The sequence below is a fragment of the Marinobacter lipolyticus SM19 genome (assembly GCF_000397065.2).
Lineage (GTDB): Bacteria > Pseudomonadota > Gammaproteobacteria > Pseudomonadales > Oleiphilaceae > Marinobacter > Marinobacter lipolyticus.
Genome location: NZ_KE007326.1, coordinates 260124 through 315818, shown reverse-complemented (window position 1 = coordinate 315818; position 55695 = coordinate 260124). Strand labels below are relative to the sequence as shown.

Here is a 55695-nt window from a genome sequence, read left to right as displayed (position 1 = left end):
GGTCAGTAGCCTGGGTTCATCATCAACCACGAGAACCCGTGCGGGCATCGGGGCGTTTAAAGGCTGTTCAGCGTGCGCAGGTTTCATTGGTGTTTGCCCGTTATGCTCAATCGTTATCATTCTTCTTGTTGCCTGCGGTGGGTAATAACATCCTGAAGACCGTGCCTTCATTCCCCGTACGGCAAGCGATGCTGCCCTCCATGTCATCTATGAGCTGTTTGACTATGCTCAGGCCAAGTCCGCTGTGGCCATTCCCTTTGCTGGTTGCTACCGGTGAAAACAACACATTCCTGACATTTTCGGGAATGCCGCCACCGTTGTCGGAAATTTCAAGTTCAACCCAGGTCCGGCCGTTCTGCCAGACGGGCGCTGACGTTTTGATGGTTACCTGACCACCTTCGACCAGGCTTTCAGCGGCATTGCGGATCAGGTTGATAAGGATCTGTCGGATGGTCGATGGCGAAGCGGCCACCCCGGTGTCGTGTTGGCTCAACGAGGTCGTGAGTTGTTTGTTCTCCTCTCCAAACAAACCATCTTCCAGAAGCTCCTTCAGGGTAAGGATCTCGTGATTCAACGTCGCATAGGCGGGGCTACCGTTATCCCCAACCATATCCGGGCGACTGATCCGTAGCAGTAAGTCCCCGGCCCGGTCCAGTTCTTCCCGGATCACATCCAGATCGTTTTGCAGGTCGGTATCGTCAAGGCGGAGGCGAAGTTGATGGATGTATTGGCGAATAATGGTTAGCGGGTTAGTGACTTCATGAAGCTGACGGCGCAACGAAATTTGCGCAAGTTCCGTATCCAGCGAGTTACCGGTGTGGGCATGCCCGGTTTCCATGCGGACCAGGGAGCTGGCTACTTCGTCGGTGAAAAGACTAGCGATGCGCTCGGCAGCGGCTGCGCTCGTTTTGTCCGTACCCAGTACAAACACGCCGGGGCATCCGGCTTTGGTAACGATGGGGATGGCGAGCAATGACGGCGAGCGCAATAATGAAAGCAGTTGACGGTCCAGAACCGTTGGATTCCGGTCGGCCAGATGAACGGATGTCTGTCGGATATAGGCTTCAGTCAAAACGCTGGAGGCAGGGTTTGGGGTGATATTCAGGTCGGGTATATCACTGATGGTTCCGGACAACAGGGCCAGACCGTCGGCCGTGCGACCAAAGCACAGCGCCTGCAAGCCAGTGATCAGGGTCAGGCTGTTAACGGTCTCTGCCAGTGCGTTTATCCCGAGTTCGTCAAGGGGCGACATTTTCAGGACTTGACTGACCAGTGTCTGCTCAAGTACGGCCTGCTTCAATTGATGTTGGGCTGCCGCAGGTTTGTAGTCATCGTTCAGGGGGATGCCGAGAGATTCGGCAACACCTGTGACCTCCCGATCAATACGGCGGTTGATTTCCAGGGTCAGGTCCTCGCTCAAACCGAAGACCGTTCCAGCGGCGGCGATACCTGCCGCATCCGCCAGTGCCAGCCTGGTCGCAAGGCTGATCAGTTTGACCAGATGCCCTGCATCCTGAATCTCTGCAGGCAGAGCTTGCTGGTATCGCATGGCATCCTCCGCCATGCCTCCCAGCCCCCAGGATCGGACCAGCTCCGCTGCAATATCGCACTGGTGGTCAAGATAGTATTGTCGGGTTTCACCGGGAGGTGTTTTCAGGGCAAGGAGCTCTCCGATATTGTGGAGCATGCCCAACATGAATGCCTGGTCAGGTTCTGGATAACGGGTGAGCGTGGCCAGTGCCCGTGCGGTGAGTGCTGTGGTTAGAGATAGCCGCCAAAAATCCCGCAGCTGTTGCCATTGATCCGCGCCCAGCTCGAGCAACATTTGGCGCAGGGCTGCGGTCAGTAATAGGGTTTGAAAGCGGTGAGTGCCCAGGCGCAACAGGGCGTGATCTATTGAGTTTAACTGTGTGGCAGGTCCATAAAGTGCGGAATTGGCGACTGCAAGCACGCGGGTAACCAATGCCGTGTCGGTGGAAACAATATCACTGATCTTGCGGTAACTGTCCTCCTGGTGACAGGCTTCCAGTGCTCTCAGGGTGACCTCAGGAAGACTTGGTAACTGTATGTCCGGGGCTGTTTGCATGGGCTACCTGTGAGCGCATGGTGTCGCTGTAGTCTGACGACATGTTCATTATTATTGTCCATCAAGAGCTTAGACAATAACGTGTATTTATTAAACTGTTATTGCTGAAATTTTGAGCGTTGTGTTCACTAGTTTGTGATATGTGTAGAATTTGGACAGTTTTTTTAAGACCTACTTCCACCGAATTTATGGATACCCATAACAAGCGATGACGGCTTCCCGAGGTGCAAAGCATAAAGTGAACCAACCCCGAACGGTCGCGATTACTGGCGGTAAAGGGGGGGGGGGAAAAACGTCTGTGGCATTGAACCTTGGGCTGACCCTTGCGAGGGAAGGGAGCCGTGTGCTGCTGCTTGACGGTGACACGGATCTGGCAAATGTCAGCATTATGCTGGGGCAGTATCCCCGTATGACACTGGCCAACGTGATTTCCGGGGAATGTGTGCTGGGCGATGTGATCATGGCTGTGGACCATGACCTCCATATTGTCCCGGGAGCCTCTGGTGTCCAGGAATGCCTGGATATGGGTACCGCGGCGAGCCTGGATATTCTCAAGGCCCTGCACCGGCTGGAAAACCGGTACGACTATATCATTACCGATACTGCTGCAGGTCTTCAGGCCGTCGGTCTTCATATGATTGCCGCGTCCGAATTGGCCTGTGTTGTGGTCACTCCTGATCCGGCGTCGCTGACGGATGCCTTTTCTCTGATCAAGGTGCTCCAGCGGCGAGGCTATAAAAGGGTGCCCAGTGTACTTGTCAATATGGCTCAGGGGGCCAGTCAGGCCCGCTCTGTGTTTCAGCGTCTGGATTTAGCGGCACAGCGGCATCTGGGGCTTTCACTCCATTACCTGGGCGCGGTTTGGCGGGATGAAACCCTGCGGCAGTCTGTACTGAACCAGCGGCCCGTTGCCCTGATGCCTTCATCGGACCCGTCTTGCCGGCAATTTCACACCCTCGTGGATATGATTCACCTGCGCCTGGGGCAGATGGCCCCGCGAAAAGCGGGTATTGCGGCGTATTGGTATGAGGCTTCCCGACGGGCCGCGCCACAGAAAAAGGCGCGCTCTGATACAGATAACACCGCAGCACATCCTGTCAGTGCGAAGGCAAGGAGCCTGGAACTGATAGAGGAGTTGGGTGAACTGCTGGCTCGGGAAGAGGATGCCGCATTGCTTCGATATGAAGCATTCAACGCTTTATTTGCACTGGTGGGGCGCACGGTGGATGAGGCGACCATCGAGATTATTCAGGCTGGTCTTGCGTCTGTCGAGTGGGAGAGATTGCCAGGACTTCAGCGCCAGCAATTTGCTGCTCATCTACGCCAGCTGGCGGATCAGGTAGCTTCCTTCCAGGATAATAGGGAGCATACAGCGGGTGAGCTTTCCGAGTCACTGGTTCCGTTCTATGACAGGGGGCGTTTTGGTGAGCAGGATCAGCTGGTTAAGACGCTTAAGGAGCTACCTTCAGACATCTCACTGGATCAGCTGTTACGGTCGCTGACGGTCGCTGACAAGGACGGTTCCTGACCCTGTTTTCCTCTCTGGTTCGGTTAATTTGAATCCTGTATTTATTGTCATATCTTTGTTGCTTTTTGTAGCGTAAATTTGCTGTATGTCACCGCAGTGTCATCGAAGTCGTGCAATTATCAATCCCGTCTTTTTTGGATAGTGGCCCGCTAAATGCACTGGCTATTTCAGTGCTTCCTTTTTTGTTGTAACCGGAAGATGCAGACGGCCACTAACGTCGCGTTCATGGCCACAGATTATTTGAGAAGGAGTTCCCGGCATGGTTCAGCAGCTTCAAACATCAGAGTTATCTTCAACCGTTCTTGAGCAGTTGCGAGGCAAGCACGTCCTTGTGACGGGTACGACTGGCTTTCTGGGCAAGGTGGTTCTGGAAAAGCTCATTCGTGCAGTTCCCGATATCGGTGGTATTCATTTATTGATCCGGGGCAACAAACGACACCCGAATGCTCGTGAGCGGTTCTTTCACGAAATTGCGACCTCCTCGGTGTTTGAACGGCTGCGTCAGGAGGACAACGAAGCCTTTGAAGCATTCATTGAAGAGCGGGTTCACTGTATTACCGGCGAAGTGACGAAGCCCCGGTTCGGGTTGACACCTGAGCGCTTTACCACACTTGCAAATCAAGCGGATGCATTCATCAACTCCGCTGCCAGTGTAAATTTCCGTGAAGAACTGGATAAGGCGCTCACCATCAACACCCTGTGCCTGAACAACGTGGTTGAGTTGGCGCGGCGGAACAGGAAAATGGCGGTAATTCAGGTATCCACCTGCTATGTGAATGGCAAGAATTCCGGTCAGGTGACAGAGTCGGTTATCAAACCTGCCGGCGAAAGCATTCCCCGCAGTACCGCCGGTTACTATGAGATCGAGGAACTGGTCAGGCTGCTTGAAGACAAGATTGCCGACGTCCGTTCCCGATACTCCGGCAAAGTTCTGGAAAAGAAACTGGTGGATCTGGGGATTCAGGAAGCTAACCGCTACGGCTGGAGTGATACCTACACTTTTACCAAGTGGCTGGGTGAGCAATTGTTGATGAAAGCCCTGGATCAGCGTGCACTGACCATTGTCAGGCCGTCCATCATCGAAAGTGCTCTGGAAGAACCTGCTCCGGGTTGGATTGAAGGTGTCAAGGTGGCCGATGCCATTATCCTGGCCTATGCCCGCGAGAAAGTAACGCTGTTCCCGGGCAAGCGCAGCGGTATTATCGATGTGATCCCGGTGGACCTGGTTGCCAATGCGATCATTCTCTCCCTTGCGGAAGCATTGGCTGAGGCTCCGCAGCGCAGGATTTACCAGTGTTGCAGCGGTAGTAGCAATCCCATTTCCCTGGGGGAGTTCATTGATCACCTGATGGCGGAATCCAAAGCCAATTACGCGGCCTATGACCAGTTGTTTTATCGCCAACCGAGCAAGCCGTTCATTGCGGTGAATCGCAAGCTGTTTGACGCAGTGGTCGGTGGCATGCGGGTGCCGTTGAGCCTGACCAGCCGGGTAATGCGAATGCTGGGGCAGAACCGGGAGCTTAAAACGTTGCGGAATCTGGATACCAGCCGGTCACTGGCAACGATATTCGGTTTCTACACCGCTCCGGATTATATTTTCCGCAATGACTCATTGCAGGCTCTTGCGTCCAGGATGGGAGAGCGGGACCAGGCATTGTTTCCGGTGGATGCCCGTCGGATCGATTGGTCACTCTATTTGCGCAAGATTCACCTCGCGGGATTGAATCAGTACGCCCTGAAAGAACGCAAGTTGTACAGTCTCCGCAGTGCAAAAGCTCGCAAACAAGCCGCTTGATGGTTCAGCAGGCGCCCGGACGACGATCGGGCGCCTTCGTCCTTCCCACCTTCCCGGCACCCCGTCTCGACACCTTGCGGTTCGTTGTGGCGGGACTATCCTTTAACTTGGGCTCTCATGGAACGTGATTACTCGTTGTTATCATATGGGTTTAGCGGCTATCTCGTAGAAAAGTTCAGGAACATTAGGACGTTAGTCTAATTCATTGTGTAGTGGCACACATGTTGAACTACAGCTATCCGTCTTCAGGGCCAAGATGCCCGACACTCTCTGTATTAAAAAAACCGATAATGACAACAGACTCTAAACTATAGGGGGAGCACAATGACTGAAAAACACGTTTATCCGGTGAGTCCGGAAGTGGCCAAGCACGCGCTGCTGAATCGTGAACAGTACGAGGAGATGTATCGCCAGTCCATTCAGGACCCGGATGCGTTCTGGGGAGAGCATGGCAAGCGTCTCGATTGGATCAAGCCGTTTTCAAGGGTCAAAAACACCACCTACGATTACGACAACCTTTCCATCAAATGGTTCGAGGACGGCGAACTGAATGCCTCCGCCAACTGCCTCGACCGTCATCTGGAAAAGCGTGGCGATCAGACGGCGATTATTTTCGAAGGTGACGACCCCTCCGACTCCCGTCATGTGACCTATCGCGAGCTGTATGAAGAAACCTGCAAGTTCGCCAATGTCCTGAAAGAGCAGGGTGTGAAAAAAGGGGATGTGGTCACCATTTACATGCCAATGATTGTTGAAACGGGCGTTGCCATGCTGGCCTGTGCCCGCATTGGGGCTATCCACTCCGTTGTATTCGGTGGTTTTTCACCGGAAGCCCTCGGAGCCCGTATCGCCAACGGTAAATCCCGCTTTGTGGTCACTGCCGATGAAGGTGTACGTGGCGGCCGCAAGATTCCGCTGAAGAAGAACGTAGACGCGGCTCTGAACAACGAAGCCAATGCTGATGTCGAAAAGGTGATTGTGGTTAAACGCACCGGCGGCGATGTGCCCTGGAAAGACGGCCGTGATCAGAGCTATGAAGAGCTTATGAAGAGCGCTTCAGCGGACTGTCCGGCGGAGCCAATGAACGCGGAAGATCCGTTGTTCATGCTGTACACCTCGGGCTCAACGGGCGCTCCCAAAGGCGTTCTGCACACCACCGGTGGTTATATGGTTTACACCTCCATGACCCACCAATACGTGTTCGATTATCACGATGGGGATATTTACTGGTGTACCGCCGACTTCGGTTGGGTCACCGGCCATAGTTACATCCTGTACGGTCCGCTTGCCAATGGCGCCACCACCGTTCTGTTTGAGGGGGTGCCCAACTATCCGGATACTTCCCGCATGGGCCAGGTGGTGGACAAGCACAAGGTCAACATCCTGTACACCGCGCCCACCGCCATCCGTGCCCTGATGGCCGAAGGCGAGTCCTGCATGAACGGCACTACCCGTGACAGCCTGCGTCTGCTGGGTTCCGTTGGCGAGCCCATCAACCCGGAGGCGTGGGAGTGGTACTATCGAGTCATCGGTAACAGCCAGTGCCCGATTGTGGATACCTGGTGGCAGACGGAAACCGGCGGCATCCTGATTTCGCCTTTGCCTGGCGCCATTGATCTGAAGCCTGGTTCTGCCACCGTACCATTCTTTGGTGTCAAGCCAGCGTTGGTGGATAACGACGGCAACATTCTGGAAGGTGAAACCGAGGGTAACCTGGTTATTCTGGATAGCTGGCCGGGTCAGATGCGCACCATCTATGGCGACCATGAGCGCTTCAAGCAAACCTACTTCAGCACCTACAAGGGCATGTATTTTACCGGTGACGGTGCCCGTCGTGACGAGGATGGCTACTACTGGATCACTGGTCGGGTGGATGACGTCCTGAACGTATCCGGTCACCGGTTGGGTACCGCCGAGGTCGAGAGTGCCCTGGTCGCACACGATAAAGTCGCCGAGGCAGCTGTGGTAGGCTACCCTCACGAAATCAAGGGGCAGGGCATCTATGTCTACGTGACCCTGGTTCACGGCGAGGAGCCCACCGACGAGCTGAAGAAGGAGCTGGTCCAGTGGGTGCGCAAGGAAATTGGTCCGATTGCGTCGCCGGATGTGATCCAGTGGGCGCCTGGACTGCCCAAGACCCGTTCTGGCAAGATTATGCGCCGGATTTTACGTAAAATCGCATCAAACGAGCATGATCAGCTGGGCGATACTTCCACACTGGCGGATCCGGGTGTGGTAGATGACCTGATCAGTGGTCGTGCGAACAAGTAAGGCCTGCTTGTTATCAGGCCGTTTACCTGTGAGGAATCTGTTGAATGACACAAACAATTATCGTCGCCGATGATCACCCGCTGTTTCGTGCAGCATTGAAGCAGGCGGTCAGTCAGGCGGTTCCTGATGCGGAAACAGTCGAGGTCGACAGCATCAAGGCGCTGCAGGCGGCGGTGGAGTCGCACCCGGATGCAGATCTGGTGCTGCTGGATCTTAATATGCCGGGTGCCCACGGATTCTCCGGACTCGTGTTTATGCGCGGGCAATATCCCGGGTTGCCAGTGGTGGTTGTGTCAGGATCGGAGGAATTGCAGGTGATGCGTCGCTCGATCGATTACGGGGCGTCCGGCTTCATTCCGAAGTCGGCGCCTCTGCCGACTATTACCGAGGCGATCCAGGCGGTTCTGGAAGGGGATGTCTGGCTGCCGAAAGGTGTGGCGGACAAGATTGAGCAGATGCATTCGGATATGACGGATTTTTCCGAGAAGCTGGCGTCGCTGACGCCGCAACAGTTCCGGGTGCTGGGTATGTTGGCGGAGGGGCTTCTGAACAAGCAGATTGCGTATGATCTGGATGTGTCGGAGGCGACCATCAAGGCGCATATTACGGCGGTGTTCCGGAAGCTGGGGGTTCGGAATCGGACTCAGGCGGTGATTGCGATTCAGCAGATGGAGATTGATCCTTCGGATCAGTCGTTGTCTGGTAGCTGACGTTCAGCTTTTTCGGTTTGTTATGAAGCGGGAGCCTTTGGGCTCCCGTTTTTTTTGTCTTTAGCCCTCTATTTTGGGAGTGGGGTGCTGGGCGGGTGGACCTTCCACGGGCACGCTACGAGCACATCCATGTGCGCTTCGCTTCGGCCTTCCCTGGCCGAAGAGATCCCGTGGAAGGTCCACCCGCCCAGCCCCTCCAACCCCGGTAATGGCTTCTCATTGCGAAAGTACGCGTGTACGCAAATATTTTTTTGATCACAAAATATTCATCTAAATGCCATTGTCATTGTGGTTTTCTTTCTGTAAATTCGGCTCACACTTGTACGCTCAAATTTAAATAGGCGTGCTGGACCATTGTGTTTTCAGAATGAAGGTGACGAATGAACGCTGCTGTTAAGCCCGATTCAATGGGAAATGCCGTGTTTGGGAAACCCGATGAGCGTGAGCTTCGGGACAGGATGAAGAAGGAGCTGCCTGCGGATACTTTCGAGGCGCAGACCTGGCGGGTGATCTGGTTTCTGCCGTTGCAGCTGATGATCTGGGGCGGGATTGTGACGATTCTGCTGGCGGGGCTGCCGTGGTATGCAAATCTGGGGCTTGGGCTGGTGGTGGGTCACACCATTGGCTGTCAGGCGCTGCTGGCCCATGAGGTGTTGCACGGGGCGCTGGGCATGAGCAAGCGTTGGCAGAATTTCTTTGGCTGGCTGGGGTTCGGGCCGATGATTGTCCCGCCGGAGTTCTGGCGTAAGTGGCATAACGTGGTGCATCACGGTAATACCAATACCGGTGACTCGGATCCGGACAGTTTCGGGACCATGCGTCGCTATAAAGCCGACCCCAAGCAGAAGAAGTTCACCAAGCTGGCGCCGGGGTCAGGTACCTGGTACAGCTATCTGTTCCTGACTTATTCGTTCACGTTCCATGCGCAGTTGGTGTTGTGGTTCCAGGCCAAGCGTCGCAAGCAGTTCCAGGGCATGGATCGCAGCAAGGCGATTCGTCAGACCTTTTACTGCACGGCGGCGTGGGCTGTACTTGCGGTGATTTCCGGTCCTCTGGCGCTGTTTACGGTGCTGGTACCGTTCATGGTGGCGAATGCCCTGGGGCAGGGGTATATCCTTACCAATCACTTCCTGCGTCCGCAGACGGCCACCAATAATCCGCTGGATAACTCCATGAGCCTGCGCAGCCATCCGGTTCTGGATCGATTGCACTTCCGGTTCAGTCATCATGTGGAGCACCATTTCTTTCCGAAAATGGGGCACAACATGGCACCGCGTGTGCGGAAGTGGCTGGAGGAGAATCACGGTGAGCGGTATATGGCTATGCCCCATGGCACGGCGCTGAAGCTGCTTTACACCACGCCGAGGGTTTATAAATCGTCGACGGAGTTGGTGGATCCGAATAATCCTGAGCGGGTGTTTGATTTGTTGCCGTTGCAGAGGCAATACGCGGCCAGATGATATTGTCGGATTACGCCTTCGGCTAATCCGACCTACGTTTTGCTGGTGGGCTGAACTGGGACAAATACTCGGAGGAGCGGGCGGAAGGGGCGTATTCCAAAACCGTGCGTAGCCATGGGTGGAGTGCGAAGCACTTCACGGGCGAGCCACGGACGGCTCGCCCTGGACCTTTAGCGCGACGCAGGAGCAATAAGCGCTGAAGGGCGGAGCCGAGCGTACAGGGAGGTATTCACAGCGTGTTTTGGAATACGCCCCTTCCGCCCGCTCCGGACCCGACTACTTGCTCCCGGCGTACCCCAACTCCTTGTCCACCAGATTGAACAGCTCCTCACCGCCATGCCAGCGATCAAAGTTCTCCAGGAACTGGTCGGTAAGGGCGCGTTTCCAGCCGATGAAGTCTCCGGCCATGTGGGCTGTCATGATGACGTTCTCCATGTCCCACAGCGGATGATCTTCCGGTAGCGGTTCTTCCTCAAACACATCCAGGCCGGCGCCGGCAATTTCGCCATTGCGCAGTGCATCGACCAGGTCGTCGGTCTTCACAATGGGGCCGCGGCCAATGTTGATCAGCCGAGCGTGGGGGCGCATGGTCTTGAATGCCTTGCTGTCGAACAGGCCTTCGGTTTGCGGTGTGAGTGGCGCGGCAATGACTACGTAATCCACCAGAGCCAGTTGCGTGAACAGGTCATCGTTACTGTGTACCGCGACAAAGTCAGCGTCGTCATGACGGGCCCTGCGGGCAATCCCGTGAGGTTTCATACCGATGGCACTGACCAGGCGAGCGATCTGGCGACCGATGGAACCGGCGCCCACCACCAGCACCTGATTGCCTTGCGCGCGTTCTGTGTCCCGATGCTGCCACTTGTGGTCCATCTGCAGGCGAATGGAGCGGGGAAAGTCCTTGGCGAACATCAGAATGGTGCAGAGCACGTATTCTGCAATCGTGCGGTCAAAAATGCCGCGGGCGTTGGTGACCGTGACATCGCCATTAATCAGGGCCGGGAACATCAGCGCATCGACGCCGGCGCTAGTGGCGTGTATCCACTGAAGTTTATCCGCCGATGGCCAGGCCGCTTCCAGGGCTTCCGTGCGAAAGTCAGTGACCATCATCACATCGGTGCCGGGCAAGGTGTCTCTCAGCGTGGGTTCGTCACAGGCAAACCTGACGGTGGCCCTGGCCCGGAGAGCATCCATTCCGGGCGGTTCCTGCTCGTCCGGGGCAGTCAGAACGGTTACGACCGGTTTGCTGTGTTTTGTCATCTGTCCTCCACTCACCTGATAACGCTGTCTGGGGGTGTCTGGAGCGCTTGGTAGGGCGTTACGATCCAGTTTTGTACAGTCTGGTTCGCAGGTGGCGGGCGGTCAACCCGGGATGCTGAAACAGTGGTATTCAGAGGCCGAAAAACAACAGCTTATCCAGGTCCTGAATCTTTCTGTTGTTATGCCTTGTCGCTCCCTTCTTTACTGACTAACCTGCATGAGTAGCTTCTTTTTTGCCTTGTTTGCAGGAGGTGTTCTTATGGCCGAAGCCGCCAACAACGAAACTGGCCAGACCAAGCCGCGGAAAGTGAAGTATCGCAAGAGCAAGGCCAGCTGGAACCCCGCCATGCAGGCAGTGCCGATTCCTGGCATTCGTCGTATGGTGAATATGGCGGCCACCATGAAGGATGTCATTCATCTGTCCATTGGTCAGCCTGATTTGCCGACGCCCAAGCACATCATCGATGCTTACATCGATGCCCTGAATGCGGGGCAGACCGGTTACACCATGGATGCAGGCTTGCCGGAACTGCTGGTGGCGCTGCGTGATTACTACGGCAAGCGCTATAACCGGCGATTGACCCGGGATAATATTCTGATCACCAGCGGTGCCACGGAGGCGATGTATCTGGCTATCTCTGCCACATCTGCGCCGGGACGGCAGTTTATAGTGACTGACCCATCATTCCTGCTCTATGCGCCGCTGATCAGGATGAACGGTGGCGAGGTCAAGTTCGTTCCGACCCGGGCGGAGAATAACCATCAGCTGGATCCGGATGAAGTGATCCGTGCCATGGGGGCCCGTACGTTTGCCCTGATCCTCAACAACCCGAACAACCCCACCGGAGCGGTCTATCCCCGCAGCACGGTGGAAACCATTCTGGAAGAATGTGCTTATCGAGGCGTTCAGGTCTATGCGGATGAGGTCTACGACCATCTGATTTTCGACGACGATGACTTTGCCAGCGTCCTGAACTGTTCAATGGACCTGGACAACATCATGTGTATCAGCAGCTTTTCCAAGACCTACAGCATGGCAGGATTGCGAGTGGGTTGGGTTATTTCGAGCCAGGCGGCCATCAAATCGCTTCGCCGCTATCACATGTTCACCACGTCCGTGGCCAACACGCCGTCTCAGTTTGCCGGGGTCGCGGCGCTGACCGGTGATCAGCAATGCGTCAAGGATATGGTCGATATATATCGCGAGCGCCGTGACAAGGTGGTTGAGCTGATTGATCAGACACCCTACCTGACCGGCTACAAGCCAGGCGGCGCATTCTTTGCCTTCCCGGATCTGCCGCCCCATGTGGATGGCTCGGATCTTTCCCTGCGCATGCTGAAGGAAACTGGTGTCTGCGTTGTCCCTGGTGATGCTTTTGGCGAGCATTGTACCAATGCGGTCAGGATCAGTTTCTCGACCACCTGCGAGAAGCTGGAAGAAGCCTTCGATCGCATTATACCCTGGATGGCAAAACAACAGTTCTGAGGTGGATATGTCAGCCCTGGACTCTGTTCTCATTCAATGTCCGTACTGCTGGGAAACGCTGGAAATCAGCGTTGACCCATCGGTGCGGGAGCAGGAGTATGTGGAGGACTGCCAGGTCTGTTGCCAGCCGATTCTGCTGAAGGTCATCGTGGGCGATGACCTGACGCCCACTGTGGAGGCCCAGGCGGAGAACGGGTAACTGTTCCTAACGAAATCTTAACCTACCTTGAAGTTGCGATAGCATAGGCTACCCCCTCGTATTCATGATCATATCCGGAGATTCATCCATGGGTTTTAATCGATCATCCGTTCTGTCGGCCCTCTGTATTCTGGCGGTGAGCCTGATTAGTGGCTGTGCCAGCCTGTCACCGTACTCGATTTCGGAAGCGACCCTGGAACGCCATTTTCAGGACGCCGTCACCGAATTCGACCGGGAACAACTGCGAAGTGGTTCGCCACTAAGCCTCAGCCTGAATGATGCAGACATTACGCTGGGGCCCGACGGTCGGGATGTGGCTGTTATAGACCTCAAGGGGCAGGTGGCATTGAACGCCCTGTTGACCAAGCTACCGGTGGACCTGGCGCTGAAAGTGGAGGGTGCGCCTGTTTATGATGCTGAGGAAAAGGCGGTTTATATCCGTCGCTTGCAGCTGCTTGAGAGCAGCATTGATTCCCCCCTGTTCAAGGGGGATCTCAAGCCCGTGACCGACAATGTGATGCGGGTAGTGGCGCAAATGCTGGAAACCATGCCGGTTTATCGCCTGGACGATACGGACCTTGCCCAACGTATGTTCGGGATGGTGCCAATGGACGTCCGGGTTGCTCCTGGTCGGCTTGAGTTCGTGATGTCAGAGTAAGCAGGGAAGAACGGAAAAGGGGCCGGAATCAGCGGCCCCTTTTTTGTTAACGGGCAGGTCAGGCGCTTACTTTCAGTGCTTCCTCAAAGATGTTCACCGCCTCGTCAATCTGTTGTTCATTGACGATCAGCGGCGGAAGCCAGCGTACGATTTCCTGGTAGGGGCCGCAGCGCAGCATCAGTAAGCCGCGCTTCTCGCATTCCTTGAGAATCCTGCCTGCACGATCACCGTCCGGAGCGTTGTCCCGGCGCATTTCCACACCGACCATCAGGCCCATCCCGCGAACGTCAGCCATGTCCGGATAGTCGTTCTTCAATTTCTGGAGACTGTCCCAAAGATGCTTGCCCATCTTATTGGCGTTTTCGACAAGCCCTTCCTCCCGGATAACGTCAATGGTTGCAATGGCTGCGGCAGCTGCCACCGCGTTGCCTCCGTAGGTGCCACCCTGGGAACCCGGCCAGCCCTTGGCCATGGTGTCTTCCGACGCGGCCAGGGCTGAAATCGGGAAACCGCTGGCCAGGCCCTTGGCAATCATGATGGCATCGGGCGTTACACCAAAGTGCTGGTGGGCCCAGAACTGGCCGCTGCGACCAAATCCGGCCTGAACTTCGTCGAACACCAGCATAATGCCATGCTTGTCACAGCGCTCCCGCAGGCCTTTCAGGAACCTGGCATTGGCGGGTACATAACCGCCTTCACCCTGTACTGGTTCGATCAGCATCGCGGCGGTTTCCCTGGGCGCAGAATAGGTGACAAAGATCCGGTCAAGCTCTCGTAGACAGAAATCAGTCGTGTCTTCAAGATTCCAGCCATAGTGGTGGGCGTGGGGGAAGGGGGCGACGACAACGCCACCCATCATCGGGCTGACGCCTGCACGGAGTCCGACGCTGGAAGTGGTTAGTGAAAGGGAGCCCATGGTGCGCCCGTGAAAACCACCATGGAATACAATGATGTTCGGACGTCCGGTGGCCTGTCGCACCAGACGGATGGCGCCCTCTGCCACCTCGGTACCGGCGTTGGAGAAAAAGAACGCATTCAACGGGTCCGGGGTGAGTTCGCCCAATTTTTCCGCCAGCTCCGGCAACCGTGGATTCATCACCGTGGTGGCCTGGGCATGAATCATGGTGGCAACCTGTTTCTGTGCAGCCTCCACAACCTTCGGGTGGCAATGACCGGTACTGGTGACACCGATGCCGGAGGTGAAATCCAGATACCGCCGGCCATCCGGATCGATGATATAGGCACCCTCGCCCTTGGCTGCGGTGATGCCAGTCGCCTGTTTCAGCAGTGGTGATAACTTGCCTTTATGGTCGGTCACGGTGCACCTCCCGAAGTGAATTTAGTCCCTCTTGCAGCCTAGTCCCAAAAAGACGCTTTTCAAATGAATGAGAAAGATTAATTGCTCTCCAGGCGATGGCAGATCGCGGTGCCGATTTCATGGGTACCACGCTGCGCTCCGGCGTTCTCCGCGAGATCTGCAGCCACGGCGTCAAACAGCTTCTGGCCCGCAGCGGCCAGTGCCGGGTCTTTTCGCCCCAGCCACTCCATCATGCGCGCGGTGGTAAACAGCATGGCCGTGGGATCAGCCAGACCCTGGCCGGCAATGTCCGGGGCACTGCCGTGGGTGGGCTCGAACATGGACGGCATCTTGGCATCGGTGGGGTTCAGGTTGCATGAAGGGGCAACCCCCATACCTCCTGACAGAACAGCAGCCAGATCCGTCAGGATGTCACCTTGCAGGTTGCTGGCAACCACCACATCAAACGCCCAGGGACACTGCACGAACTTCATGCAGGCGGCATCCACCAACTCGTGGTGGGTGGCCACATCCGGGTATTCCTTGCTGATTTCTTCAAAGGCCTCAGAGTACATATCACCCCAGTAGCGCAGGGCATTGCGCTTGGTGACAATGCAGACCTGGCTCTCGGAAGTGCGGCCATCCAGGGTTTTGAACTGACGGGTACGCCCCTGTTTCATCCGCTCGCCCGCGCGCAGACGGGCCTGTTCAAATCCGTAGCGAATGATCCGATCGGTGGCGTAACGGGTGAACACCTCCATCTGGGTGGCGACTTCGTTGGGGGTACCTTTGCGCAGGCGGCCACCCTGACTGACGTATTCGCCTTCACTATTTTCACGTATGACCAGCATGTCGATGTCTTTGGCGCGTTCATCAGCCAGATACTGGCGCGCTCCCGGAAGTAGCCGTGCTGGCCGTTCACAAACCCATTGATCAAACCCCTTACGCATATCCAGTAATGGTGCCAGGGAAATGCTGTCAGGCAACAGGTAACGTTGTGGATCATCTACCGGTCCGGGATCACCCAGTGCTCCGAGCAGGATGGCATCAAATGCTTTGAGTTGGTCCAGGGCATTTTCCGGCATGGATTCGCCATGTTCCTCATGCCAGGCATGGGACGGCCAGGGAAACCGTGTCCATTCCAGGTTCAGGTTGTGCCTGGAACGCAGAGTCTCCAGGCAACGCACAGCCTCGGCGACAACTTCAGGGCCAATGCCATCGCCAGGGGTAATTGCGATTCGGGATTTCTGGGCCATTCCGCGAGCTCCTGTTGGCTTATTGAATCGTATAGAACTGTAGCTGTCAGTGTAGTCACGTGGATTGGGGATGCCAGAGTTTTGAATGATTGGCGTTTTACCGGGGAGGGCTTCGAGGCTATAGTTGGAAAAGTCTATTGATTCGTAAATCAATTTGCTCGTTAGGGGCAGTCAAGGAGAGGATGTGAATCGGCCTGCCGTTCTGTTTGATGAGTCTGAATGTGAGCAATGTGCGTGTGGCGAGGGGTTGGATTTTTCCTTCTCTTTTGCCTTCCAACCCATCGTCGACGTACAGAGTAAAACCGTTTTTGCTTACGAAGCTTTGGTTCGTGGTATGGGCGGTGAGGGGGCCATGAGTGTTCTGGCAAACGTAAATGAGCGTAACAGGTACACGTTTGACCAGATCTGCCGGGTGAAAGCGGTCAAACTTGCCTCCAGGCTCAATATGGAGCCCATGCTCAGCATTAATTTCATGCCGAATGCGGTGTATGAGGCTAAATATTGCATCCGCACCACGTTGGCGGCTGCGAAAACCTATGATTTTGATACCTCGAAGATCATTTTTGAGGTTATTGAGGACGAGAAACTGACATCGGTAGAACACCTTGCCTCCATCATAGAGGACTACAAGGGAATGGGGTTCAGCACGGCGATTGATGATTTTGGAGCCGGATATTCCCGCTACGACATCATGACGCTCAGCCCTCCCGATCTTCTGAAACTGGATATGGATCTGATACGGAATATCCACCAGACACCCAACAAGCAGGCCGTGGTGGCAGGTATTATTACCATGATGCAAAAACTGGGCGGCAGGATTGTGGCTGAAGGCGTTGAAACTGAAGACGAATATGCCTGGTTGCGGTCGCAGGGTATTGATCTGTATCAGGGCTACCTTTTCGCCCGACCCACATTCGAGGCCCTTCCTGAGCCTTATTTTCCTGGCTAACTGGTCATTGAGGTTACATCTTGCTGTATCGCATTGTTACGATTGTTGGTGGACTGGTCTTTGTCATCGTCCTGTTCGCACTGATCTTGTTTTTCTGTAAAAAGTTCTTGTTACGTCACGGTGTTCAGGATCAGGTGTCCGACCGGGCAACGGTGCTGGCTACCTGGACGTTCGCCGGCATCAGTGTCGGGCTGGTGTTCGCCGTGGTGGGTGCGTTTATTCTGGGCCCCTGGGCGTTCTACCGCACCTTGCGGGGGCATGATGTGCCCGTTTCCGATGGTGCGGCTATCTGGTGGGGATTTGGCATCGTGGTCTTGTCCATGGGTATCACTGCGGCCGGGTTCCTCGGCTTCCTTGCTCTGGTCGGTGCTTACTGACCGGTACTCTCATGCAATATGTCGGAGTTGTTCGCGGAACCAGATCAACGCGGGCTCCCGTTCATAGGCTTTGTGCCAGTATAGGTGTACATCCAGGCTGGGCAGGTCTGCTGGCGGTGTCAGAATGCTTATGTTTGCGCGCTCAGCGATGATCCGCGCGTAGGTTTCCGGCATGGTCAGTAACAGGTCGGTCCCTTCGACGACCCGGCAGGCTGCGTAGTAATGCTGGCAACGCAGGCGTATATGCCGTTGCACGCCCAGACGCGACAGTTCGAAATCCTCAATCCCCGGTCCCTCAGTGCGTGAGGACACCAGCACGTGCTGGGCGGCAATGTACCTGTCCATCGTCAGCTCACCTTCAGCTAACGGGTGCCCAGCTCTCGCCAGCACCACTAATCGGTCCCGCCGTAACAGCTCGTGGGCGGTCTGATTGCTCACTGGCAACAGCACGTCCACCGCAAAATCCAGCTTCCCGGCTGCCAGTTGGGTCTCCATATCCCGCCGGGGAATCCGCTGGCTGACGATTTCCAGCTCCGGATACTGATCGAGCCGCTGCATGAGCTGTGGCAGGAAGGTCGATTCCAGAATATCCCGCAAGGCCAGGGAGTAGGTCTTGCGCTGGGTGGCGGGATCAAAGGCGTGGAACTGGTTCACCGCCCCCTGAATCTGCGTCAGCCCCGGCCGCATGGATTCCAGGAACCGGCGGGCGAGCGGTGTGGGAATCATCTGGTTGCCCTGACGGGTGAACAATGGATCGTCAAAATGCTCCCGCAACCGGGACAGAGAATGACTGACCGCCGGTTGTGTCAGGTGCAGTGCCTTGGCCGCGCGGGTGAGGCTACCTTCCCGATAGATGGTGTCGAAAACGTGCAGAAGATTCAGATCCAGCCGATTCAGGGCCATAATTTTACCGATCCATGAATAAGTATGACTAATGATAAATGATAAGAATAATTCAGTCGCGTAATAGTGTATTGGATCATAGACTGGTGGGATAGTGCTCAACCAATGAGGGGACGACGATGGATTTCAGTATTTCCGAAAAGGGGCAGGATTACCTCAACCGCGTGAAGCAATTCATGAAGGACGAGATATTTCCGATTGAAGAACAGTACCACCGGGAGCTGGCGTCGCTGGACAACCGCTGGGTGGTGCTGCCCATCATCAAGGAGCTGAAGGAGAAGGCCAAAGCTCAGGGCCTTTGGAACATGTTCTTCCCGGACGAAAAACACGGTTGTGGCCTGCTCAATTCCGATTACGCCCTGATTGCCGAAGAAACCGGCCGTAGCTTCATTGCTCCGGAGATCTTCAACTGCAACGCGCCGGACACCGGCAATATGGAAGTGCTGATCCATTACGGCTCTGAGGAGCAGAAAGCCGAGTGGCTGCCACGGTTGCAAAGCGGCGAAATCCGTTCCGCTTTCTGTATGACCGAGCCGGCGGTTGCCTCGTCCGATGCCACCAACATGGAAGCCACCGCCATTGTTGAAGGTGATGACGTGGTTCTCAATGGTCGCAAATGGTGGAGCACCGGCATTGGTCACCCGGATTGCAAGGTAGCCATCTTTATGGGGCTGACCGACCCGGATGCACCCAAGCACCGTCGCCACTCGATGGTTCTGGTGCCGCTGGATACCCCGGGCGTGAAGATTGAACGCATGCTGCCGGTGTTTGGTGAATACGACGAGCCCTACGGCCATGGTGTCGTCGCTTTCGAGAATGTCCGTTTGCCGAAAAGCGCCTTTATTGCCGGCCCCGGCCGTGGTTTTGAAATTGCCCAGGGCCGTCTGGGACCGGGCCGTGTTCATCACTGTATGCGCGCTATCGGTGCCGCTGAGCGCACTCTGGAGTTGTTGATCAAGCGTGCAACAAGTCGTGAAGCTTTTGGCCGACCGATCGCGAAACTGGGTGGCAATCCGGACATTATCGCCAATGCCCGCATGTCGATTGAGCAGGCTCGTTTGCTGACTCTCAAGTGTGCCTGGGCGCTGGATACCAAGGGTATCGCCGGGGCGCTTCAGGAAGTTTCCATGATCAAGGCGGTGATTCCGTCCATGCTGCAGACCATTGTGGATCAGGCGATTCAGATTCACGGTGGGGCTGGCGTCAGCGACGATGATTTCCCACTGACGCAGTTGTTCGCCTATGCTCGAGTATTGCGGTTGGCCGATGGGCCGGACGAGGTTCATCGGGCTATGGTGGCTAGGCTGGAACTGCAGAAGTACAAAAACTGAGACCTCTGGTTTTGGTGGCGGGAGCCGGCGGGGTGGTGTTTCTGAAAACCGCTCCTTCGGCACATCCATGTGGCGCTTCTGCTCCGCCATCCATGGCTCCGCAAATTTTCAGAAACACCACCCCGCCGGCTCCTTCAAACTTTGGGAGTCGCCTTCTGGGGTGCTTTTTGTGTAGGTGGTGCAAGCCCTGATAACGGTAGTTTATGGGGTGTCTTAAACGGGCTGGATCAGCTATCTGAGATGTCAGGGTGCTGGTGCCGGGTAGCCCCTTCCAAAACGTTGCGGAGCCATGGATGGCGGAGCACAGCGTACAGGGATGTATTCACAGCGTGTTTTGGAAGGGGCTACCCGGCACCAGCTTATGCACCAAAGCAAAATATCCAAACTCAAAAAACAACGGTGAGAACACACATGACACAAAGAGTATTTATCACAGGTGGGGCCAGCGGCCTGGGTCGGGCAATTGCACTGCGTTATGCCAAAGAGGGCGCCAAGGTCTGCATTGGTGATATCAACCCGGAGCAGGGCGTTGAGGTTGAGAAAGAGATCAACGCTGCCGGTGGCGAAGGCTATTTTGTTGAGTGTGATGTCCGCAGGTTGACCGATTTCGAAAAGGTACGGGACGATCTGGTCAAGAAGTGGGGCGGTGTTGATGTGGTGGTGAACAACGCCGGTGTTGCCTCTGCAGGCTCCATCGAGGATACCACCATGGCGGACTGGGAGTGGATTCTGGACATCAACGTTTTGGGCGTGGTCCGTGGCTGCAAGGCGTTTACGCCGCAATTCAAACAGCAGGGTTCTGGTGCGTTTGTGAATGTGGCCTCCATGGCCGGTCTGATGCTCGCGCCGCTGATGGACAGCTACAATGTTACCAAGGCCGGGGTTATTGCCCTGTCCGAGACGCTGAGCCAGGAGTTGAGGGATTCCGGGATCCATGTGAGTTGCGTGTGTCCGGCGTTTTTCCAGACCAACCTGACCAGCAGCATGCGTTCGGATATTCCCGGTATTCAGCAGAACGTGAACAAGCTGATGAAGCGCTCCAGTGTCACCGCGGACGATGTGGCGGAGGATATCTTCCGTTCCGTTAAGGAGAAGGATTTCTGGGTGCTGCCCCATGCCAAGGAGCGTCGTATGTGGATGCTCAAGCGCCATGCACCCTGGGCCTTTGACTGGCTGATGCACCAGGAGAGCAAGCGCTGGATGAACAAGATGGGCGGCGGTAAGGCGTAAGTGTTGCCGTTGCCCCTTTCATGAAGAAGTCTGTATTGATGAACCGACAGGAGAGCCCTGAATGACCCAGATCGACCAGGCCGTGGACATCCGCGAAGGCGAGGAGCTGGACGTCAGCGCCGTTGACCGCTTTATGAAGCAGGCCATTCCGGATCTGCAAGGTGAGCCCGATATCCGGCAGTACCCTGGTGGTGCCTCCAACCTGACCTATCAGGTGGATTATGGCGATCGCTCCTACGTATTGCGTCGCCCGCCGTTCGGCAAGATTGCCAAATCCGCCCACGACATGCTGCGGGAGGCGAGGGTGATGGATGCGCTGAAGCCAGTGTATCCCTACGTGCCGAATATCGTGGCTATCAGTGATGATCATGACGTTCTGGGATGTGACTTCTACGTGATGGAGCGTCTGAAGGGCATCATCCTGCGCCAGGATTTTCCGAAGGACTTTGAGCTGAGCGAAACGGATACCCGCAAGCTTTGCCTCAATGTGATCGACAAGTTGGTTGACTTGCACCGGGTGGATGCCAAAGCCGCAGGCCTGGACAAGTTGGGTAAGGGCGCCGGTTATGTGCAGCGTCAGATCGGTGGCTGGAGCGACCGTTTCCGCAAAGCCCGTACCGAAGACGTGGGTGATTTTGAGTCCGTGATGAGCTGGCTGAGCGACAAGATGCCCGAGGACATCGCCCAGGTCGTCATCCACAACGATTTCCGCTTCGACAACGTGGTGCTGAATCCGGATAACCCGTTTGAAGTCATCGGAGTGCTGGATTGGGAAATGGCCACCATTGGTGATCCGCTGATGGATCTGGGCAACAGCCTGGCGTACTGGGTTGAGGCGGACGATGAGGGACCGTTCCAGATGCTGCGCCGGCAGCCGACCCACCGTCCGGGTATGCTGACCCGTAAGGAAGTGGTGGAATATTACATGGAGAAGTCGGGCTTTAAAGTCGACAACTTCGATTTCTACGAGATTTACGGGCTTTTCCGGCTCGCGGTGATTGTGCAGCAGATCTATTACCGCTTCTATCACGGTCAGACCAAAGACAAGCGTTTTGCGGCCTTTGGTCAAGCGGCGAATTACCTTGAGAAGCGCTGTCAGCGGCTGATTGAAGCGAGTGATCTGTAATGGCAACGATCTACCTGATCCGCCACGGACAGGCCAGTTTTGGCAAGGATAACTACGATCAGCTTTCGCCCCGTGGCTGGGAGCAGGGCCGGGTGCTCGGCCGCTGGCTCTCGGGCAAGGTTCGCCCCGATGCCGTATTTGGCGGCAACATGGAACGCCATCGGGAAACTGTGGAAGCGATTGCCAGTGGTTATGGTGACGCCCTGCCGGACATGCAGGCGGTGAGCGGTCTGAACGAGTTTGATCATATGCAGGTGGTTGAACGGCTGCGCCCGGAGTGGGCGGACCGGCAGCGTATGGCCACGGATCTGGCGGCGTTTCCCAAGCCCGCCCGCGCCTTCCAGCAGGCGTTCGAGAAGGCGATGGCCCGTTGGGTCAGTGGTGATCACGATAATGAATACACTGAAAGCTGGGAGGCCTTCCGAAACCGTGTCACCACCGCGCTGGACGAGTTGATCGAGTACGCCGATGGCGGTGATACCCTGGTGTCCACCTCCGGCGGCCCCATTGCCGTGATTGCCCAACACCTGTTGCACCTGAGCGACCACAAGGCGCTGGAGATGAACAACGTGATCGCCAATACCAGCGTTTCGCGTATCCTCTATTCCGGCGCTCGCCGCAGCCTGGCGGTTTTCAATAATTACAGTCATCTGGAAGCGGAAGACCCCGCCCTGGTGACCTTCCGATAACAATTTGAGGTGAATGCATGAGCAAGGAACTGTTTGACCTGACAGGCAAAGTGGCGCTGGTTACGGGTGCGAGCCGTGGTATTGGTGAGAGCGTCGCTCGCACGCTGGCGGATTACGGGGCTCATGTGATCTGCAGCAGCCGCAAGATCGAAGGCTGCGAGGCAGTGGCCAGCAGTATTCGTGATGCCGGCGGCAGTGCGGAAGCCTATGCCTGCCATATTGGCGAGATGGACCAGATCGAGAATATCTGGGAGCACATCGGGAAAGAACACGGCAGGCTGGACATCCTGGTCAACAATGCCGCTGCCAACCCGTATTTTGGTCCGGTGGAGGACACAGATCTGGGGGCTTACCAGAAAACCGTGGACGTGAATATTCGCGGGTATTTCTTCATGTGTGCCCGTGGTGCGCAACTGATGAAGAAAAACGGTGGAGGGTCGATCGTCAATGTGGCATCGGTCAACGGCGTTAACCCTGGCCACTTCCAGGGCATTTACTCGGTGACGAAAGCTGCCGTGATTTCCATGACCAAGTCTTTTGCCATGGAGCTGGGGCAGCAGAAGATTCGCGTCAACGCATTGTTGCCAGGGCTGACGGACACCAAGTTTGCCAGCGCGCTGACGACCAATGATGCAATCAAGAAACAGGCCATGGCCCACATTCCGATGAAACGGGTGGCGGATCCGAGTGAAATGGCAGGAACGGTTCTGTACCTGGCTTCGGATGCGTCCAGTTACACCACCGGCGCCTGCATTAATGCCGACGGTGGTTACCTGACAGTCTGAGATTGGTCAGAGCCGGTGGCTGAAAACGAAAGGCCAGCTACTCAGTGTTGGTAGCTGGCCAGATCGCGACATTACTCTCGCCGCTGTATATTGCCTTCGTCATCCGAAATCACGATCTCGACACGACGGTTTTGCTGGCGGCCCGCAGCGTTGTTGTTGCTCGCTACGGGATATTCCTCCCCATATCCCCGGGTTTCTATGCGGTTTCCGCCAATCCCCATATCCATCAGGGCATTACGCACAGATTCAGCCCGACGCTCTGACAGCCCCTGGTTGTACGAGGCTTCCCCGGTACTGTCGGTGTAGCCTTCAATGCGTACCCGGCGCTGCTCGTACTCCGACATGAATTCCGCAAGACGTCGGATTGTTGCCTCTCCGGCGGGCTTCAGTTCGGCCCGGTTAAGATCAAAAAGCACATCTCCCAGGGTCAGGACCATGCCACGATCGGTCTGCTCGGCCTCCATTTCTGCCATTCGGGCACGAAGCAGTTCAGCCTCGCGCCTCGCTGCGTCAGCCGCGGCGGAGCTCATCTGTAATTCCAGCTCCTTACGGCGCTCCTCGGCGGACCTGATTTCGCTCTGCAGTTGCGCTCGTTTCCCCTGTTCTCTGGCGATTTGCGCATGTCGGTTAGCGAGGTAGGCTGCGTGCTCGACATCGACGGTCTCCGCACCGTCTTCCAGCAGCGATTCGGCACGCGCCAGTTGATCTCGCGCGTTCCTCAATTGTCGGTCTCCGCTGCGTGCGACATTGGGATCGTTCTGGATCTCTTCATAGGAGGCTCTTGCTTCGTCGACCATCGCGTTATTTGGGGGTGCGCTGGCGCATCCTGTCATCAAGACAGAAATCCCGACTGCCAAACCCAGAGCTGTGTTTCGATTGTTCATATCCATCTCCTTGCTCAGCTGAGGCCTTTACTGGCGTTGTTCGATCTGATCTCTTAAAGCGTCGATGTTCTGATTGATCTCAGCGACGGCCTGTTGGGCCTTGGCTGTTTCTGATCGCGCACCTGCCAGCTGCGCATCCACAGATGCTTTTTCCAGCAGGCGTTCGGCCTCAATGTACTTTTCCTGTTCGATGAGCTCTTCGGCATCGGCAACCCGGTTCTGGGCCTGATTCAGGAGGACCGGGTCGAATTCCCTGGCATCCGCGGATACGGCCTGCTGAATGGAGGCTTCTGCGGTTTGTAGCTCTGCATCCGGCCGCTCCCCGGAACGGGCGCAGCCACCGACGGCCAGAGCAATGCCAATGATACTTGCAGCTCTTAACGTAGAATTATATTTGTTCATGCACTATCTCCTTCCGGTGAGGGATGGGGATTTGCTTCCCACCCGAACGATCGACACTCAGGTACTGCGATAATCCGGAGTCGAGCACGGACGCCCTTGCCAAAGCGTCCATTGTTGTTACGGGTAAGATTAGCAGTCAGTTTTCATGTCGGCATGAAAGGTTGGCAAGAAAGGAGAAAGAAAAAGAAGGACGGTGGCCCGCTTAGCGGACTTCGGAGCCACCGCTTGCCTGGGAAAGAGTTGTGCCTACCGGGGGCTGGTGGTGCAACGAGTAAAGGATGCGGTCAAGCACGGCCTGACCATTCCAGGCGGGGTCGGTATTCACCATACCCACCACTGCCCAGGTTGTATCGCTTTCGTCCCGGGTATACCCGGCAATGGAACGCACGTTTTCCAGGTAGCCGGTCTTGATCCGGCCCAGGCCGTCCATGCCGGCGTTGCGCAGTCGTCGCGCCATAGTTCCGTCCATCGCGATTAGCGGCATGGAGGCCATCAAGTCTGCGGAAAAACGACTGTTCCAGGCATGCTGAAGGATTTGTGCCCCCTGGCGCGCACTGATGCGCCCATGGCGGGTCAATCCGGCGCCGTTGTCGATAACCATGCCTGCAGTATTGACGCCCTTGCTTTCCAGCCACTCGTAAATCATGCGTATACCGGCAACGCGGTCATCATGTTCGTCTTCCTGACGGTTTTCCGCACCGATGGTCAGCAGCAGTTGGCGAGCCATCACGTTGCTGCTCCACTTGTTAATATCCCTCACCATGGTAACCAGGTCCGGGGAGGTGGTTCTCAGCATCAGGCGGACATCATCAGGTGTGGTGCCTGTGACGCCGTCTCCCGCCACGGAAATTCCCATCTCGGAAAGCAGGGATCGAATCAGAGACGCAGTGTACTGTTCGTGTGGCAGCAGTGATAAATACGCGGTGGTGCGACAGCCTTGGGGCAGTTCGCCGGTGACCCGTACGGTGACCCGCTGGTCAGCGTGGAACACGGGTTCCCAGGTAAAGCCCCGACGGGATGGGCAGGGGCCTTCAACCGTTGCTGTCACCCGGTTATCGATGACCACGTCGTTCAGGGCAGGGGCACTCCAGGCCTGGGTGCCCCGTTCGTCGGCACGCACCTGGAAATGAATCAGGTTAAGGTTGGTGAGTACGCCCGATGGTTCCACCAGGAACGGTGCGTAAGGGTTGTCGCCGTTGTCGTCGAACCTAGGCAATCCTCCGGCAATCTCGAAGTAATTGCCGTCAAGGACCAAATCCCCATTGATGGTGGTGATGCCCATGCCGCGGAGTTCCCGCAGGGTGCTCCACAAGCGTTCCAGCGTCAGTTTGGGGTCACCACCGAATTTTACGTAGAAGTTACCTTCCAGTGTATTGCCCGCCAGTTGGCCATCGGTGTAGAAATCCGTATTCCAGTGATGCGTGGGGCCCAGGATTTCCAGTGCGGCGTAGGTGGTCACCAGCTTCATGATCGAGCCCGGGCTCATGAGCGCGTCTGCATTGATGTACTGATCGATGCCCGGCCCATTCAGGGGGATAGCGGCCATGCTCAGGGCGTCTTCGTTATTCAGGGACTTAACGGCGTAATCCCTGACCTGATTGCTCCAGGTTCTGTTTCCGGATTTGGTTGTTCCGTCGTCCGCCATGACAAGCGGACTGCAAGCCATGGCCAGGGAGACAGTGGCGGCCGTAAACGCATTCTGTGCGCGCAGCTCACCACGCGCTTGTGACAATACGTGCAGGCAACGGGAAACAGGCTGTCGGAAGCGAAGTATAGTTGACGCGAACATGACCGGACTCATCGTGTGTTATTCCACAACAATAGCCCAATTTTGCGGATCATACTATGTGGGAAAGCTCTACATGACGTTAAAAAATGCCACTAGTGTCATTGTTTGCATTGCATTTTTGTGAAGAGTTGTAAGGTGTCTTTGGAATCAGTGGGTTAGTCGCCCCAGGAGTGATTGCTTTCTTTGAAACCGCGTCATGAGCCAATGGAAAATTGTCCAATTGCGTGATAATGGCGGCCAACACTTATCGGTTTTGAGGTTGAATCATGTCCAATTTTCTCGTCCACAATGCCAATGTGCTTGGTTCGGTGGCTACCTCGTCACTTACGGCGTGGCGTGGTTGTCTGGTTGTGAAGCAGGCACCCCAACCAGAAAAGCCGCTGGTACTCTACGATATGGAGGCTTGTCCCTATTGTCGCCGGGTACGGGAGGCTCTGACGGCCCTGAACCTGGATGTTGTGATTCGCCCGTGTCCAAAAGGGGGCCGGCGGTTCCGGCCGGAGGCCGAGTCACTTGGCGGCAAGCAACAGTTCCCGCTGCTGGTGGATGAAAATACGGGCAAGGTGATGTACGAGTCCGAAGCTATCGTGGAGTACCTGTTCCGTCAGTACGGCGGCAGGCCAGTCCCTGGATATTATCGTGCTAAAGGCTACCAGCCGGCCCTGGGGTCCCTGGCGTCCGCTGCCAGTGCATTGCGTGGGCTGAGGGCGGGTGCCGCTAAGGTTCCTGAGCAACCGCTACACCTCTGGAGTTTTGAGGGTAGCCCGTTCTCCCGTCTGGTGCGGGAAAAGTTGTGTGAACTGGAGATTCCCTACACCCTTCATAACCTTGGCAAAGAGCATTGGACCGAGATTGGTCCGGCTAAACAGCGCATCAAGCCAGGGGCTTATACTCCGATTCCGGGCGGCAAGCGGGATGCTTTCTTTCAGGTTCACAAGCGTGTCCAGGTGCCTTATCTGGAGGACCCCAACACCGGCCAGGGGCTATTTGAATCTTCCACCATCCTGAAGTATCTGGAAGCGACGTACGCCGCTTAATCCCAGTCGGGGGCAAATTCAGGGTTGGCGAGACGATCGCCCCGGTCAAGCTCGTCTATGGCCCTAATGTCGTCGGCATTGAGCTCAACTTTTAAGGCATCCAGGTTGGCTTTCTGGTGTTTCGGGCGGGTGGAAGAGGGAATCGGGACCACGCCTCTGGCGAGAGCCCACGCAATGGCAATCTGCGCCGGTGAGGCATTGTGCCGGCTGCCTATGCGGATAAGCGTGTCGTCCTCCATCACTTTGCCCACTGCCAGAGGCATATAGCCGGTTACGATGATGCCCAGCTTTTTGGCGTGCTCGATGACCTTGCGGTTGTTGAGGAAAGGATGGACCTCCACCTGATTGGTAAAGATCGGCGTATCCTCCAGGATCTCTCTGGCCTGATCCATTTGAGCGCAGGTGAAATTGGAAATGCCAATGTGGTTGGTCAACCCTTCGCGTTGGGCATCCCGCAATGCGCCGAGATACTCGGACATGGGCACGTCATTGCCCGGGGACGGCCAGTGAATCAGCGCCAGGTCAACATGGTCGGTTTTCAACCGTGCCAGGCTGTCATGGAGGCTGTTGATCAGGTCACTGGCGTGGAGTTTGTCGTGCCAGATCTTGGTGGTCAGGAAGATTTCGCGGCGGGGAATGCCGCTGGAAACTATGCCATCGCCCACTTCCGCTTCGTTTTCATACACCTGGGCGGTGTCGATATGACGATAACCCAATGATAATGCGCTCTTCACCGCGTCTCTGGCGTCATTACCTTTGAGGCGAAACGTGCCCATACCGATCTTTGGAAGTGCGCTGAATGACATGATGTCCTCCTTTGCGAATTCTGTGTCTTTAATGTGGTGTTCGCGCACTGGTTCTTCAAGTGGGCCGCAGGTATCATGGCGCTCCTGTCATCCAATCTGCAGGGCAGAACAAAAGGGCAAATCATGCTGACTGGCCGGTGTCTATGTGGCGACATTACTTTTGAATATGAAGGGCCCCTGGGTCCGGTTGCCTTGTGCCATTGCAGTCAGTGCCGTCGTGCCCATGGCAGTGCCTTTTCCGCCAGTGCGCCAGTGCAGAAAGTGCGTTTCCGATTCCTGAGTGGCGAAGATCAGGTGCAGGAATATGAGTCTCGCCCCGGAAAATACCGCGCCTTCTGTAATCGGTGTGGCAGCCACCTTTACAGTCGTGTAGATGCGATTCCCGGCATTCTTCGATTACGTGTTGGCGTGATCAACGAGCCGCTCGGAAAGGGGCCAGCCCAGCATGTTTTCGTGGGCTCCAAATCCGACTGGTTCGAGATTACCGACGATCTTCCCCAGTTTGAGAAAACCGAGAGAACCAACGATCCGCACTAAGACTGCGGGTTACTCGAGTGGTACCAACCGGTATACCTTGCCATCGGCAGAGTCGGTTAGTAACCATAGTACGCCGTCTGGCCCCATGCGCACATCCCGGATTCGCTCGCCGAGGTCTTCCAGCAGATCCTCTTCGTCTTTTACCGTTTCATTCTCAATACTCAGACGCACCAGTTTTTTCATCTTGAGAGCGCCAACAAACAGGTCACCTTGCCATTCCGGGAACCGGTCTCCTGTATAGAACGCCATACCGGAGGGGGCGATGGACGGATCCCAGTAATGCAGGGGATCAGTCACACCTTCCATGGTGGTTTTGTCAGAGATGATTGCGCCCGAGTAGTCGATGCCGTAAGTCACTTTCGGCCAGCCGTAATTGTTGCCGGCGCGGATGATATTGATCTCGTCACCACCTCGGGGGCCATGTTCGTGACTCCAGATTTCGCCGGTCTCGGGGTGGGTCGTCATGCCCTGGATATTGCGGTTGCCATAGGTATAGAGAGTGTCTTTGCCCGAGGAATCATCAATAAATGGATTGCCGGGTACTGGATCGCCGTTGATGGTCAGGCGATGGACGCCTCCGGCATCATCATCGGTGTCCTGGGCGCGGTCCATTTCGCCCCGGTCGCCAATAGCAATGTACAGATTGCCATCACGGTCGAACGCCATGCGACCGGCAAAGTGGTGACTGGCAGTGCCTCGTGGCAGAGCTTCAAAGATAACCTCGACATTGGACAGGGTGTTGTCATCGAGAGTTGCCCGCGCCACTCGCGTGGTCATGCCTTTGCGGCTGATCTTGTGGGCGTAGCTGAGAAACAATGTCTGATTGGTTTCAAAATCAGGGTGGAGAATGATGTCCAGTAGGCCGCCCTGGCCGGACACCACAAGCTCCGGTAGTCCTTGCACGGGGAGGCTCTGAAGTTCTCCGTCCTCTATTCGGCGTAATCGGCCGTCACGTTCGGTCACTAATTGGGAGCCATCCGGAAGAAACGCCAGGCTCCAGGGGTGCGCCAGCCCAGTCGCAATGGTTTCCAGCCTGAAGTTTGCCTTGTCTGAAGTAAACGTGGTGGTACCCGCTATTGCTATTTGGGCCAAACATCCCAGCGTAGTTGCGGTCAGTGTGTAAGCGGCTGCCATCCTGACAATTCCGACCATGGTGCTTGTCCTCTGTGCGTTGCCGGGCGTGCTGATGTTCAGAATAGCACTGTCAGGCTCATGTGCGAGTAATCGATTTTCACTCATTTTCCTTTATTAGTTATCATTTGCTGTTTTAAATCAGAATGATTCGCATTAAGATGGTGGCCGTTTTTCATCATTCTGAAGTCAGGAGAAAAGTCATGCCGCAGTCCCCGACCACCGGCTTTCGCCGCAAAGCGCTGGCCAGTGCCATCTTCTGGGCCAGCTTGCCCGGTTTTTCCGTCGCGCAGGAACAGGAAACCACCACGCTGGAGGCCATCCAGGTGTCTGCAGACAGGGGGGTAGAGTCTTCCGAGTCCACTGGCAGTTACAAAGCCGGTGCAACCAGTACCGCCATGAAAATGGCTCTGTCCCACAGGGAAACTCCCCAGTCGGTGACGGTGATTACTCGCAAACAGATGGATGACTTTGGCCAGGATGACGTGAACGATGTGCTCGAGGGCACGACCGGAGTAACCGTAGAATCGGTGGAAACAGACCGGACTTACTACACTGCTCGTGGTTTTGACATCAACAACTTCCAGTACGATGGTGTTGGCCTGCCCGCGGTTTATGACAATGTCCAGGGCGACCTGGATACCGCATTTTATGACCGGATTGAGGTGCTCCGCGGCGCCAACGGTCTGATGACCGGCTCCGGCAACCCGTCAGCCACAATTAACTTCATCCGCAAGCGCCCGACGGCAGAAACACAGGCCTCCGTGGCCGTGACCGGTGGCTCCTGGGACAATCGCCGTATCGTCGCTGACCTGTCCGGTTCCGTGTCCGAGTCTGGCAGGGTACGTGGTCGCGTTGTCGCTGGATATCAGGATCGGGATTCTTACCTCGATCGTTACAGCAACGAGAAGCAGATGTTTTATGGTGTTGTGGAAACCGACATCACCGAGACGACCTTGTTGACCCTGGGGCATGCCACTCAGACCTCCGACACTGACAGTCCGCTATGGGGTGCCCAGCCGCTGTTTTACAGCGACGGATCGGCAACGGACTTCAAGCGTTCCACCAGCACAGCCTCTGACTGGTCCTTTTGGGATAACACCAACCACAACAGCTTCATCGAGCTACAACAACAACTGAGCGGAGGCTGGCAAGCCAAAGGTTCTGTGTTACGCCTTGAACAGGACAGTGAGTCCGAGCTGTTCTACCAGTTTGGTACCCCCAATCGGGAAACGGGGGAGGGGCTGATGGCATACGCCAGTCAGTATGATCTGAACGTGAAGCAGTTGGTAGTGGATGCCTATGCCACCGGGCCTTTCCAACTGGCCAATCGCACCCATGAACTGGTGTTGGGTGCGACCTGGTCACGTTCGGAAACCGTTGACGAATCACGTTATGGTCAGGGCATCGGGGATCCATTGCCACCGCTGGAAGAGTGGGACGGCAACTATCCCAAACCGACATTTGATGCCGGGGTGGATGGATCTGACTGGACTGACAAGGAAATCAGCACTTATCTGGCTTCACGCTGGTCCCTGACCGATCGACTGACGGCCATCACCGGTGTGAGACTGACCTGGGTGGATGCCGAGGGAATCAACTACGGCAATAGTCAGGACACCAGCTATGATGCGATTGACACCCCATACGCAGGCCTGATTTACGATCTCAACCGCAATCACTCTGTGTACGCAAGCTACACCGAGATCTTCACTCCACAAACGGAAGTGGATAGTAACCGGGATCGTCTGGATCCGATTGATGGTGTGAATTATGAACTGGGGCTGAAGAGTGAGTTCCTCAATGACCGCGTTAACACTACCGCGGCCATTTTCCGGACCAAACAGGAGAATCTGGCCGAGGCCGACGGTACCTTTGAGAATGGTGTCGATACCTTCTATCGTGGCGTGGACGGTATCAGCAGCGAAGGTGTTGAGCTGGAGTTCGTGGGTGATGTGACCGACCGAATACAGCTGTTTGCCGGCTATACCTGGGTCAACATTGAAGATGCGGACGGAAACTCGACACGGGAATTTATTCCGGAACATCTGGCGCAATTGCGCGGTACCTGGAAGGTGCCCGGCGTGAATGGCCTTGAACTGGGTAGTCAGGTGCGATGGCAGTCAGGCATCAGTCAGGACCAGGGAATCGCCACGGTTGGTCCGAATTCGGGTTCCGCAATTGTCACCGAACAAAGCAGCTACGCGGTTCTGGACCTGATGGCCAGCTATGACTTTGCCCGTAACTGGAATGCGACTCTGAATGTGAACAACGTCACTGACGAGAAATACATCGAGAGTCTCAAGAAGTTTGGCGCCTCGGCCCAGGGTTTCTACGGAGCACCGGCCAATGCCAACCTGACAGTTGCCTGGACGTACTGACAGTCAGCCGGAGCAGGGGTATTCCTGCTCCGGCATACACTCGGCCATGGTAAAAGATCGATATACGAAATTCTGATCAGATGCTGAGGGGAGGGCAGGGAATGACACCCGAGCAGGAAATGATTGAAGGATTAAAAATAGCCGCGAGTTCCGGGCTGCTTATAGGCCTGGTCGCCATTGGCCTGGTGTTGAGCTCGGCTTTTGGTGGCTGAGTGTTGCCATACGTTCCTTTCGATAGATACCACAGGTTCCGCAGTACCCCCCTTCCGGTAACAGATACTTCAGGCAGCAGCCTTTGCGCTGAGGAATTGCGCATGATTGCCCGCTGAACTCGGCGGGTATCCAGTCAATAAAGCGGTTGGCATCGCACTCGAATTGGTTCAGCCATGCCTGCGCAAGCTGGCATACGGCTGACGGTTCCCCACGATTCCAGACCACGGAAAAAGGTGCCCCCAGGCCCAGACCAACACTGCTCCAGTAAGCGCCAGGACTGACGCCAAGTGATTGCCGAAAGACCGGGTACCAGGCATTCACCTGTGCTTCCATGCCACTGACAAACTCACAAACGTCGACAGGAGTTGCATTGGCCGCCAGAAACCAGCGTGGTGACGTTTGTTCCCCTGGGCGTAATGCACCTAGAAAAATCCTTTCAGGATCCGGCTGAGGCGCTTTCCCGTGCAGGAATAGCCGTAAGGTCTGCGGTGCGATAATGTTCAGGGCAAGATCCTGCTGCAGCACCGATAACCGCGCGGTGACCGCGCGGTTATCCTGTGCATCGGGATAGTCAGTGCGAACCTGCTGGCGTAATAATTCTGGGTCCCGAAGGCCTTGTGCCAGTGAGAACAAGGCCGTTCGGTTGATATCTTCGGGCTGTAGGGCGCCGGCCAGCTCAGCATCCCGGTCCAGTCCGGATTCGGCAAGCAGGTGACGGTAATGCTCCGGCCAAAGCCGGAGTTCCGGTTCAGGCACGGCCATGACGACTCAGCCCCCACAGGAAGTAGACACCGCCGACCAGCGCTGCAAGTAATCCGGCTGGTAGCTGGCCAGGGTAAACCACAATACGGGACAGATAATCGGCAGCAGCCAGCAGAAGCCCGCCGACCAGGGCGGCCACAATCATCTGACGGCCGACTGTCTGCTGGCCGAGTACGCGGGCGAGATGAGGTGCTATCAGGCCCACAAAGCTCAGGGGGCCGATCACCACTGTAGCTGATGCAGTTAGTACGGCGGCAACCAACAGGAGTAGCAGGCGAGCCTTGGCAACCGGTAACCCCAGCGCCGAGGCGGACGTATCACCAAGCGGCAGCAGTGTTAGCGGACGCACCACCAGGCACAGAAGACCGCAGATCAGAACAATGAATGCCATCAGGCCAAAGGCTTCGTTTTCGGACGTCAGCCAGGTGGAGCCGTACATCCAGTTCAGAAGCTGAGCCGCCACGGTGCCGCCAGAGGCCATGACCAGCCGTAGGCCTGCGTCCATGAATACATACAGCGCCAGGCCACCCAGAAGGAGTTGGTTGCCGGCGAAACGGTGCTTTCGTGCCAGCAGGATGAGTAAACCGAGTGCCGCTGCGGCGCCGAGGGTGGCCGCGCCAAGCTGCCCCGCGCGTCCGACTTCCAGGCCGGACAATACAATCATCACCATGACCAGGGCGGCGCCACCACTGATGCCCAGCATCTCCGGACTTCCCATGGGGTTGCCTGTCATGCGTTGAATCAGTGTGCCCGCCAGTCCCAGGGCAACACCTGCAAGGGTCGCTGCCAGCAGTCTCGGACCTCTCCAGACCCAGGCTTCATGCCATTGCGAGATGGGGGTCCAGTTCCAGCCGTCCAGTCCCGGAGACCAGCCCATTGAGATGACGATGGTGGCCAGTAGCAGGGTGACGATGACGCCACTGATTATGACCGGTGAGCGTCGTTTGGGCTGGAAGCCGGCCGGGCTCGATTCCTGGCCGGGCATGTGGTGGGTATTCCTGAGGCCTTGCAGGGCCAGCAGGATAACGGGGCCACCGATCAGCGCTGTTGTGGTTCCTGTCGGGACCAGGGAACCGTCACCCCATGTCGACGCCCAATGTGCGAGGGTGTCCGCCAACAGCAGCAGGCCGCCCCCCATCACCGTGCTCCAAAGCAAGCGGCTGCCCAGGGTGCGTGCTCCCAGGAGCCGGGCCAGTACCGGCGCCGCGAGGCCGATAAAAGCGACGACCCCGACCCGGCTGACCACGGTGGTACTCATCAATACCACCAGTAACAATGCCAACACACGGATCAGCCCTACACGGGCCCCCAGTGAGCTGGCGGATGCCTGCCCCAGCTGGAGCAATTGTAACGGTCGCATCAGCAGTAACATCAGGATTGCGAGCACCAGGACCCGGGGCCAGAGATCCATAAACGGACCCCAGTTATTCTGTACCAGGGAGCCAGCTCCCCAGATGTACAGGTTGCCGAGCCATTCTCCCTTAAGCAGCAGAAAGGCCATGTTCATGGCGCCCAGGAAAAAGGTGATCACCAGCCCTGCGAGAATGACCGTCACCGGTGAAAAGCCCAGGCGCCAGGTCAGCGCAATCACCAGCCCGATGGCCAGTAAACCGCCCCCGATGGCGGCGAGATCCGGGCTGAACGCAAGCAGGCCCGGCGCAAACAAAGTGGCTACGGTCACACCAAACTGACCACCGGCTTCGACACCGAGCGTGGTGGGGGACGCCAGCGGGTTGCCGAGGATCTGCTGGGTAACGGCCCCCGCCAACCCCAAACCACAGCCAATCAGCATGGCAATGGACACGCGGGGTGCCCAGCTGTAATGGGCAAGCACCGATGCATACTGATCAGGGTTGAATGTCCAGAATGCGGAAAGTATTGCGATTGGGTCCAACTGATTCAGCCAGGGCGTGGCGCTGGCGAAGAGAGCGCCGAGCCAGAGAATAACCGCTGCAATCGGCAGTGTGGCCGGAATGGTTGGACGTGCCAAAGGCAGGGTGGAGGTGTCAGCGTACATTGTCGGAGCCTCCTTCCAGCAAACTATCGGTCAGCTGTTTCGCGAGCCGTTTAATCGGAAATACACTGCCAAATGGCCAGGTGGCATCAATCTGATAGATCTGTTCGCGCTTTACCGGCGGCAGATAGGTCCAGAAAGGGCTGTTGGCCAGATTATCGGACAGGCCAGGCAGCGTTGGGGAAATAACCACGACGCGGCTGTCCTGGTAAGGGGCGATAGCCTCGAGCCCGACTACCGAAAACCCCCAGAAATTGCCTTTCCGTGACCAGGCGTTGGTCAATCCAAGCCCGTCAAGGGCGCGTTGGTAGAGGCCGTTCGGTGCGTAGATCCGCACATGTCGATCGTCCAGAAAGTTCACCAGGGCCACGGGCCTGTCGGTCAATCCTGCCTTTTCCAGTCGTTGGCGCTGGGTATCGAGAGTCTGCTCTATGTCCGCCAGGATGGCGCGCGCGCGCTCCTCGCGATCCAGCATCTCACCCAGTGTCAGTAGCATCTCCCGGGCCTTGTCGAACGGCTGGCTTTCTTCCCGGTAAGCACTGATCACATAGGTGGGCGCTATTCGTTCCAACAGTTGTGCGGCCGGCGCCATTTCCGAGCTGGTCACAATCAGATCCGGTTTCAATTCAGCGATGGCCTCCAGGCTTGGTGCCACCCGGGCGCCGATATCGTGTACGCCGTCCGGGAGGGCCGGTTCCTTGACCCAGACTGAGTAACCATCCCGATCCGCCACACCGACAGGCGTAACGCCCAGGAGTAACAGGGTTTCGGTGGCCGCCCAGTTCAGGGTAATCACCCGTTTTGGGGGCTCGTCGAGGGTGAGGGTGCCTTGTTCATGTTGCCAGGTACCGGCGCCGGCCAGTGTTGGTAGCATGCTCAAAAACAGGGCGGTGATCAGGTGAAACAGTCGGGGGTTAGTGAACATAGGAGACCCACTGCCCCGGCGCCCGCTCCATCACGCCCATGGGCACACCGTAAATGGTTTCGAGAATGCCGGAATCCATAATCTCGCGTGGGCTTCCGTCTGCAACGAACTCTCCGGTTTTCAGAGCCACCAATCGGTCGCAGAAGCGGGCGGCGAGATCCACGTCGTGAAGGACTACGATCACCGTTAACTCCCGCTCTTCGGCCAGGCGGTGTACCAGGCGTAGAGTCTCTACCTGGTGCTTCACATCCAGGGCGGAGATGGGTTCGTCCAGTAACAGGCACCGGGTTTGTTGCGCCAGCAGCATGGCGATCCAGGCGCGCTGGCGTTCACCTCCTGAGAGGGTATCGACGGAACGATGCTGGAAGTGACGGAGTCCGGTGTCGTCAATCGCCTGATCGATCAACTGGTGATCGTCTTCGTTATAGCGCCCCAGAGGTCCTCTCCATGGGTAGCGGCCAAGAGCCACCAGTTCGCGTACCGTCAGTCCATCGGTCCCAGGGGGGTGTTGGGGAAGGTAGCCTACGATGCGGGCAAATTCACGGGCACCCGTACTGTTAAACGAAGTGCCCAGTACGCTGACCTCGCCAGAGGATGGTGATAACTGGCGGGCCAGAACTTTCAGCAGCGTGGACTTGCCGGAGCCGTTGTGTCCAAGCAGGGCAGTGACTTCGCCTTCGCGAAACTCAAGGTTGATATTGCGCAGTATGCCGGCGTCGCCAATATCTACACCCAGGCTGGATACTTTGAAGAACGCAGACATACAGACTCCCTTCGTTCTTTGAGATGGATTCCTAGGGCCTGAAGAATAATCTAAATGCGAATTACTATCAATATTATAATGATCAGGCCTGTCCGGTCTGCCCCCGCCACTGGGCGGCGTAGGCGCCGTTTTTGTCCAGCAGCGTCTGATGGCTGCCTTTTTCCACGACCTTACCGTTCTCCACAACTGCGATGGTGTCCGCGTCCACAATGGTGGAGAGTCGATGGGCGATCATAATCACCGTACGGTTATGGCCGATGCGCTTCAGAGACCGCTGGATGGCCGCCTCGGTTTCGTTGTCCACCGCGCTGGTGGCTTCGTCCAAAACCAGAATCGGTGGATTTTTCAACAGCGCGCGGGCCAGGGAAAGGCGTTGACGCTGGCCGCCGGACAGGCGGACACCACGCTCACCCACCTCGGTATCCAGTCCGTTGGGCAGGGCTTCAATAAAGGACCAGGCTTCAGCGGTACGGGCGGCGTCGATGATGTCTTCGTCGCTGGCGCCGGGCCTGCCGTAGGCCAGGTTGTCCCGAATGGTGCCTTCAAACAGGTAGACGTCCTGGCTGACCAGGCCGATGGCGTTCCGCAGTGATTTCAGGCTGACTGATTGTATCGGCTTGTCATCGATTTGAATCGTACCTTCCGTCGGGTCGTAAAAACGCAGCAACAGCTTGATCAGGGTGGATTTCCCGGAGCCAGTTGCGCCGACCAGTGCCAAGGTATTTCCGGCCGGCACGTCCAGGCTGATACCGGTGATACCGGCACCGCTGGAAGGGTAGTGGAAGCTCACATTGTTGAATTTGACGCTGCCGCGAACCGGCTCCGGCAGAGGCGTGTCAGCTTCGTCCCGCACATGGACCGGTTCTGCCAGCAAGTCCAGGATCCGCCGCGTGCTGGCCATGGCACGCTCAAACAGGTCGATAACTTCCGCCAGGCCGGTCAGTGGCCACAGCAGGCGTTGGGTCAGGAACACCAGCACGCCGTAGGCACCGACATTGAGAGTGCCTTCCAGTGCCATCATGCCGCCAACGGTGAAGGTGGCGAGGAAGCCGGCGAGGATTGCCATGCGAATAACAGGAATGAAAGCGGAACTGATACGGATGGCCTGGCGATTGGCCTCCACGTATGCCTCGCTGCTGGCTTTCAGGCGTTCAGCTTCGCGTTGTTCAGCGGTGAAGCTCTTAATGGTGGCGATGCCGCCAAGATTGTTGGCCAGACGGCTGGAGAGGTCGCCTACTTTCTCCCTCACATCTGCGTACAGTGGTCCGGCTTTACGCTGGAAATAGAAGGCTCCCCAGACAATCAGGGGGATCGGGGTAAACGCCAGCAGGGCAATCAGCGGTGACAGTACAAAGAACACGGCGCCGACGGCGACTACGGTTACCAACACCTGAATCATGGCGTTGGCACCACCGTCCAGAAAGCGTTCCAACTGGTTTACGTCGTCGTTCATGGTGGCGACCAGTTGGCCGGAGCTGCGGGCCTCGAAAAAGCTCATGTCCAGACGCTGGGCATGTTCGTAGGCATCCTGTCGCAGGTCCGATTGCAGGCGCTGGGCCAGGTTGCGCCAGAGAACCTGAAACAGATACTCGAACAGGGATTCCCCGGCCCAGATAAAGAAGGTCAGAACGGCCAGAATGGTGATCTGTTCCTGGGCGGTTTCGAACCCCAGGCCAGCCACAAAACTCTCTTCTTTGTTGACCACCACATCAATGGCGATACCAATAAGGATTTCCGGAGCAATGTCGAAAAGCTTATTGATGATGGAGCAGGCAGTGGCCGCAATGATCTGTCGCCGATACCCTCTGGCATAGCGCAGCAAGCGACCAAGGGCGGCAAAACTGCTGGTGGCTTTGGTGAAATGCTGTGTCATGATCCGCTCCGCTTGCGCCAGAAAAGCGGCAAGGGTAGCGGATTCTCAAGTCTTTTAAAACAGAATCATTATCACTTGCGGGTGTTGCGTTGCAGCCAGCGGTCCAGCTTGTCGGCGAATTCTTTGCGATCGGTCTGGCTGAACGGGGCCGGACCACCCGTGACCTGTCCGGCGCTCCGCATTTCTTCCATGAAATTACGCATGGCCAGGCGCTGGCGAATATTCTCTTTGGTGAAAGCCTGGCCACGAGGGTTGAAGACATCCGCGCCTTTGTCGATAGCTTCGGCGGCCAGCGGAATGTCCTGGGTAATGACCAGATCGCCGGAGCTCATCTGATCCATGATTTCATTGTCCGCGACATCAAAGCCCTGGGGAACCTGCATGCGTTTGATGTAGGGACTTGGGGGCAGGCTGATGGCGTGGTTGGCGATAAAGGTGGTGTCGATCTGCCAGCGGGTAGCGGCGCGGCAGAGTATTTCCCGGATGGGTACGGGGCAGGCGTCGGCGTCGACCCAGATTGGCATGGTTGGTTCCTTCGTCGATTTGGTTCTGGGGTGAAGTTTACCTTTTGTTGTTGTGAGCCTGGTAGGTTTGGTCCGCGTATTATTTGATAAGACTGCAGCTTTCGCGGGCTGGCACCATTGGGAGGGGCTTTCCAAAAACCGCTACGAGCACATCCATGTGCGCTTGTTTCCGGCCTTCCCGGGCCTCCAACATTTTTGGAAAGCCCCTCCCAATGGTGCGATCAAGCTGTGGGGATATCTCCGCGGCCAATGTTCCAACTTCGGGCTAACGAATGAGTAAGCTTATGAGATTGCATGCTTCTTCCAAAGTCATGTTCGCCGTAGCGCTTGTGCTGACTCTAGTTGCTACAAACTCTGCACGAGCTAGTGATTCAGACGCCTGGGAGGCTTTACGGGACGGTCGGGCAGTCCTGATGCTTCGTCATGCCCTCGCACCCGGCACCGGGGATCCGGACAACTTTGATCTTGAGGACTGCAGCACCCAGCGGAACCTGAACGAACAGGGGCGGGAGCAGGCCCGGGCCTGGAAGCCTTTTTTGAGAAAACAGGGAATCCGGCAGGCTCGGGTGTTCAGCAGTCAGTGGTGCCGTTGCAAAGAGACTGCGAGGGAAATGAATATGGGAACGGTGATGGAGTGGCCTTCCCTGAATTCTTTTTTCAGCAATCGCGAGGACGGCAGTATGGCGACGAAACAGACCATTGCACTGGTGAATAATCTGGACGAGGGTGCGCCTGTCATTCTGGTGTCTCACCAGGTCAATATCACCCGGCTCACGGATGTGTATCCGGCGTCGAATGAGGGGGTGATCATTGCCCTGCCGTTGTCGGGGAATCCGTCTGTGTTGGCGCGGGTTTCGCCTGGAGATTAGCGGTTTCCGCCTCCGTGGGTGGTGGTTTCTGGTAAACTGCCTGCTCTTTACATCATTTAAGGAACCGCTCCATGTCCCAGCTACCCCCCTGCCCAAAGTGCCAATCCGAATATACCTACGAAGACGGGGTTCAGCTGGTATGCCCGGAATGTGGGCATGAATGGAGTGAGGCGGAAGCCGCCGAAGCAGAGGCTGGTGCTGTTATCCGTGACGCTAACGGGAACGAGCTTCAGGATGGCGACACCGTGACGGTGATCAAGGACCTGAAAGTCAAAGGCTCCAGCTCCGTGGTCAAGGTGGGTACCAAAGTCAAAAATATTCGTCTGGTGGATGGTGACCACGATATCGATTGCAAGATCGATGGATTTGGTGCTATGAAGTTGAAGTCCGAATTTGTGAAAAAAGCCTGAATTACGCAGAAACTTCAGGGGCCTCAGGGAGAGTGTGAATGGCTGGGCAAGAAGAGGATGTGACGCCGCCGCAATCGTCCACCGAGCGGCGGTACGAATTGCATCAGGAGCTCCCGGTCGATTTTCCCGATCCTCTCTTCCGGGGCCTTCACCGTATCATACGGTTTGCGATTCGGGTGCTTGCTGTGCTGATGGTCGCCGTCATCCTCTGGGGTGTCGGAGATGTCATCTACATCATTTATGACAGGCTGGTTACGCCCCCGCTTCTGTTGCTTGATATCAATGATATTTTCTACACATTCGGTGCCTTTATGGCTGTACTGATTGCCGTGGAAATCTTCATTAATATCCGGCTTTACCTTGGTACCAATGTCTTTCCGGTGCAGTTGGTGGTTGCCACTGCGCTGATGGCCATTGCGCGAAAAGTCATCGTTCTGGACTTCGAAACGCTGACCCCCATGTACATATTCGGGATAGCCGCGACTACGTTATCCCTTGGTGTTACCTACTGGCTGCTCAGGCAGGGGGATCAGAATCGTCAGTGGAATGACTGATTGGCGTCGAAATAGCAAATAACCCGTACGCTCCTGCCTGAAATTGAACTATTCATAACCATCGTCTAAATATTAAACAGAGTGCCTTAGGGCGCTCTGTGCAAGGAGGATGGGATGAAAGAGCTCCACGAGTTCCATGTGGATAGCACACGTTATCTGGATGATCACGGCAAGCCACTCGGCGACCTGCCGACCCAGGCCAGGGATCTCCATCGCACTCTGGCTGCCTACCGCCATATGGTGCTGATCCGCACCTTTGATTCCAAGACGATTGCCCTGCAGCGCACCGGTAAATGTGGCACTTATCCCTCTGTCCTTGGGCATGAAGTGATCGGAACGGCGGTTGGCCAGAGTATGGCGAAAACCGATGTGCTGGTGCCGTACTACCGGGATCAGGCGGCGCATATCCTGCGAGGCGTGAGCCTGAAGGAGATGCTTTTGTACTGGGGTGGGGATGAACGGGGCAGTTCCTGGGAAAACTGCCGGGAAGACCTGCCCATTGCCGTTCCTATTGCCACCCAGTGTTGTCATGCCGTGGGCGTGGCGTCGGCCTTCCGGATTCGTGGCGAGGATCGGGCCGTGGTGTGCTGTGTTGGGGACGGCGGTACCTCGAAAGGAGATTTTCTGGAAAGCATCAATCTGGCGGGCGCCTGGCACCTGCCGGTGGTGTTCGTGGTGATCAACAATCAGTGGGCGATCTCCACGCCCCGCAGCATCCAGTGCGGGGCCGAAACCATTGCCCAGAAGGCCATCGGTGCCGGTTTGCCGGGACACATCGTGGATGGCAACGACTACTTTTCAGTAACCGAAGCCATTGAGTATGCGTTGGAGCGGGCACATGGAGGCAAGGGGGCCTCTGTGATCGAGGCGGTAACCTATCGTCTTGGGGATCACACAACCGCCGATGATGCGACCCGATACCGCGATGCGGAGGAGCTGAAAAAAGCCTGGGAGAAGGACGGCGTCAAACGCCTGCAGAATTATCTGCACGACAGTGGGCACTGGGATGCGGATCAGGAAAAACAACTGCAGGCCGACTGTCGGGAAACCGTGGAAACGGCCGTCGAGGAATATCTGGCAATGGAGCCGGAACCGCCCACGGCGATGATGGATTACCTGTTTGAAACCCTGCCGGCGGCCCTGCACGATCAGCGTGACCGCCTTGCCGACAAGCATCGTGCCCGGTCCGGGCAGGGAGGTGGCGCATGAATGCGTCCGCCCAGAAAGCCGTGGACAAACAGAAAGCGGGTGAGGTGAAGGAGGTGACCCTGGTGGAGGCCGTCAACATGGCCCTCGCCTGGGAAATGGAACACGATGAACATGTCGTGGTGCTCGGAGAAGACATCGCCACCAATGGCGGTGTGTTTCGCGCCACTGTTGGCCTGAAGGAGCGCTTTGGATTCAAACGGGTGATGGACACACCGCTGGCGGAAAACCTGATCGCCGGCACGGCCATTGGTATGGCCACCCAGGGCCTTCGTCCGGTGGCGGAGTTTCAGTTCATGGGCTTTATCTACGCCGGTATGGAGCAAATCGTCAGCCACGCCGCGCGTATGCGCAATCGTACCCGCGGCCGGTTGCATTGCCCGCTGGTGTATCGCGCGCCGTTTGGCGGTGGTATCCATGCACCGGAGCATCATTCCGAGAGCACCGAGGCGTTGTTTGCCCATGTGCCCGGCCTGCGGGTAGTGATTCCGAGCTCGCCGCAACGGGCCTACGGGTTGCTTCTGGCGGCCATCCGCAATCCGGACCCAGTGGTATTCCTGGAACCCAAGCGCATCTACCGTGCGGTGACCCAAAGCGTTGCCGACAATGGCGAAGCGCTGCCGCTGGATACCTGTTACACCCTGCGGGAGGGCGACGACGTCACCCTCATCAGCTGGGGCGCGTCCATACTGGAAACCCTGCAGGCCGCTGACAAACTCGCGGAGCAGGGCATTTCCACCGAGGTGATTGATGTCGCCACCATTAGTCCTCTGGACCGTGAAACCCTGTTGTGTTCCGTCGCCAAAACCGGTCGGGCGGTGATTGTGCATGAGGCCTGTCGCAACGGCGGAGTAGGGGCGGAGATCGCGGCTTCCATTGCCGAAGCTGCCTTCCTGGATCTGCAGGCGCCGATCGTGCGGGTGACCGGTTACGACACCATCATGCCTTACTACCGTAACGAGCAGGCCTATCTGCCTCATGTAGAAGATATAGTCGAAGCGGTGGAGCAGGTGATCGCCCTATGAAGTACTTCAAACTCCCGGATCTGGGCGAAGGCCTCCCCGAAGCCGAAATTGTCGAATGGCATGTGAAGGTGGGGGACTCAGTAAACGTGGATCAGGTTCTGGTCAGCGTCGAAACCGCCAAGGCTATCGTGGAAGTGCCGTCTCCCGAAGCAGGTATTATCGCCAAATTGTTTGGTGAGCCCGGCGACATTATTCACACCGGCGAACCGCTTCTGGCATACGAGGGCGAAGGAGACGACAGTGGCACCGTGGTGGGTGAGCTGAAAAAAACCGAGTCTGGCTCAGGGCAGGATCAATTTATTGTCGGCGCCGCACCGTCCAGCAAGCGCGCCCGGTCCCACCGTGCGACTCCTGGCGTACGGGCTCTGGCGGAGCGATTGGGCGTTAGTCTGGAGCAGATCAAGGGCAGTGGTCCGGGCGGCCTGATCACCAACGACGATGTGCACCGGCAGGCCAGCCACCAGAAACAGATGGGGGAGGCGGAGCCCCTGCGGGGTACCCGTCGAACCATGGCCAAAAACATGGCGTTGTCCCATGCCCAGGTAGTCCCGGTGTCCATCTATGAGGATGTGGATATTGGTGATTGGAAGAAAGGTACCGACATCACCATGCGCCTGGTACAGGCGATCGCGACCGCATGTGAAGCATCGCCGGCGATGAACTGCTGGTTCAATGGTGACGATCTCAGCCGCCGGCTGCTGAGCGAAGTGCACGTGGGCATTGCCGTGGATACGCCGGACGGCCTGTTTGTGCCGGTACTGCGGGACGTGAACCACCGATCCCTCAAAGACCTGCGCAAAGGCCTGGAGAACCTGCGTGAGGCGGTTGCCACCCGCAAGATTCCGCCGAAGGAAATGCAGGGTGCGACCATTACGCTCTCCAACTTCGGCACCATGACCGGTCAGTATGCCAATCCCATCGTAACCCCTCCTCAGGTCGCCATCGTGGGCGCTGGCACCATCCGCGAGAAAGTGGTGCCCTACAAGGGGAGTGCGACCATTCGTCGCATCCTGCCTTTGTCCGTTACCTTTGATCACCGGGCGGCGACAGGCGGTGAGGCTGCGCGCTTTCTGACTGCGATGATGGAATCGCTACGGTTGCCCTGAGCCCACACAGAAAGAGATGCGTCATCATGCCCCTTGCCTTCGGGGAAAATGAAAGCAACACTTTCAACCCGAATGGCCGCTATCGATTCAAAACCACAACCTGTGCGAGACACCATGAAAAGAACCACCCGTTTGGCCGGTACCTTGTTGCTGGCTTGCAGTGCCCTGATGACGACACCTGCCCTGGCTCACGAATACACTCAGGGGGAGGTCACAATAGCGCATCCCTGGAGTCGTCCCACACCACCGGGTACGCCCATGGGCGTTGGGTATATGGCGATTACCAACAACGGAACCAGCGATATCAGATTTACCAGCGCCATGACCCCCAGAGCCAAGAGGGTATCCATCCATGAAAGTCGTATGACCGACGGCGTGATGAGCATGCGGCCGTTGGAAAACGGTTTGATGATCCCTGCCGGCGAAACCGTGGAACTTGAGCCCCACAGTTATCACCTGATGCTGGAGAAGCTGAAGGGCCCTCTGAAGGAAGGGGAAAGTATTCCGCTGACGGTGACTTTTGAGGGGGCAGAGAATATGGACGTTGAATTGAATGTTCAGCCGCTGGATGGCACAAGTAAGCCGATGAAAAAAGAGACAATGGACATGCACGGACACCAATCATAATTGATGGCGTGGCGGTCAGGGCCAGTCTTCCCTGTCCTCGGCGCTTTCTTCGGCTTCAACTTCTGCCTTGCGCGCCTGGATTTTTTTCATCTTTTCCTCGGAGATATGCATCGTATTGGCGCTGTCTCGCAGCAGAAACAGGCTGCCGACGATCAGGCCCAGGGCAAGCAGGATAATGACCCATCCTATGAGTGGCATAAGCGTGGCTCCCTGAACAGTTCTGTTTCCTTTATAGTGGACCAGATCACTTGAGCCCGACAACCTGATTCCCGGAAAATAATCCATGTCTTTTTCCAGAATTTATGACCAGGCCGCTGCCCGCAAGGGAGGAGAGGTCGCGCTACGTTCGCTTTTGCCAAGGGTGGCCGAGCCCGGGGAGCTGCAAGCGATGGCTGATGATCGTTATCTGTCCGAGATTACCCGCTGCGTGTTCAAGGCGGGGTTTGTCTGGCGGGTGATCGAGAACAAGTGGCCGGGCTTTGAGTCGGCGTTCCAGGGCTTCGTCCCGCTCTACTGGCAGCAGGTTCCACCAGAAGTTCTGGAAGACCTGGCGCAGGATGAGCGCATTGTGCGGAACATGCAGAAAATCCGCACGGTGCCGGAGAACGCCCGGATGATTGTAGATGCCGCCCGCGAGCATGGCAGCTTTGGGGCGTTCCTGGATTGCTGGCCGTCAGACGACCAGGTGGGGTTGTTGCTTTGGCTCAAGCGCAATGGTGCTCGCCTGGGGGGCAATACCGCCCAATACTTCCTGCGCCAAGTAGGCTGGGATGGCTTTATCCTGTCACCGGACGTGGTCGCTGGGCTGCGGCGGGAAGAACTGCTGGATGCGACGCCTGGAACCAGGAAAGCCCTGGTTCAGGCGCAGCAGGCGTTTACTGCCTGGCATCGGGAGACGGGACTGCCCTTCAGCCATCTGTCCCGCATTCTGTCTTTTTCGGTGGGGTGACAGGTGTCGAAAACATTTCCCTCATACACAGACTTTTCGGAAGTCATTCCCGATGTTCGCGATGGCCTGACGCGCACGGAACGGATTATTCTGTATGTACTGCATGAAACCCAGCGTGAACTGAATGGGCGCAACGTGCCCACGGTGATGTTGTACGGGCGGGTGTTGGAGTATGTGAATATCAGTGAAGAGGAGCTTCACGTCTACCTGGACCGGTTGGGGGTGAAGGGCGACGGACGATGAGATGTGAGGGGCGGTGCATTGAGCAATGGATCAATTGTTTAGAGAGCCAATAGGGATTCGGCCAGCTGACCTGTCGGGCCTGTCCTTCCGGATGGCCAGGCCACATTCAGGGCTGCAACCCTGGATTGAACTGTACTACAGCATCCACGGTCAATCTGAGGGCAGCAAACGCCAGTCGTTTAACCTGTACCCGGATGGCGGGTCGACCCTGTCCTTCGCATTGTTCCACGGGGAGGTTGTTGGGCTGCGCCTGAGTTTCAGTAACCAACTGTGCCAGGCGAACTTCCATGATCCCCGACACTGTTTATCTGTGCGGTTCCGGCCCGGTGGGGCATTCGCTCTGTTGGGTGTCTCTGCAGAAGACCTTGATCAGCCCCTGGATGAACAGGACCACCCTGCGTTGTATGTGCTCATGGAGCGCCTGAAAGGACGCCCGTTCACAGTGGAACCATTCGCCGTACTGGACCGGCTATTCCTCACCGGGGCGAAGACGATGGAATCCCGATACGCCATCATTCAACGGTGGCTTGATCATTTCCCGGAGCATCCGCGGATACTCAGGGATGTGTTAAGCCGGCAAGGTATCCAGCGCCGCAAGCTTGAGCGGGCCTTTCGTCTCGAAACCGGGTTGTCCCCGGGACAACTTTCCAGAATCCTGCGGGTGAAAATGGCCCGTGCCTTATTGCGGAACCGGCCAGACCTGTCGCTGAGTCATATCGCCCAGGCCTGTGATTATTTTGACCATCCTCATTTTGTCCGCGAGTTCTCCCGCGTGACCCATCAAACGCCAGGCCAGTACCGGGCGCGAAAATTGTCGCAGATATACAAGTCCACGTAAGTGCGGCCCATTAGTGTGTTCCCTGGAATTCAAATTCAGAGGGGCCAGACGCCATGCAACACGATAACAAACGGTTATCCAGAGATAGGGTTTACACACTTCAGCCGGCTATCCCCAAGGGCCTGCTTGAATTGGGGAAGGGCGCCGCAGGCAGTCTCGATCCATCGTTGATACACCTGGTTAATGTGCGGGTTTCACAAATCAATGGTTGTGCGTTCTGCCTACGAATGCATAACGATGAAGCCCGCAGGGACGGAGAGCAACAGTCGCGGCTTGATGTGTTGTCAGCCTGGCGCGAGGCATCTGAATTTTCTGCCAGGGAACGCTCTGCTTTGGGCTGGGCTGAAGTCCTGACAGACATTGCTCACAAACCGGTCAGCGATCAGGTTTATCGGGAAGTCAGTGGTAACTTCACTGACGTTGAGCTGGTGAGCCTGACTGCTGTGATTCTGCAAATCAACAGTTGGAACCGGATGGCTATTGGTTTCCGATTCTGATGCCGGGGCAGGGACCAAAAACAAAAGAATCCATGGCCAGTACCCCATGTTGGATGCCGCCTTCAATAACGCCAGCCTCATTGGAGGCGTTGGCTGCACCGAGTGCGATCAGCAGTGGTAAAAAGTGTTCCGTGGTCGGATGTGCCCGCAGGGCATGGGGTGCCAGTTCCAGAGCGTGAAGGAGGCGGTGATGATCCCCATCCAGAACGGCACGCTGGATCCATTCAGAGAACTCACTGGCGTAGGCTTCGCTGTCTTCGTGTCTGTTACGGAACTCATAGAGATTGTGGGTCAGACTACCTGACCCGACGATCAGTACGCCCTCGTCGGCCAGCGGTGACAGGGCGCGCCCAAGCTGAAAGGCCGAATCCGTATCCAGATCCAGTGGCATGGACACCTGAAAGACCGGTACGTCGGCTCGAGGGAACAGGTGCAGCAAGGGTACCCAGGCACCGTGGTCGAGCCCCCGGTGCTGGTTGGCGGTTGCCGGCCAGCCTGCCTGTAACAGCAGTTCCAGGGCGCGGGCAGCGGCCTCAGGTTGGCCAATGGCAGGGTATGTGATGTCGTAAAGGGCAGGATCAAATCCGCCAAAATCGTGGATAGTCTCCGGCTGAATTGCGGTGCTAACCTGCACACCGGGTGTCATCCAGTGAGGAGATATCACGAGTATGGCGCTTGGATGACTCAGCGTGCGCCCCAACTCAGCCAGACCCTGGCCGGCGAGGCCAGGGTCCAGGGCAAACGTGGGTGCGCCATGGGAGACGAACAGGCTTGGCAATGTCTTCATGTCACACTCCTTTCGGCGCAGGTTGATGGTTTCGTCCAGTCTTACTGGCGGGCAAGCAGGGCATCTACGGAAGCCCGGCCACCGCCGCTGAAGATCAGCGATACGGACACGGCCAGCAATACAAGTCCAAATTCATAGCCGTTGTTGCTCATGAACAGGCCGTTACCGATATGAACGCTGAAAATCGCGATCAGCATGGCAAAGGCCAGGACCGCACTGGCGGGCCGAACCAGCAGGCCGATGATCAGTGCCAGGCCGCCGAGGAATTCCGCGCCGCCGGCCATCAGCGCCATCAGGTAACCGGGGCTGAGGCCGATGGAATCCATCCACTGACCGGTACCTTCCAGGCCGTAGCCGCCAAACCAGCCAAACAGCTTCTGGGCGCCGTGGGCTACAAAGATGATGCCGACGGGGATGCGCAGAGCCAGGGCTCCCCAGCTTGAGTTGGTAGCAAAAACGCGCTTGATCAATTGGTTGTTCATTGGTTTCTCTCCTGTGTGGGTTCGTTGTTAAACCATGGTGTGAACTTTACGCGTTAATAAAAATGGGATAAATATAGAAAAATAATATTAACTGTCTCGGAAAATGAAACAATGGATAAGCTACTGGAGATGCAAACCTTCGTGTCGGTGGTCGATGCCAAAAGTTTTGTCGGAGCAGCCGAGGGGATGGGGGTCTCTAAAGCAGCGGTATCCCGGTATGTAAACGACCTGGAAACGCGGTTGGGCGTTCGGTTGCTGCATCGCACAACCCGTCGGCTGTCGCTGACAGATGAGGGGGAGGTCTTCTATTTTCGATGCAAGGAATTACTGTCAGATGTTGAGGAGGCCGAAGCCGAACTGGATTCCCGCAGTGGTAATGCCCGCGGGCTGCTGAGGATCAATGTGCCCGTGAGTTTTGGCATTGGTCATCTTGGGCCGCTGTGGGGGGAGTTTCATCAACGGCACCCGGATGTCCAGCTGGACATCAACCTGGCCGACCGGATTGTAGATATCGTTGAGGAAGGCTTTGACCTGGCGATCCGTATAGCCAGCCTGCCCAGTTCCACACTGATCAGTCGCAATCTGGCATCTACCCGCATACTACTTTGCGCTTCACCGGATTACCTGGCAACTCATGGCACGCCCTGGCACCCGTCGGAACTGTCTGAACACCGGATTATTGCCTACAGTAATCTGGCAACGCGTCACGACTGGCAATTTGAGGGACCGCATGGTGCTGTATCGGTTCGTATTCGACCCTGGCTGAATACCAACAACGGCGATACCTGTCGTGCCGTAGCGCTCAGCCATCAAGGTATTATCCTGCAACCGGATTTTCTGGTGGGCGCGGACCTGGCCACCGGTTCGCTGGTGGAAGTGATGCCGGAGTACCGCTCCATGGAGCTGGGGATCTACGCCATCTATCCCACGCGCAAGTTTGTAGCGCCCAAGGTCAGGGCGTTGGTGGACTTCCTCAGTGATAAGTTTTCGGGTGGGCTTCAAAAGGCGCAGCCTGATCACCGGACACGTCCCTGAGCGGATCAAAGCGGTAGAACCCGCAGAGGGCCCGATACACATCGGGCTGCTCGTCGCTCAGGTGTTGGGGCTGTTGAAAGAAGGCTTCTGTCAGTACCGCAAAGAATTCGGCGGGCTCGGTTGCGCCGTAAGGATCAAGCCAGCTGTGCTGGTGGTGCCGGAGGGAGTGCCGCAGGTGCTCGTAGGCGCGGGTCATGGTTTGCTTCCACTGTCTGGCCTGTTCGCCGCTAAGGGGAGGGGCACCATCGGCAGTGCCGTCGAGGTAATCAAGCTGGTGTGCGAATTCATGGAGAATAACATTGTGTTCGCCGTGTGGATTGACCGCCCCTTCTTCGCATTCCGCCCAGGCCAGTACCACCTGGCCACGGCTGGAGGCTTCACCAGCGCGAATCTGGTTGCTGACGCTCACCACCATGCCATCGTTTTCCACATCTCTCACGTGATAGGCGTCCGGATACACCAGGATGCTGCGGACATCATCGAAATCGGTATAGTCGCGGGCCAGTATCAACAGGCAGGCGTGGCCGGCAATGGTGAGCCGGACCCTGTCATCCACGTCAAAACCGTCGCAGCCATAGAAGGTTTTTTCCGCGAGGAACAGCTGCACCCGTTGTTCAAGTTGTCGTTGTAATGACTCGGAAAGTCTGTGGTACAGCGGCACCTGGGTAGTCAGCAGTTGTCGCCACTGGCCCGGAAAAGGTTCTTGCAGTGCCCGTTCGCGACGCCATTGCCGGTAGAAGAACAGGTAGAAAATGCTCAGTGCGATCAATGTTATGGCGAAGATGGCATAGATCAGCACGGTCTACTGTCCCGTAATGCGTTCAGTAGTTCAGCGGCGTTCCAGTCCCGTGGCTGGTTCTCACGCTGATGCATCAGCTTCACCAACTTCCGGTTGACCGGTGCATCCTTGCCCAGTCGTTCCGCCAGTTTCACTACTTCGCCATTGATCCAGTCGATCTCCGTTGGCCGTCCGGCCTGGAGGTCTTCCCACATGGAGGAACGGGCGACGGGATCAATGGTCAGCATCTGTTTGGCCAGCCGTGTAAACAGCCAGTCCGGCGTCGACATCAGTGGCGGAATCAGGTTCATTGGCAGAGCGGTCAGTTTGACAGTAGGGATGCCGGCGGCCTTCAGAAGTTGCAGCGTTTCACGTTGCGCCAGGGCAAGGCAGCGGCGATAGTCCCGCTGTGAGAGCTCCTCCAGCAGGGGGACTCCTGACAGTGCGTTGACCGGGTTGTTCAGGTTCAGCAGTAACTTGGACCACATAACCGATTCGATATCGGACCTCAGTTCCAGCGGTAATCCTGCCTTGGCAAACCAGGGCAGGGCGGGTTCGAGTGACGGATGCTTATCTGCCATCAGATGGCCCTCGGTGCCCTGATGGAAATGGCCCGGCTGCTGCTGTAACACATTGAACGGCACCATACCGGCCAGCACGGTGGCTTCCGGCATCGCCTCCTGAAGGTGTGAAGCGTTGGAGATTCCGTTCTGCAGGCTGACTACCGGCACGCCCGCAGGCACCCAGGGAGCGAGCTGACTGCCGGCCTCGGAAGTTGCTGCGGATTTCACTGTGACCAGAACCAGGTCCGCCTGCCGGGCAGCTTCGGCGGAAGTTACGTACTGGTTTCCGGCAAGCTGGCTGCGAAAGCTGAAGCCCTCATAGTCGGTCACCACCAGGGGGTTGGTTTGTAGTACCTCACGCATTCTGGGCCGCCCAACCATGGTCACATCAACACCGGCAGACAGCAGCCGGCCGCCCAGATAGCAGCCGACGCTGCCGGCACCAAAAATGACAATTCGGAAAGTGGTTTCGGTCACAAGTTAAGCCTTATCCTGATACCGTTTGTTGTTTTCATGGAAGCGTCGCTATTTTGGCCCGCTTGCCCGAGTGATGCCATACTCTCATGCCTGAATGCATGTGTCCGCAGGAGGAAAAGAATATGCCAGAGAATCAGACAGTCGTTATTACTGGAGCCAACCGTGGTATTGGTCTTGAGCTGGCTCGACACTACGCCGGTAAAGGGTGTCAGGTGATTGGTGTATGCCGTGAGGCCTCAGCGGAATTGCAGGAGACGGCTGCGAAAGTCATCGAAGGTGTGGATGTGACCTCGGATGCCGGTATCCAGAAGCTGGTCAAAGAACTGGACGGCCAGACCATTGACCTGCTGATCAATAACGCCGGTCTGTTGCAGGATGAAAAGTTGGGCAGTATCGACTTCGACTCCATCCGCACGCAGATGGAAATCAATGCCTATGCGCCGCTGCGAGTGGCGGAGGCGCTGGTGGGGCAGATTCCCTACGGCGGCAAGATTGCCAACATAACCAGTCGAATGGGTTCTATTGCCGACAATGACTCAGGTGGTCGTTACGGTTACCGGGCGTCAAAGGCCGCACTGAATGCCTTTGGAAAATCCCTGGCGGTGGACCTGCAACCAAAAGGCATCGCCGTCGCCCAGTTACACCCCGGCTATGTCAAAACCCGCATGGTGAATTTCGGCGGACTGATCACTCCAGCTGAATCGGCAAAAGGCCTGGCTGAGAGAATTGAGGAACTGAATCTGGATAACTCCGGCTCATTCTGGCACAGCAATGGGGAGTTATTGCCTTGGTAATCTGATTTCGCGCGCACGGAATGGGCGATGAATAACGAAAAAAGGCAGCCGAAGCTGCCTTTTTCTGTGCGTGGGCTGTTTTACAGACCAGTCACGTTTTCCGCCTGAGGACCTTTCTGGCCCTGAGTGACGGTGAACTCGACCTGCTGGCCTTCTGCCAGAGTCTTGAAGCCGCCGCCCTGAATGGCGCTGTAGTGAACAAAAACGTCCGGGCCGCCTTCACGAGTGATAAAGCCAAAGCCTTTTGCTTCGTTGAAGAACTTAACAGTACCGGTAACAGTAGACATATTTAACTATCCTGAATTCAATCATTTTATGTGCTGTCAGATCATCGACATGATGACTGATCAGCGGTATGCGGAAACAAAAGACTGGCGTGGTCAAAAACAGGACGATGCACTACTTGTTACAACAGAGATGCGTCTTATTGATGAAATGCTTTGCTCTATCTTTCCAACGGGATTCACTGTACCCCATTGGCGGTTGAATGCAAAGCTATTTTGTATAGGCATAAACCGGGGCACGTGACGATTGTTCCGGAACGGAGGATGTATGAAGTACATGTTTGAAGTTCGTATCAAGGAAGGTTACTCGGCTGAGGACTATGCGGATGCGTGGGTGCGGGCCAGTGAGTTGATCCAGCAGGCCCCCGGCGCCAGGGGCACGGAACTGCATCGGAAGATTGATGACCCCAATACGCTGATCGCCATTGCGAGCTGGGATAGCAAAGCGGCGCGTGATGCAATGGAATCCGACAAGGACCCCAGAATCACCGATATTATCCTCAGCGCGGCGCCATTTGTGGAAATCCGGCCGCTGGGTGAGTTTGAGGATCCCGAGTGGGTGGTCATGCCCCCCGGTGGGCCGAACCGGGAACACTGAGATCGGGGCCGGCGTCACGGACTGAGTCTTCAAAGGTGGGTGAATGGGACGGCAACATGGTTTAATCTGCTCCAGACCTGAATCCGATCCCGATATAAGGAGTGCCTTGTGCCAGAGCTTGCGACCTACCAGAGTTTTTCCGTTGAGGTATCCGACTACATCGCTCATGTGCAGTTCAGTCGCCCCGAAGCGCTGAATTCCATGAACAAGGCGTTCTGGCTGGAACTGCCCCGGTGTATGCAGGACATCGAGGCCAACACGGACGCGCGGGTGATCGTGATTTCGTCGACCGGCAAGCACTTCTCTGCAGGTATGGACCTGGGCGTGTTCAGTGATCCCAAATCCGTGCCCATGAGTGGTGATCCTGGCCGTATGGCGGAGAACCTCCGCCGAGTGGTCCTGCAGCTTCAGGATACCCTGACCTCTCTGGAACAAGTGCGTTTGCCGGTGCTTGCCGCCGTTCACGGAGGCTGCATCGGTGGTGCGCTTGATCTCATATGTGCGGCCGACAGCCGTTACTGCACTGATGATGCCTATTTCACCATCAAGGAAACTGAGCTGGGCATGACCGCCGATGTGGGGACGTTGCAACGCCTGCCTAAACTGATGCCGCAGGGTGTGGTGCGGGAACTCGCCTATACCGGCCGAAAGCTATCGGCGGGTGAGGCCAAGTCGCTGGGGTTCGTGAATGAAGTGTATGACGACCAGGAGGCCATGCTGGAGGGCGTTATGACCGTGGCGCGGCAGATTGCCGCGAACTCACCCCTGGCGGTGACAGGCTGCAAGGAAATGCTGAACTACAGTCGCGATCACAGCGTGGAAGACAGCCTGAAGTACATGGCGACCTGGCAGGCGGGGATGTTCCGGCCAGGTGACATGATGAAGACTTTCCAGGCCAAGGCCCAGAAACAGATCCCGGAATATGAGGGCTTGTTTCCTGTTAAGGATCTTTTCTCTGAGTGACGATGACTCTTCTCTGTTGTTGAGGAAACGGTGGCCGGTGGCTCACACCGGTCCCGGGGCCATCTGGTCACCGTCTTCTGTCTCCGTCGTGTAGGTTCGAGTGCAGTTACGGCCCTCGCGTTTGGCCTGGTAGAGCGCAATGTCTGCACGATTGATAAGCGTCTTCAGATCGCAGGTCTGGTCCCACTTTGCGACGCCCAGGCTTGCCGTTATGCGGATTGTTCCGGAAGGCACCTCCATATCGGTAGCGGCAATGTGTTCTCGAATCCGTTCAGCAATTCTGACTGCGGTGGCTTCTTCCACATCCGTGAGAAATATTAAAAACTCCTCTCCACCGACCCGGGCAAAGAGATCCGATGGCCGGATATTGTTTTTTACCGGCGGTAACGTCTGCCTGAGGACATTGTCGCCCGCTTCGTGCCCGTACTGGTCGTTGATGCTCTTGAAATAATCCAGGTCCAGTGCGATCAGCACGGCTTTGCCCTGGTCATGTTTCAGGCGGTGCAACTCCCGCTCACCCGCTTCATGGAATTGCCTGCGGTTCGCTATACCGGTCAAATGATCTGTGGATGCCAATTCTTTCAGTTGAGAATTCAAGCTCGTCAGCTCGGCATTGGCCCGTTCCAGCGATTGAGTCCGCTCCCGGACCTTCTCCTCCAGCTGTTCGTTCTGGTATCTGAGAGTCTCCGTCGCGGATTCGAGGCGATGCCTCTGGTCACGCAGTTCGTGCATCAGAGCGGACAAACCGATAGAAATTACGCTGACAATGGCCAGATATTCCTGAGTTTGCCAGACAGCAAACTGAGGAAGAGTGATTGCATAGGGGTGTATCCCGCTGACCAGATAGCCCGTGGCCATCCAGGCAATGATGGCCGTTGTGCTGGCGGCAATAGCGGTATTGAATCGGGTTGCAGCCCACACCACGAAGGGCAGGAGTAACATTGGCGTCAGATGGAAATGCAGTTCATTGATGTTGGAGTCAATCAGCGCATTAGAGCCGGTGAGGATCATTCCAGTCCAAAGCAGGGTGAGTTCTGCCAGTTTCGAGGCCCTGACGGACACCAACCGGTACTTAATGGCATGGCAAAACGTAACCAGCAATGGCGTGAGTATCATCAGACCGAGGGCGTCGCCGAACCACCAGAGTCGCCACATGGCAAGAAAACTGCTGTC

General features: G+C 56.5%; 57 protein-coding genes (1 of these 57 cut by a window edge). 33 read left to right on the top strand and 24 right to left on the bottom strand.

Annotated features, from left to right (window positions below; genetic code table 11):
• Both MARLIPOL_RS13565 and MARLIPOL_RS13560 read right to left on the bottom strand, forming a co-directional pair.
• Positions 1-87: the beginning of a putative bifunctional diguanylate cyclase/phosphodiesterase gene (locus MARLIPOL_RS13565; RefSeq protein WP_012138775.1), read on the bottom strand. Its footprint begins 2085 nt before the window's first position; the window shows 87 of its 2172 coding nt (coding positions 1-87); it begins with the start codon at positions 85-87; its stop codon lies off the left edge, out of view.
• A gap of 19 nt (positions 88-106) precedes the next feature.
• On the bottom strand, positions 107-2086 hold the full coding sequence (locus MARLIPOL_RS13560) for an HDOD domain-containing protein (RefSeq protein WP_012138774.1): 1980 nt from the start codon (positions 2084-2086) through the stop codon (positions 107-109).
• A gap of 208 nt (positions 2087-2294) precedes the next feature.
• On the opposite strand from MARLIPOL_RS13560, the gene MARLIPOL_RS13555 reads away from it, so the two are divergent.
• The 5 genes from MARLIPOL_RS13555 (at position 2295) to MARLIPOL_RS13535 (ending at position 9850) form a co-directional block, all read left to right on the top strand.
• Complete coding sequence (locus MARLIPOL_RS13555; protein WP_036191682.1) at positions 2295-3614, top strand: AAA family ATPase; 1320 nt, start codon at positions 2295-2297, stop codon at positions 3612-3614.
• Between the two features lie 259 nt (positions 3615-3873).
• Positions 3874-5409, top strand: coding sequence for a fatty acyl-CoA reductase (locus tag MARLIPOL_RS13550; protein WP_012138772.1), 1536 nt, complete (start codon positions 3874-3876; stop codon positions 5407-5409).
• Between the two features lie 324 nt (positions 5410-5733).
• Entirely contained in the window at positions 5734-7680 is a 1947-nt protein-coding gene (gene acs / locus MARLIPOL_RS13545) for an acetate--CoA ligase (RefSeq protein ID WP_012138771.1), read from the top strand.
• Between the two features lie 44 nt (positions 7681-7724).
• Positions 7725-8390, top strand: coding sequence for a response regulator transcription factor (locus MARLIPOL_RS13540; RefSeq protein ID WP_012138770.1), 666 nt, complete (start codon positions 7725-7727; stop codon positions 8388-8390).
• A gap of 419 nt (positions 8391-8809) precedes the next feature.
• The gene (locus MARLIPOL_RS13535) at positions 8810-9850 is read left to right on the top strand and encodes a fatty acid desaturase family protein (protein ID WP_228677622.1); all 1041 of its coding nucleotides are present in this window, start codon (positions 8810-8812) and stop codon (positions 9848-9850) included.
• Positions 9851-10126: 276 nt separating this feature from the next.
• On the opposite strand, the gene MARLIPOL_RS13530 is transcribed toward MARLIPOL_RS13535, so the two are convergent.
• A complete protein-coding gene (locus MARLIPOL_RS13530) occupies positions 10127-11110 on the bottom strand; it encodes a D-2-hydroxyacid dehydrogenase (protein ID WP_012138767.1) in 984 nt (327 codons plus the stop codon).
• 259 nt (positions 11111-11369) lie between these two features.
• Here MARLIPOL_RS13530 and MARLIPOL_RS13525 point away from each other — a divergent pair, with 259 nt between their 5' ends.
• From MARLIPOL_RS13525 to MARLIPOL_RS13515, 3 genes are all read left to right on the top strand, one after another.
• Positions 11370-12596: a pyridoxal phosphate-dependent aminotransferase gene (locus tag MARLIPOL_RS13525; RefSeq protein ID WP_012138766.1), complete on the top strand. Its 1227-nt coding sequence runs from the start codon at positions 11370-11372 to the stop codon at positions 12594-12596.
• A gap of 7 nt (positions 12597-12603) precedes the next feature.
• Entirely contained in the window at positions 12604-12795 is a 192-nt protein-coding gene (locus MARLIPOL_RS13520; protein ID WP_012138765.1) for a CPXCG motif-containing cysteine-rich protein, read from the top strand.
• Positions 12796-12883: 88 nt separating this feature from the next.
• The gene (locus MARLIPOL_RS13515) at positions 12884-13453 is read left to right on the top strand and encodes a DUF1439 domain-containing protein (protein WP_012138763.1); all 570 of its coding nucleotides are present in this window, start codon (positions 12884-12886) and stop codon (positions 13451-13453) included.
• A 58-nt stretch (positions 13454-13511) separates the two neighbouring features.
• Here MARLIPOL_RS13515 and MARLIPOL_RS13510 read toward each other — a convergent pair whose 3' ends face one another.
• Both MARLIPOL_RS13510 and MARLIPOL_RS13505 read right to left on the bottom strand, forming a co-directional pair.
• Positions 13512-14771, bottom strand: a complete 1260-nt coding sequence (locus MARLIPOL_RS13510; RefSeq protein WP_012138762.1) for an aspartate aminotransferase family protein — start codon at positions 14769-14771, stop codon at positions 13512-13514.
• A gap of 77 nt (positions 14772-14848) precedes the next feature.
• Entirely contained in the window at positions 14849-16006 is a 1158-nt protein-coding gene (locus MARLIPOL_RS13505; protein ID WP_012138760.1) for an isocitrate/isopropylmalate dehydrogenase family protein, read from the bottom strand.
• Positions 16007-16190: 184 nt separating this feature from the next.
• Here MARLIPOL_RS13505 and MARLIPOL_RS13500 point away from each other — a divergent pair, with 184 nt between their 5' ends.
• Complete coding sequence (locus tag MARLIPOL_RS13500; protein ID WP_012138759.1) at positions 16191-16955, top strand: EAL domain-containing protein; 765 nt, start codon at positions 16191-16193, stop codon at positions 16953-16955.
• A 20-nt stretch (positions 16956-16975) separates the two neighbouring features.
• Positions 16976-17332: a hypothetical protein gene (locus tag MARLIPOL_RS13495; protein WP_012138758.1), complete on the top strand. Its 357-nt coding sequence runs from the start codon at positions 16976-16978 to the stop codon at positions 17330-17332.
• Positions 17333-17341: 9 nt separating this feature from the next.
• Here the strand turns inward: MARLIPOL_RS13495 and MARLIPOL_RS13490 are convergent, their stop codons facing one another.
• Entirely contained in the window at positions 17342-18235 is an 894-nt protein-coding gene (locus tag MARLIPOL_RS13490) for a LysR family transcriptional regulator (RefSeq protein WP_012138757.1), read from the bottom strand.
• 119 nt (positions 18236-18354) lie between these two features.
• Here MARLIPOL_RS13490 and MARLIPOL_RS13485 point away from each other — a divergent pair, with 119 nt between their 5' ends.
• From MARLIPOL_RS13485 to MARLIPOL_RS13465, 5 genes are all read left to right on the top strand, one after another.
• Positions 18355-19566, top strand: coding sequence for an acyl-CoA dehydrogenase family protein (locus MARLIPOL_RS13485; protein ID WP_012138756.1), 1212 nt, complete (start codon positions 18355-18357; stop codon positions 19564-19566).
• Positions 19567-19977: 411 nt separating this feature from the next.
• Entirely contained in the window at positions 19978-20796 is an 819-nt protein-coding gene (locus MARLIPOL_RS13480; RefSeq protein ID WP_012138755.1) for an SDR family oxidoreductase, read from the top strand.
• A gap of 61 nt (positions 20797-20857) precedes the next feature.
• Complete coding sequence (locus tag MARLIPOL_RS13475) at positions 20858-21922, top strand: phosphotransferase family protein (RefSeq protein ID WP_012138754.1); 1065 nt, start codon at positions 20858-20860, stop codon at positions 21920-21922.
• On the top strand, positions 21922-22611 hold the full coding sequence (locus MARLIPOL_RS13470) for a histidine phosphatase family protein (protein WP_012138753.1): 690 nt from the start codon (positions 21922-21924) through the stop codon (positions 22609-22611). Before MARLIPOL_RS13475 ends, MARLIPOL_RS13470 begins: the two co-directional genes overlap by 1 nt.
• Positions 22612-22628: 17 nt before the next feature.
• A complete protein-coding gene (locus tag MARLIPOL_RS13465; RefSeq protein WP_012138752.1) occupies positions 22629-23396 on the top strand; it encodes an SDR family oxidoreductase in 768 nt (255 codons plus the stop codon).
• 71 nt (positions 23397-23467) lie between these two features.
• Here the strand turns inward: MARLIPOL_RS13465 and MARLIPOL_RS13460 are convergent, their stop codons facing one another.
• The 3 genes from MARLIPOL_RS13460 to dacB all read right to left on the bottom strand — a co-directional run bounded on the left by MARLIPOL_RS13460 (position 23468) and on the right by dacB (position 26327).
• Positions 23468-24280, bottom strand: coding sequence for an OmpA family protein (locus MARLIPOL_RS13460; protein ID WP_012138751.1), 813 nt, complete (start codon positions 24278-24280; stop codon positions 23468-23470).
• A gap of 27 nt (positions 24281-24307) precedes the next feature.
• Complete coding sequence (locus MARLIPOL_RS13455) at positions 24308-24682, bottom strand: DUF4398 domain-containing protein (protein ID WP_012138750.1); 375 nt, start codon at positions 24680-24682, stop codon at positions 24308-24310.
• 202 nt (positions 24683-24884) lie between these two features.
• Positions 24885-26327 carry a D-alanyl-D-alanine carboxypeptidase/D-alanyl-D-alanine endopeptidase gene (gene dacB / locus MARLIPOL_RS13450; protein ID WP_228677626.1) on the bottom strand — a complete coding sequence of 481 codons (1443 nt, stop codon included), beginning with the start codon at positions 26325-26327 and terminating at the stop codon, positions 24885-24887.
• Positions 26328-26737: 410 nt separating this feature from the next.
• Between dacB and MARLIPOL_RS13445 the strand changes: the two genes are divergently transcribed.
• Positions 26738-27508 carry a glutathione S-transferase N-terminal domain-containing protein gene (locus tag MARLIPOL_RS13445; protein ID WP_012138748.1) on the top strand — a complete coding sequence of 257 codons (771 nt, stop codon included), beginning with the start codon at positions 26738-26740 and terminating at the stop codon, positions 27506-27508.
• Here MARLIPOL_RS13445 and dkgB read toward each other — a convergent pair.
• The gene (dkgB, locus tag MARLIPOL_RS13440) at positions 27505-28314 is read right to left on the bottom strand and encodes a 2,5-didehydrogluconate reductase DkgB (protein WP_012138747.1); all 810 of its coding nucleotides are present in this window, start codon (positions 28312-28314) and stop codon (positions 27505-27507) included. The two genes, MARLIPOL_RS13445 and dkgB, sit on opposite strands and share 4 nt — an antisense overlap.
• A 123-nt stretch (positions 28315-28437) precedes the next feature.
• Between dkgB and MARLIPOL_RS13435 the strand changes: the two genes are divergently transcribed.
• A complete protein-coding gene (locus tag MARLIPOL_RS13435) occupies positions 28438-28851 on the top strand; it encodes a GFA family protein (RefSeq protein WP_036191854.1) in 414 nt (137 codons plus the stop codon).
• A 9-nt stretch (positions 28852-28860) separates the two neighbouring features.
• Here the strand turns inward: MARLIPOL_RS13435 and MARLIPOL_RS13430 are convergent, their stop codons facing one another.
• Positions 28861-29985 carry a PQQ-dependent sugar dehydrogenase gene (locus tag MARLIPOL_RS13430; RefSeq protein WP_082446199.1) on the bottom strand — a complete coding sequence of 375 codons (1125 nt, stop codon included), beginning with the start codon at positions 29983-29985 and terminating at the stop codon, positions 28861-28863.
• 200 nt (positions 29986-30185) lie between these two features.
• Between MARLIPOL_RS13430 and MARLIPOL_RS13425 the strand changes: the two genes are divergently transcribed.
• The gene (locus MARLIPOL_RS13425) at positions 30186-32363 is read left to right on the top strand and encodes a TonB-dependent siderophore receptor (protein ID WP_012138744.1); all 2178 of its coding nucleotides are present in this window, start codon (positions 30186-30188) and stop codon (positions 32361-32363) included.
• 159 nt (positions 32364-32522) lie between these two features.
• Here the strand turns inward: MARLIPOL_RS13425 and MARLIPOL_RS13420 are convergent, their stop codons facing one another.
• The 6 genes from MARLIPOL_RS13420 to MARLIPOL_RS13395 all read right to left on the bottom strand — a co-directional run bounded on the left by MARLIPOL_RS13420 (position 32523) and on the right by MARLIPOL_RS13395 (position 39437).
• Positions 32523-33338 (bottom strand): (2Fe-2S)-binding protein, encoded by an 816-nt coding sequence (locus MARLIPOL_RS13420; protein WP_012138743.1) that lies wholly within the window; start codon positions 33336-33338, stop codon positions 32523-32525.
• Positions 33325-35355 (bottom strand): Fe(3+)-hydroxamate ABC transporter permease FhuB, encoded by a 2031-nt coding sequence (gene fhuB / locus MARLIPOL_RS13415; protein WP_012138742.1) that lies wholly within the window; start codon positions 35353-35355, stop codon positions 33325-33327. The genes MARLIPOL_RS13420 and fhuB overlap by 14 nt, the downstream gene beginning before the upstream one ends.
• The gene (locus MARLIPOL_RS13410; protein ID WP_012138741.1) at positions 35345-36277 is read right to left on the bottom strand and encodes an ABC transporter substrate-binding protein; all 933 of its coding nucleotides are present in this window, start codon (positions 36275-36277) and stop codon (positions 35345-35347) included. The genes fhuB and MARLIPOL_RS13410 overlap by 11 nt, the downstream gene beginning before the upstream one ends.
• Positions 36267-37040, bottom strand: a complete 774-nt coding sequence (locus MARLIPOL_RS13405; RefSeq protein ID WP_012138740.1) for an ABC transporter ATP-binding protein — start codon at positions 37038-37040, stop codon at positions 36267-36269. The genes MARLIPOL_RS13410 and MARLIPOL_RS13405 overlap by 11 nt, the downstream gene beginning before the upstream one ends.
• Before the next feature lie 82 nt (positions 37041-37122).
• Positions 37123-38913, bottom strand: a complete 1791-nt coding sequence (locus MARLIPOL_RS13400) for an ABC transporter ATP-binding protein (protein WP_012138739.1) — start codon at positions 38911-38913, stop codon at positions 37123-37125.
• Between the two features lie 71 nt (positions 38914-38984).
• Positions 38985-39437: a YaiI/YqxD family protein gene (locus MARLIPOL_RS13395; protein WP_012138736.1), complete on the bottom strand. Its 453-nt coding sequence runs from the start codon at positions 39435-39437 to the stop codon at positions 38985-38987.
• A 311-nt stretch (positions 39438-39748) separates the two neighbouring features.
• On the opposite strand from MARLIPOL_RS13395, the gene MARLIPOL_RS13390 reads away from it, so the two are divergent.
• From MARLIPOL_RS13390 to MARLIPOL_RS13360, 7 genes are all read left to right on the top strand, one after another.
• A complete protein-coding gene (locus MARLIPOL_RS13390; RefSeq protein WP_228677625.1) occupies positions 39749-40306 on the top strand; it encodes a histidine phosphatase family protein in 558 nt (185 codons plus the stop codon).
• Positions 40307-40377: 71 nt separating this feature from the next.
• Positions 40378-40716, top strand: a complete 339-nt coding sequence (locus MARLIPOL_RS13385; RefSeq protein ID WP_012138734.1) for a zinc ribbon domain-containing protein YjdM — start codon at positions 40378-40380, stop codon at positions 40714-40716.
• 38 nt (positions 40717-40754) lie between these two features.
• Positions 40755-41270 (top strand): phosphate-starvation-inducible PsiE family protein, encoded by a 516-nt coding sequence (locus MARLIPOL_RS13380; protein ID WP_012138733.1) that lies wholly within the window; start codon positions 40755-40757, stop codon positions 41268-41270.
• A 114-nt stretch (positions 41271-41384) separates the two neighbouring features.
• Entirely contained in the window at positions 41385-42479 is a 1095-nt protein-coding gene (gene pdhA, locus MARLIPOL_RS13375; protein WP_012138732.1) for a pyruvate dehydrogenase (acetyl-transferring) E1 component subunit alpha, read from the top strand.
• Positions 42476-43501, top strand: a complete 1026-nt coding sequence (locus MARLIPOL_RS13370; RefSeq protein WP_228677621.1) for an alpha-ketoacid dehydrogenase subunit beta — start codon at positions 42476-42478, stop codon at positions 43499-43501. Before pdhA ends, MARLIPOL_RS13370 begins: the two co-directional genes overlap by 4 nt.
• Complete coding sequence (locus MARLIPOL_RS13365; protein ID WP_012138730.1) at positions 43498-44607, top strand: dihydrolipoamide acetyltransferase family protein; 1110 nt, start codon at positions 43498-43500, stop codon at positions 44605-44607. The genes MARLIPOL_RS13370 and MARLIPOL_RS13365 overlap by 4 nt, the downstream gene beginning before the upstream one ends.
• A gap of 114 nt (positions 44608-44721) precedes the next feature.
• The gene (locus MARLIPOL_RS13360; protein ID WP_036191845.1) at positions 44722-45234 is read left to right on the top strand and encodes a copper chaperone PCu(A)C; all 513 of its coding nucleotides are present in this window, start codon (positions 44722-44724) and stop codon (positions 45232-45234) included.
• Positions 45235-45249: 15 nt separating this feature from the next.
• Here MARLIPOL_RS13360 and MARLIPOL_RS13355 read toward each other — a convergent pair whose 3' ends face one another.
• Positions 45250-45432, bottom strand: coding sequence for a DUF2897 family protein (locus tag MARLIPOL_RS13355; RefSeq protein WP_012138728.1), 183 nt, complete (start codon positions 45430-45432; stop codon positions 45250-45252).
• An 85-nt stretch (positions 45433-45517) separates the two neighbouring features.
• Between MARLIPOL_RS13355 and MARLIPOL_RS13350 the strand changes: the two genes are divergently transcribed.
• The 4 genes from MARLIPOL_RS13350 to MARLIPOL_RS13335 are packed head-to-tail and all read left to right on the top strand — an operon-like array spanning position 45518 to position 47761.
• Positions 45518-46183: a DNA-3-methyladenine glycosylase I gene (locus MARLIPOL_RS13350; RefSeq protein ID WP_012138726.1), complete on the top strand. Its 666-nt coding sequence runs from the start codon at positions 45518-45520 to the stop codon at positions 46181-46183.
• 3 nt (positions 46184-46186) lie between these two features.
• The gene (locus MARLIPOL_RS13345; RefSeq protein ID WP_012138725.1) at positions 46187-46426 is read left to right on the top strand and encodes a hypothetical protein; all 240 of its coding nucleotides are present in this window, start codon (positions 46187-46189) and stop codon (positions 46424-46426) included.
• A gap of 25 nt (positions 46427-46451) precedes the next feature.
• Entirely contained in the window at positions 46452-47264 is an 813-nt protein-coding gene (locus tag MARLIPOL_RS13340) for an AraC family transcriptional regulator (RefSeq protein WP_012138724.1), read from the top strand.
• Between the two features lie 53 nt (positions 47265-47317).
• Positions 47318-47761, top strand: a complete 444-nt coding sequence (locus MARLIPOL_RS13335) for a carboxymuconolactone decarboxylase family protein (RefSeq protein WP_036191669.1) — start codon at positions 47318-47320, stop codon at positions 47759-47761.
• On the opposite strand, the gene MARLIPOL_RS13330 is transcribed toward MARLIPOL_RS13335, so the two are convergent.
• Positions 47742-48548: a dioxygenase family protein gene (locus MARLIPOL_RS13330; protein WP_012138721.1), complete on the bottom strand. Its 807-nt coding sequence runs from the start codon at positions 48546-48548 to the stop codon at positions 47742-47744. The two genes, MARLIPOL_RS13335 and MARLIPOL_RS13330, sit on opposite strands and share 20 nt — an antisense overlap.
• A gap of 41 nt (positions 48549-48589) precedes the next feature.
• Positions 48590-49030, bottom strand: a complete 441-nt coding sequence (locus MARLIPOL_RS13325) for a DoxX family protein (RefSeq protein WP_012138720.1) — start codon at positions 49028-49030, stop codon at positions 48590-48592.
• A 111-nt stretch (positions 49031-49141) separates the two neighbouring features.
• Between MARLIPOL_RS13325 and MARLIPOL_RS13320 the strand changes: the two genes are divergently transcribed.
• On the top strand, positions 49142-50065 hold the full coding sequence (locus tag MARLIPOL_RS13320; protein ID WP_012138719.1) for a LysR family transcriptional regulator: 924 nt from the start codon (positions 49142-49144) through the stop codon (positions 50063-50065).
• On the opposite strand, the gene MARLIPOL_RS13315 is transcribed toward MARLIPOL_RS13320, so the two are convergent.
• Both MARLIPOL_RS13315 and MARLIPOL_RS13310 read right to left on the bottom strand, forming a co-directional pair.
• Positions 50004-50864: a M90 family metallopeptidase gene (locus MARLIPOL_RS13315; RefSeq protein WP_012138718.1), complete on the bottom strand. Its 861-nt coding sequence runs from the start codon at positions 50862-50864 to the stop codon at positions 50004-50006. The genes MARLIPOL_RS13320 and MARLIPOL_RS13315 overlap by 62 nt on opposite strands.
• Positions 50858-51883 carry a 2-dehydropantoate 2-reductase gene (locus tag MARLIPOL_RS13310; RefSeq protein WP_012138716.1) on the bottom strand — a complete coding sequence of 342 codons (1026 nt, stop codon included), beginning with the start codon at positions 51881-51883 and terminating at the stop codon, positions 50858-50860. Before MARLIPOL_RS13310 ends, MARLIPOL_RS13315 begins: the two co-directional genes overlap by 7 nt.
• Positions 51884-52005: 122 nt before the next feature.
• Here MARLIPOL_RS13310 and MARLIPOL_RS13305 point away from each other — a divergent pair, with 122 nt between their 5' ends.
• Entirely contained in the window at positions 52006-52677 is a 672-nt protein-coding gene (locus MARLIPOL_RS13305; RefSeq protein ID WP_012138715.1) for an SDR family oxidoreductase, read from the top strand.
• Between the two features lie 80 nt (positions 52678-52757).
• Here the strand turns inward: MARLIPOL_RS13305 and MARLIPOL_RS13300 are convergent, their stop codons facing one another.
• On the bottom strand, positions 52758-52964 hold the full coding sequence (locus MARLIPOL_RS13300; protein WP_012138714.1) for a cold-shock protein: 207 nt from the start codon (positions 52962-52964) through the stop codon (positions 52758-52760).
• Positions 52965-53229: 265 nt separating this feature from the next.
• On the opposite strand from MARLIPOL_RS13300, the gene MARLIPOL_RS13295 reads away from it, so the two are divergent.
• Together MARLIPOL_RS13295 and MARLIPOL_RS13290 are read left to right on the top strand one after the other, a co-directional pair.
• Positions 53230-53559, top strand: coding sequence for an antibiotic biosynthesis monooxygenase family protein (locus MARLIPOL_RS13295; RefSeq protein WP_012138713.1), 330 nt, complete (start codon positions 53230-53232; stop codon positions 53557-53559).
• A gap of 108 nt (positions 53560-53667) precedes the next feature.
• On the top strand, positions 53668-54522 hold the full coding sequence (locus tag MARLIPOL_RS13290; RefSeq protein ID WP_012138712.1) for a crotonase/enoyl-CoA hydratase family protein: 855 nt from the start codon (positions 53668-53670) through the stop codon (positions 54520-54522).
• 42 nt (positions 54523-54564) lie between these two features.
• Here the strand turns inward: MARLIPOL_RS13290 and MARLIPOL_RS13285 are convergent.
• A partial coding sequence (locus MARLIPOL_RS13285; protein WP_012138711.1) for a sensor domain-containing diguanylate cyclase occupies positions 54565-55695 on the bottom strand: 1131 nt, incomplete at its 5' end.

Bases quoted from the DNA above. Each gene is read 5' to 3' on its own strand.
- MARLIPOL_RS13560 (WP_012138774.1), bottom strand. From the start codon at position 2,086: ATGCAAACAGCCCCGGACATACAGTTACCAAGTCTTCCTGAGGTCACC.
- MARLIPOL_RS13555 (WP_036191682.1), top strand. From the start codon at position 2,295: ATGACGGCTTCCCGAGGTGCAAAGCATAAAGTGAACCAACCCCGAACG.
- MARLIPOL_RS13550 (WP_012138772.1), top strand. From the start codon at position 3,874: ATGGTTCAGCAGCTTCAAACATCAGAGTTATCTTCAACCGTTCTTGAG.
- acs (WP_012138771.1), top strand. From the start codon at position 5,734: ATGACTGAAAAACACGTTTATCCGGTGAGTCCGGAAGTGGCCAAGCAC.
- MARLIPOL_RS13540 (WP_012138770.1), top strand. From the start codon at position 7,725: ATGACACAAACAATTATCGTCGCCGATGATCACCCGCTGTTTCGTGCA.
- MARLIPOL_RS13530 (WP_012138767.1), bottom strand. From the start codon at position 11,110: ATGACAAAACACAGCAAACCGGTCGTAACCGTTCTGACTGCCCCGGAC.
- MARLIPOL_RS13525 (WP_012138766.1), top strand. From the start codon at position 11,370: ATGGCCGAAGCCGCCAACAACGAAACTGGCCAGACCAAGCCGCGGAAA.
- MARLIPOL_RS13520 (WP_012138765.1), top strand. From the start codon at position 12,604: ATGTCAGCCCTGGACTCTGTTCTCATTCAATGTCCGTACTGCTGGGAA.
- MARLIPOL_RS13515 (WP_012138763.1), top strand. From the start codon at position 12,884: ATGGGTTTTAATCGATCATCCGTTCTGTCGGCCCTCTGTATTCTGGCG.
- MARLIPOL_RS13505 (WP_012138760.1), bottom strand. From the start codon at position 16,006: ATGGCCCAGAAATCCCGAATCGCAATTACCCCTGGCGATGGCATTGGC.
- MARLIPOL_RS13490 (WP_012138757.1), bottom strand. From the start codon at position 18,235: ATGGCCCTGAATCGGCTGGATCTGAATCTTCTGCACGTTTTCGACACC.
- MARLIPOL_RS13485 (WP_012138756.1), top strand. From the start codon at position 18,355: ATGGATTTCAGTATTTCCGAAAAGGGGCAGGATTACCTCAACCGCGTG.
- MARLIPOL_RS13480 (WP_012138755.1), top strand. From the start codon at position 19,978: ATGACACAAAGAGTATTTATCACAGGTGGGGCCAGCGGCCTGGGTCGG.
- MARLIPOL_RS13475 (WP_012138754.1), top strand. From the start codon at position 20,858: ATGACCCAGATCGACCAGGCCGTGGACATCCGCGAAGGCGAGGAGCTG.
- MARLIPOL_RS13470 (WP_012138753.1), top strand. From the start codon at position 21,922: ATGGCAACGATCTACCTGATCCGCCACGGACAGGCCAGTTTTGGCAAG.
- MARLIPOL_RS13465 (WP_012138752.1), top strand. From the start codon at position 22,629: ATGAGCAAGGAACTGTTTGACCTGACAGGCAAAGTGGCGCTGGTTACG.
- MARLIPOL_RS13460 (WP_012138751.1), bottom strand. From the start codon at position 24,280: ATGAACAATCGAAACACAGCTCTGGGTTTGGCAGTCGGGATTTCTGTC.
- MARLIPOL_RS13455 (WP_012138750.1), bottom strand. From the start codon at position 24,682: ATGAACAAATATAATTCTACGTTAAGAGCTGCAAGTATCATTGGCATT.
- dacB (WP_228677626.1), bottom strand. From the start codon at position 26,327: ATGGCGGACGACGGAACAACCAAATCCGGAAACAGAACCTGGAGCAAT.
- MARLIPOL_RS13445 (WP_012138748.1), top strand. From the start codon at position 26,738: ATGTCCAATTTTCTCGTCCACAATGCCAATGTGCTTGGTTCGGTGGCT.
- dkgB (WP_012138747.1), bottom strand. From the start codon at position 28,314: ATGTCATTCAGCGCACTTCCAAAGATCGGTATGGGCACGTTTCGCCTC.
- MARLIPOL_RS13435 (WP_036191854.1), top strand. From the start codon at position 28,438: ATGCTGACTGGCCGGTGTCTATGTGGCGACATTACTTTTGAATATGAA.
- MARLIPOL_RS13430 (WP_082446199.1), bottom strand. From the start codon at position 29,985: ATGGCAGCCGCTTACACACTGACCGCAACTACGCTGGGATGTTTGGCC.
- MARLIPOL_RS13425 (WP_012138744.1), top strand. From the start codon at position 30,186: ATGCCGCAGTCCCCGACCACCGGCTTTCGCCGCAAAGCGCTGGCCAGT.
- MARLIPOL_RS13420 (WP_012138743.1), bottom strand. From the start codon at position 33,338: ATGGCCGTGCCTGAACCGGAACTCCGGCTTTGGCCGGAGCATTACCGT.
- fhuB (WP_012138742.1), bottom strand. From the start codon at position 35,355: ATGTACGCTGACACCTCCACCCTGCCTTTGGCACGTCCAACCATTCCG.
- MARLIPOL_RS13410 (WP_012138741.1), bottom strand. From the start codon at position 36,277: ATGTTCACTAACCCCCGACTGTTTCACCTGATCACCGCCCTGTTTTTG.
- MARLIPOL_RS13405 (WP_012138740.1), bottom strand. From the start codon at position 37,040: ATGTCTGCGTTCTTCAAAGTATCCAGCCTGGGTGTAGATATTGGCGAC.
- MARLIPOL_RS13400 (WP_012138739.1), bottom strand. From the start codon at position 38,913: ATGACACAGCATTTCACCAAAGCCACCAGCAGTTTTGCCGCCCTTGGT.
- MARLIPOL_RS13395 (WP_012138736.1), bottom strand. From the start codon at position 39,437: ATGCCAATCTGGGTCGACGCCGACGCCTGCCCCGTACCCATCCGGGAA.
- MARLIPOL_RS13390 (WP_228677625.1), top strand. From the start codon at position 39,749: ATGTTCGCCGTAGCGCTTGTGCTGACTCTAGTTGCTACAAACTCTGCA.
- MARLIPOL_RS13385 (WP_012138734.1), top strand. From the start codon at position 40,378: ATGTCCCAGCTACCCCCCTGCCCAAAGTGCCAATCCGAATATACCTAC.
- MARLIPOL_RS13380 (WP_012138733.1), top strand. From the start codon at position 40,755: ATGGCTGGGCAAGAAGAGGATGTGACGCCGCCGCAATCGTCCACCGAG.
- pdhA (WP_012138732.1), top strand. From the start codon at position 41,385: ATGAAAGAGCTCCACGAGTTCCATGTGGATAGCACACGTTATCTGGAT.
- MARLIPOL_RS13370 (WP_228677621.1), top strand. From the start codon at position 42,476: ATGAATGCGTCCGCCCAGAAAGCCGTGGACAAACAGAAAGCGGGTGAG.
- MARLIPOL_RS13365 (WP_012138730.1), top strand. From the start codon at position 43,498: ATGAAGTACTTCAAACTCCCGGATCTGGGCGAAGGCCTCCCCGAAGCC.
- MARLIPOL_RS13360 (WP_036191845.1), top strand. From the start codon at position 44,722: ATGAAAAGAACCACCCGTTTGGCCGGTACCTTGTTGCTGGCTTGCAGT.
- MARLIPOL_RS13355 (WP_012138728.1), bottom strand. From the start codon at position 45,432: ATGCCACTCATAGGATGGGTCATTATCCTGCTTGCCCTGGGCCTGATC.
- MARLIPOL_RS13350 (WP_012138726.1), top strand. From the start codon at position 45,518: ATGTCTTTTTCCAGAATTTATGACCAGGCCGCTGCCCGCAAGGGAGGA.
- MARLIPOL_RS13340 (WP_012138724.1), top strand. From the start codon at position 46,452: ATGGATCAATTGTTTAGAGAGCCAATAGGGATTCGGCCAGCTGACCTG.
- MARLIPOL_RS13335 (WP_036191669.1), top strand. From the start codon at position 47,318: ATGCAACACGATAACAAACGGTTATCCAGAGATAGGGTTTACACACTT.
- MARLIPOL_RS13330 (WP_012138721.1), bottom strand. From the start codon at position 48,548: ATGAAGACATTGCCAAGCCTGTTCGTCTCCCATGGCGCACCCACGTTT.
- MARLIPOL_RS13325 (WP_012138720.1), bottom strand. From the start codon at position 49,030: ATGAACAACCAATTGATCAAGCGCGTTTTTGCTACCAACTCAAGCTGG.
- MARLIPOL_RS13320 (WP_012138719.1), top strand. From the start codon at position 49,142: ATGGATAAGCTACTGGAGATGCAAACCTTCGTGTCGGTGGTCGATGCC.
- MARLIPOL_RS13305 (WP_012138715.1), top strand. From the start codon at position 52,006: ATGCCAGAGAATCAGACAGTCGTTATTACTGGAGCCAACCGTGGTATT.
- MARLIPOL_RS13300 (WP_012138714.1), bottom strand. From the start codon at position 52,964: ATGTCTACTGTTACCGGTACTGTTAAGTTCTTCAACGAAGCAAAAGGC.
- MARLIPOL_RS13295 (WP_012138713.1), top strand. From the start codon at position 53,230: ATGAAGTACATGTTTGAAGTTCGTATCAAGGAAGGTTACTCGGCTGAG.